Origin of the sequence: Pseudomonas sp. NPDC090201 (genome assembly GCF_044746825.1) — a bacterium.
Classification (GTDB): domain Bacteria; phylum Pseudomonadota; class Gammaproteobacteria; order Pseudomonadales; family Pseudomonadaceae; genus Aquipseudomonas; species Aquipseudomonas putida_AD.
In genome coordinates this window covers 57221-112649 of record NZ_JBIVCX010000002.1, presented here as the reverse complement: position 1 = coordinate 112649, position 55429 = coordinate 57221, and the positions used below count along the sequence as shown (strand labels likewise).

Genomic DNA, 55429 nt, shown 5'->3' with positions numbered 1-55429 from the left:
GGCGGCGCGCTGGGCAATCTGTACGACCGCATTGCAATCGGTCACGTCATCGATTTCGTATTGGTGCACTGGGATAACCGCTGGTACTTCCCGGCCTTCAACTTTGCCGACAGTGCCATCACTGTAGGCGCGATCATGCTTGCCCTGGACATGTTCAAGAGCAAGAAAACCGGAGAACCCGTTCATGACTGAACACGCTATTGAAGAAGTCCGCATCGGTCAGAACACGGAAGTTACCCTGCACTTCGCTTTGCATCTGGAAAACGGCGACACTGTAGACAGCACCTTCGACAAGGCCCCGGCCACGTTCAAGGTGGGTGACGGTAGCCTGTTGCCGGGCTTCGAAGCCCTGCTGTTCGGCTTCAAGGCCGGCGACAAGCGCACCCTGCAGGTCCCGCCAGAGAACGCTTTTGGCCAGCCCAACCCGCAGAACGTGCAGATCATGCCGCGTTCGCAGTTCCAGAACATGGAACTGGCCGAAGGCCTGCTGGTGATCTTCAACGATGCGGCCAATACCGAGCTGCCGGGCGTGGTGAAGGCGTTTGACGACGATCAGGTGACCGTCGACTTCAACCATCCGCTGTCGGGCAAGACGTTGACCTTCGAAGTGGAAATCTTCGAGGTGAAGGCTCTCTGAGCGATCAGGTAGTCTGTGGCCCCGACATGGCTCGGGGCCTTTTCGTTTTTATGTTTCATTGCGCGTAGACACGAGGCACATCATGCATATCAAACTCGCCAACCCACGTGGCTTCTGCGCCGGGGTGGACCGTGCGATCGAAATCGTCAATCGCGCGCTGGAAGTGTTTGGCCCGCCGATCTACGTGCGCCATGAAGTGGTTCATAACAAATTCGTCGTCGAAGACCTGCGCAGCCGTGGCGCGATCTTCGTCGAAGAGCTCGACCAGGTGCCGGACGACGTCATCGTCATTTTCAGCGCCCACGGAGTGTCCCAGGCCGTGCGCAGCGAAGCGGCAGGCCGTGGCCTGAAAGTCTTCGACGCCACTTGCCCACTGGTCACCAAGGTTCACATCGAGGTTGCCCGTTACAGCCGCGATGGTCGCGAATGCATCCTGATCGGCCATGAAGGCCACCCGGAAGTCGAAGGCACCATGGGCCAGTACGACGCCAGCAATGGCGGCGCGATCTATCTGGTCGAGGATGAAGAAGACGTTGCCAACCTCAAGGTGCAAAACCCCGAGAAGCTCGCCTTCGTGACCCAGACCACGCTGTCCATGGACGACACCAGCCGCGTGATCGACGCCCTGCGTTCTCGTTTCCCGGCCATCGGCGGGCCGCGCAAGGACGACATCTGCTACGCCACGCAAAACCGTCAGGATGCCGTGAAACAGCTGGCTGACGAGTGCGACGTGGTGCTGGTGGTCGGCAGCCCCAACAGCTCCAACTCCAACCGCCTGCGCGAGCTGGCCGAGCGCATGGCGACCCCGGCCTACCTGATCGATGGCGCCGAAGACATGCAACGCAGCTGGTTCGACGGCGTCGAGCGGATCGGCATCACCGCAGGGGCTTCCGCACCTGAGGTGCTGGTGCGCGGCGTGATTCAGCAACTGCAAGCTTGGGGTGCCACGGGCGCTGACGAGCTGGCAGGGCGCGAAGAGAACATCACCTTCTCGATGCCCAAGGAACTGCGCGTCAAGCAGGTCCAGTAAGCGCAGCGCCAGCGGGCTCAGGTGCAGGGCTCGCTGCTGAAGCCCTCGTCGCGCAGGATGATCCGGCCGGTCACGGCGATCACCACCTGATAATGGCTGGCGGGCGAATCATCGCGACACACCGCCAGCGTGCCGTTGGCACTTTCCAGCGGCCTTCCGGCGCGGTCGAAACCGACCCGCTCGGCCACCTTGCTGTTGCCTATCACCTTCACGTTCCGGTGGCCGCTGAACTCGGCCAGCAGGTACTCGGCATCGCCCGGCAGTTGCTGGCGTCGGCTGTCTACGAACACGCTCCAGCCCTTGCTCCAGTTGCCGTCGTTTGCCTGCACCACCACCGGCTGATTGCGCAGGATGGCCTCGGCGCGGGCCATGCGCAGGCTGCTGGTGAGTTGCTGTGCGGTGTCCTGGCGTCGCTGTGAATCGATGAATGCCCCAAGGCTCGGCGCGGCCAGGGCGGCCACTATGCCGAGCAGCGCAAGCCCGGCCAGCAACTCCAGCAGCGTCAGTCCGTCTTGCCTCATGTTTCAGCCCTCCCTTGCCTCAGCGCGCCCTAGAAGACTCCTGTTGCGAGGGATAGACAATCTCCGGATTGTCAGCCGGTGTGTCCGCAAGCTGCGGTTACACACCTGTCGGGCAGGACGTCGCGGATCGGCTTCAATGGTCACTGCACAGGGACTTGCGGAGGTGAGCGATGGGGGCAGGAGCAGGGCAGGCGGGGGCAACCCTGATCGAAGTGATGGTCGCATTGCTGGTGCTCGGTGTCGGCATTCTGGGCGTGGCTTTGTTGCAGCTCAATGCGCTGAAACACTCCGACAGCGCGATGCGCAGCACCCAGGTGAGCTTCGTTGCCCAGGACTTGCTGGAACGGGTTCGCGCCAACCCCGACGGCCATTACGCGCTGGCATCCCTCAGCCAGGCGCCGTCTGCCGCCAGCTTTGAAAGTCCACGAGACCAGGACCTGTTCGACTTCGCCGATCAGTTGCGGCGCATGGCCGGCAGTGACGTTCAGGCATCCATCGCCGTGGCCGGCAGCCAGGTTACGGTCACCGTGGACTGGAACGACTCAAGGGCCCAGGGCTCCGAGGGTTATACCCGCACATTGTCCCTGAGCAGCCTGATCAAACCGCTGTGGGGTGCCCAGCCTTGAAGCGCGCAACCCGCGGCTTCGGCTTGGTCGAAATCATGCTGGCGCTGTTGCTGGGGCTGGTGATTTCGCTGGCCCTGGCGCAGATCTTCATCACCTCCCGTAGTACCTTCCTGAGCCAGGCGGCGTCGGCCAGCCTGCAGGAGGACGCCCGGTTCGTGCTGGCCAAGATGATTCAGGAGGTGCGTCTGGCCGGTGCGTTCGGTTGCCTGGCCAGTGTGCGGGACGAGAGCACTGGCGCAGCGTTCTCGGCGGCCTTTCGTTCACCGGTTCAGTGGGATGCACCCCAAAGCGCGTTGACGCTCAACACCACTGCACCCGCCGACAGCGGTTCGTGGCACAACTGGGAAATCCACACCGATTGCACGTCCACGGCCATTGCCTGGACCCGAGGGCGAGCGCCGAAACCTGCCGAAGGCGAGCACGTGCTGGCGATTCATCAACAGGTCTACCGACTCAATCAAGGCGCCGGCGAGCTGACCCTCAACGGCCAGCCGCTGATCAGCAACGTGGGTGCGTTCGAGGTGCTGTTCGGTGTCGCCAGCGCCGCCGACGCACCGGGCATTGCCCGCTACACCGCGCAACCCGACCCCGGGTTGATTCGCAGCGTGCGCCTGGCATTGACGCTGCTCGACCCCGCTGACCGCACCCGGGAGCAGACCTTCAGCGTCGTCGCCGCCATTCGTAACCGTACCGGTTGAGGAGAGCGCAGATGAATGCTGAACGAGGCGCGGTGCTGATCGCCGCCCTGGCATTTCTGGTGCTGGCGACTGTGCTTGCCACCTCATCGATGCAAAACGCCACCCTGCAGGAGAAGGTGGCGGGCAGCCTGCAACGACGCAACTTGGCGTTGCAGACGGCCGAGACGGTTTTGAGAACCGGTGAAGCGCAGGTGGCTGCCCCCGGCTTTCTCCTGCCCGAGTGCTCCGGCCCGGCCACCTGCATGCCACCACCGGAGGCCTTGACGCTGTCGGGCGCTGGCAGCGGCGGAGGCTCAGGTGTGAACTGGCTGGCGGGCGCGGGTGGGGTCTACGGCATCCAGCACCTCGGGCAAACCGAAGATCCGGCCCATGGCAACGGGCCTGCCTCGCTGTACCGGATCACGGCGGTGGTGATACAGGGCAGCTCGCGGACGGTGCTTGAGAGCATCCACACCGCCGAGCGGCGGATCATGTGGCGACAACGGCAATGAGGAGGCAGGGAGATGGCAGCCAGCAACAGGGGATTCTCGATGATCGAACTGCTGGTCGCCGTGGCGATCGTCGCGATTCTCGCCGGCGTCGCCTACCCGGCGTACACCGAGTATTCGAAGAAAGCCCGCCGCTCGGAAATCGCGGCGCTTCTGGTTGAAGAGGCACAAAGGCTGGAGCGTTTTTATTCACGCGCCGCCCGGTACTCAGATGTCATCGGGCCGCCCGCGCACAGGCATGAGGTCACGGCTGGCAACGGCTTCTACGCCATCGAGGCCGAGCGCTCCGAAGATAGATTCGTGCTGGTGGCGACGCCGACAGCCAGCGCGCTCATGGCAGGGGACCGCTGCGGCGCGTTCGTGCTGGAGAACACTGGCAAGCGCGACAACCTTGGGATGTCGGGTGATGCCAGTGTCCAGCAGTGTTGGGGGCGGTGAGGGGATTATTTGAAGCAGTCGGTGCCTGCGGTCGAGGTTTTGTTGCCCGCCTGATCGATTGTCAGGGTTCCACATGAATCATTAGCTTGAGAGCCCTGGGGGACGACCTTAAAGCTGTAGGTGGTGGCCGTGGTGCTCACAACCGACAGTTTGTATTTGCCAGTGGTCGAGCTTGTGTCTGTAACGTCGCTCGCCTTGATGTCGGCTTTACCGGTCGCGAGTTTCGTCGCGTTGATATCAGCATCAGTGACTAACCCCATTGACGCAGGGGTTGCCCCAACATAGGTGTTGTTCTGGGCGTAAAAACGCTCAGCCCGCGCCGCGGCATCGCTCAACTGAGCAAGACCTTCAGACCGATAGCCCCGCTGTACGTATTTGGTGTAGGACGGATAAGCCACGGCCGCAAGAATCGCGACAATCGCGACGGTGATCATCAGCTCGATGAGGGTGAAGCCGCGCTGTGGGTTAGGTCGGAAGATCATAGCTGTCGTTCTCAAGGTGATGGAATCACGCGCCAGGTCTGGCGGCCGTTATATTTGAGCCCTGTGTACACGCCCGTGCCGCTGCCGGGAAGCCCCGCCCCGTCACTGTTGTACATCGTAAGCAGCCCGTTGGGGTTGTTAGTCCCTCCAAGCGTGAAGCCACCGGCTGTGGAGTCGAACCCGCTGATCACGGCGCCACCGATGGTGTCGTCTCTGGTGATCAGACCGTCGCGTGTGAAATCGAAAATCGAAAAGGTGGTGGCTCCCCCTGTATTCGGGTCCAGCCCCAGTCGTTTGCCCTGGATTCCCGCCTCGCAGACATCGGCGATTGGCGTTCGTGTAGCCACCACCAGAACACCGCCGGAGATGGTCAGCAGGTCAACCATCCGCTCGCCTACTGCAGATACAGTCGTGATGTTGTTTACCGTGGTACTGGTTTGCAAGTCCAGGTACCAGCCGTACTTCGTCGTCCAGTCAACACCGTTCTGGGTGACTGTCCTCAAGCCTGTGTAGCCCCCGATGCTTCCCGCTGCCGAGGACACTGTCTGGCTTTGCAGGTTGCTACGCGCGATCGATGCCAGCGTGTTCGAAGCAGCAGGGTTGGTGGTCGATTCGGCGTTGGTCTGTTTGTCCCAGATGCCGTAGAGGCTTTGAACATCCTTTGAGGTCTTGTCAGCCGAGGTGAAATAGCGGCCTGTCCCGAAGATCACCAGAGCGCCTGTGCCGCTAGGATGTGGATAGATCGCCGGTGGGGTGGTAATCGACTGCGGGGCGGCGCCTGTTATCGGCGAGGAGGCGGTGAACAGCGGCTTGTTGCCGAACGACACCTTGTAGTTGGCGGCGGTTGCTGTGTCCGTCAGCGTGGAGCCGACCAGATCGAAACGCCACAGGTTGCCCAATAGGTCACCCGCGTAAACGTAGTCGGCGATACCGTCTGAGTTGACGTCGAGGATAACTGGCGTTGAAAGGCCATTCTCCACTTTGGGGTTGCTGTCCGGCACGGCCATCTTCTTGATCACTGCACCGTTGGCGACATTGAGCACGAACAGGCTGGCATTACCGCTGTTGCCGTTGTAACCGCTGCCAAAGATCACGCCCCACTCGCCCGAATGCAGCTTGGAGATATAGGGGGTGGAGAAGGTCGAGCCTAGGTCGACGTCGTTCTGAGAGGTGAATTCCCAGAGCAGTTTGATGTTGCCGGGGTCGGTGATATCGAGAGCGAAGATTTCTCGCCCACCTGCGCCCAGGCTTCCCACCAGCACGGTGTGCCATGCCCCGCCGAAATACGCATCTTTGACCACCGACGAACCATCGACAAAGAAGCGATGCAGCGAGGAGTCGCTGTTGTAGTTCTGGTTGCTCAGCGCCCCCAGGTTGGCGACAACGGCAGAAGGAATGAAGGCGAACGTCTCGACCCCGGTATTGGCATTGAACGCGTGGAACATGCCGTCGTTGGCACCGACGTAGACCTGAGGCGTTCGCGCGCTGATGGAGGCCTGGAACTTGGCGTAATCCCCAGGCGAGCCGTCCAGCGAGTCGGCCACAGAGGCGATATAGGTGGCTTTTTGCACCACTACGGGTTGTGAGTCGACGATATCGCCCAGTATTGATGTCGGCGAACGTCTGCGGAACGTGGTCCCTTCCAGCGTACGTACGCCCCTGATGAACGAAACCTGATCGGAGGTCAGCACACCGTTGGGGAAGGCCGAGGAGTATTGCCAGCGTACGCCTGCGAAGATACGCCCCGCCAGATTGGTGTAGGTGAAATCCTGCAGGCCGTTACCTGCCGAGTTGGCGATTTGTATGTTGCGATTGGCAGGTGCAGGGACTTGGGACCCTGCAGTCCAGTTCACAGCCGAGGTGCTTGTGCCCCCCGTGTAGTCATAGGTGGCGGTAGTCTTTGTCAGATCGCCGCTCCAGAGAGTGACGCTGAAACTGTTGGTGTAGGTGGATGTCGAGGTCGAAGACGACTGCGGCGGCGGTGAAACAGCGGGCGGCGAAACCGACGTGTTCTTCTGCACGATCTGGCTGAAGGCCTCCTGAAGCTGTTGTTTGAGTGTCGAGGCGCTGCTCACCAGAAAGTAGTTGTCGGGCGTGCCGGAAACGTTCGAATCCCACTGCCCTGCCACCGGCACGCTGCTCGTGGTGTTGTCCTTGGTGCCGAAGCCGCCCCACTTGGCCGCATACCACAAGGGGTCTTGCAGGTTGGTGACCGAGCGGGCAGACGAAGGGGTGAACACCCGCGAGTGGCTGTCACTGCCGTTAACCACCGCACTGCCGGAGCGGCGGCCGGGCAGAAGATCTGCTGTGCCCGTGCATTGGTTGGATGGCACGCACGCACCGGGCAGTTTGGTGCCGGGGGTGTCGAGTTCGTAGTGGCTGTTGCCATTGCCGCCGCCGGTCACTTCCAGATAGATACCGTCGTTGGTGGTGCCCGAAATCGTATAGCCCATGTGGGATTCGGCGCCGGACACCGAGTACACGGTCTGCGTAGTAACGTTCAGGGTGCTGGCGGCAGTGACCGACACGGTGTAGAGAACAATGGCGTCCATGTCGTAGTCGCAGCCTTGGCCGCAGTCATCGAATACAACCCGGAAAATCGCTTGGGGTCGTCCACCATTGACCGTCGTGTCGGCTGGCTGGCCGGGCATGTTGTATAGCGAATCAATGTAGAAGCCTGTGATCTGCTCGGTGACGCCACTGGTGACCTTGCCGAATGGCAGCAGCGTGATTGTGCCTCCGCCGACGGGCATCTGGATGCGAGGCAAGGTAGAGGACAAGGCAATGGAGAACGTCTGGACTTTCTGGCCGCCCAACGTGGTGATCGGGTTGGTGTTGGCGTAATAGGCGACTGCCCCGGCGTTAAAGGTTCCTTGCTTGGTAGGCTCCTCCGGCAGGCCGCGGATGTTGCCAAGGCTTGAGGCAGCTTTGGCAGTCGGCGCGGTGTCGCTCAGGCTTATGGTCTGACCGATGTTGATGTTCCTGCTGCCTGAGCCTACGTCAGCGTTCCAGATCGCCTGCCCCTGGGTTTGGGCGTTGAAACCGGTCAAAGCCGTGGTGGCGCTTGGTGCGTTGCTGGTTGTGAACGCACTGCCTGGCAGGTCCGAGTCGTAGGTCGGGTTGACATCACTGAACAGCGTCTCGAAGGGCTTGGAGCAGCTCGGAAACGTCGGCGGGTTGGCATCCGGGTTGGGGGTGCTCGAATAGGGGTTGGTCCAAGTTGTCAGGCCGCTCAGGCCCAACGCGGTGTCTCCCGCGCCCGACAGAAAGCCGCTGGTCGGGGTAGTGGCGCCGCTGAAGTAGCGCATGGTTTCGAACATCATCTCTGCGAGGGGGTTACCCCAGTCCTGGCAGGTGCCGTTGGTAGTCGTGTTGCCGGTGCTGCTGCACCCGCTGGACCTGATTCGCAGGCCGTCCAGGGTGCCGATGATGCCGCTTTTGACGTAAACGCCCAGCGTGTTCTTGGTCCCGAAAATCCCCGTCGAGGTCTCGATTTCATTGGCAAAACTGCTGATCGCCTTGCGGATTGCACCGCCCTGAATGTTGTTCTGATAGGTGCCGGTCATCAGGCCGAAGTACATCTGATTGCCTTCGCCATAATCGTGAAGGATGCCGGTAGGTTTGTATTTTCCGTTGGGGTAAAGGCGGCAGTTGCTCTCCAGAAAGCCAGTTTTGCAGACCTCCACCCGGACTTGATAGTCGTTCGGGCCTACGACGACGTCCTGGAAGCTGGTGTTGGTGGCCACCGATCCACCTTGCGTCACTTCGCGAGACACCCAGCCGAATATGCGGATGTTGGAGGCATTGGGCAGCACCCGCAGCAGCGGAGCAGACGACTGTGTATTGTTCGCAAATAATGCGTAGTTACTGCCCGTAGGGTTGGCGAACGGGGTGTAGTCGGACAAGTTGTAGCCATCGACTGTCGGGCTGCGGTACTCCTTGCCCCAGGTGTGAGCGTCGGTCGGAATGTACGCGCGCTCTAGGATGGTCTGGGTGGTGGTGTCGGTGCTGCGATATCCACCGTACAGCACCTTGCGCAAAGCGTCGGCGCGAGAGGTCGTCAGGTAGTTGAGGTAATCACCGCTCCAACTGCCCGGGCATTTCTTCAGGTTGGCGGCCGTGGTCGTCGAGGAGGGCGTGAAGTAGCCACTGCTGTAGCTGTAGCACGTCAACGAATCGAAATAGCCCAGATAGTCGATCGAGGGCTTGTAGCGAATGTCGATCGAGCCATCACCGTCCAGATCAGACGCGTCGTTGTAAGCAGGGAAAAACAGCTTGTGGTCACGGCCCACCACCAACATGTTCAGCGGAGGAACCGAGTCGTTGACGAACAGCGGTGCCTGCGCCGGCACCTGACTCACCGCACCGTGCGCCGACGATATCGACAGAGCCAGAGCGGCACCGACCGCACTCAGCAAGCGAAGGGGGCTGATGGTTGGAAGGGCACTCAGGTAACGGCTGATTTTCATGGGTTGTAGTACCGGGCAATGACGGTTCGCAATGTCACGCGAGGGGTCGTGGTGTCGCTGGTGCATAGCACCGTTGATGCACAGGCGTTGACTTCGTAATAGTGGAACCCGCATCCCCTGGCGCCGCAGTCGCCTTGGCTGTAACCCACGAGATTGCCCAGGTCCACGACATACCACTGCACTTTCACGTCGTAGTTATTCGCCACGGTGGTGACATTGTTTCCGTCGGCGGTCGTGAAGCGAGTTGGTGTGTCCTTCGAGGCCGGTACGGCCAGATCCGCGAGGCTCCAGCGCAGACAAAACGTGCTGTTGCAGACACTGCTTGCCGAGGGAGGTGCGACCGAGCTGATGCTGCTCTCACCGATGCGTAGCGCACCCTCGGCAGCATTGAACAATGTCTTCTGCATTTTCAGGTTGCCAGTGATGCGCGATTCGAGCGAGACGCCGCGCATGCTGGACAATGCCAGAAGCGTGATGACCAGCAGCATCATGATCGCTACCAGTAGTGTCGCCCCGGTCTGGTGGCGCCCTGAAACGCCGATACGGCCCGATGTCATCGACCTCATTGCATCTGGTTCCTGATCATCGTGGTGCCCTGGACCAATTGATAGATCTGGTTGCTGTCCACCAGACTGTCGCCGAATCGCGTGTTCCACTCATTCAACGCGGCCGATGTCGTGGCATCGTCGCGTACGGAGGCAGTGCCCTGGCTCTGCATGAGCACGGTATATCGCACCGCCCCCACGGTGTCTGTGGGGGTGGCGCTGAATGTCGAGACCGCCTTCAAGTCGCCCGGCCCTGAACCGTACTCGAAGCGCAGCCCCGCCACGCCAGTCACCAAGGGCTGCTTGGCGACCGTACCCGAAGTGCAGACGATGGATTTACTCGCGGCGTCGTATTCTATTTTCTCGATGACGATCGGGTTGATCTGCTTGCTATAGGGCGCAGTGATCGTGTCCTGATTGGCGCTCGACAGTGCAGCGCCCTGGCAGTTGACGTCGTTTTTGTTCGCCGCCTGGTAGCGCACGCACAGGGCTGTGGGCGATACGGCGATCACCGAGGTGTCCTCCGCAAACGAGCATCCCAGCCCTGCACCGCTGGGGAACGATTTGGCCGGATTGCTGCGGTAGCCTGCCTTGGAAAGCTCCTGACTCAATAAGGTCATGGCGAACCGTCCGTTCTCCTGATTGCCCACCTGGCCCTGCTGGAACAGGTAGCTTTTCTGGTTGTTGATGAAGATCTGCGTCACCCCAAGGATGAGGAACAGGCCAATGAGCATGGCGACCATCAGCTCGATGAGCGACAGCCCCGCCTGCGTGTTGCGTTGGGGGAACGAGAGTGATGGCGGCTTCATCGCAGGCGTGTCCTGATGCGATAGGTGCAGGTGTTACCGACAAGGTTGGCGTCCAGACATTCAGCGGACGATTTCACAGTCCAGCCCACCTGAATCTCGACTTCGCTGTTGGTCGTATTGCCCGTGCCACAGGCATTCTGGGAGTCGCCGGGCACCAGGCTTCGACAGATATAGAACGAGTTGCTCAACACCGCGGCGGTGACGCCAGGCAGGGCGCGGCTTGCCTGCGCTGCCCAGCAGGCGATCTGGGCGGAGAGGTCGGTCGGTGTGGGATTGCAGCTGCCGGGAGGTGTCGGAAAACTCGACTGCGGCGGCTTGATGCAGTTATTGGCCGTCGTACAGGTGCCGGCGGTGCGGATGATATCCACCAGATCGTCCACCAGCATGATCGCGGTGTTGCGCTGCACGGAATCCTGAGTGTACGGAATGGCCTTGCTTTGCAGCGCCACCATGCCCAGTACGCCGACGGCAATGATGATCAGGCTGACCAGTACTTCGATCATGCTGAAGCCTGCGCTGTGATTTCGGGACGTTACATTCATCAGCATCCACTCGGTTTGGTGGACGTCGGCGCGGTGACCCGGCCACTGGTCAGAAGCGTGACATATTGCGAGGAAATGGCGGTATCGGTTGGATAGAGGATTTGAAAGCAGCCGCTGACCGAAGCAGTGCCGGTCGATGTGAAATTAACGCTGTTCACATTGGCATTGATGGACACGCCAGACTGCAGGCCGTTACTACCCACCTGTCTGAGTGTGGTACCACCGGTGGACACCACGAAGTTGGTCGTCCCTGCGGCTGCGGAAACGTTCACCGTCGTACCGCGCGTCACCGCCTCGCCCCGTGCGTATTGCAACAGGTCGTAAAATTCATCGGCAGCCGCACGCACGTTCATGCGGTGCAACATCGACGAGAAGTTCGGCATGGCGAAGGCCGCAAAGATGCCCACGATCACCACGACCACGATCAGCTCGATCAGGGTAAACCCGCCGCTATTGCCCCCGGAAGGACCTTGCCAGCTGCGACGCGAATGCAGGCGCGTAAGACCAGAGCTGAAACCCATCAAGGAAATTCCATTTTTCGTTTGAAATATGGTGATACTACTCAGGTTGAAAGTCGCTATGTAGTGGATGTCCGGGACTATTCGCCGGATCAGCGGCATGGTACTGATTTTTGACGGTAATGGAGTCGGTTTGTCCGCAGGAAGTCGGGCAGTGGCCGGCGATTGTTTCCTCTTGATGATCGGGTTCTGCATGTCCAGGCAACACGTGGTAATCGTCGGTGGTGGCGTCATCGGTCTGCTGACGGCCTTCAATCTCGCGGCAAAGGTTCAGAGCGTTGTGTTGCTCGACCGTTCCGGTGTCGGTCAGGAGTCTTCCTGGGCGGGCGGCGGTATCGTTTCACCGCTTTATCCCTGGCGCTACAGCCCGGCGGTCACGGCGCTGGCGCATTGGTCCCAGGATTTCTATCCGCAGTTGGGCGAGCGGCTACTCGATGCAACGGGGATCGATCCGGAAGTCCACCGTACCGGTTTGTACTGGCTGGATCTGGACGACGAACAGCAGGCGCTGGAATGGGCTGCACGGGTCGGGCGGCCGCTGGCCTCTGTGGATATCTCGGCGGTCTATGACGCAGTGCCTGTGATGGGCGGCGGTTTTACCCGGGCGATTCACATGGCCGACATCGCCAACGTGCGCAACCCGCGACTGGTCAAATCCCTGAAGGCGGCACTGCTGGCGCTGCCTAACGTGACCATTCACGAGCAGTGCGAAGTCAGTGATTTCGTGCGCGATGGCGACAGGATCATCGGCGTAAGCACACCGCAAGGCGACATCCTGGGTGACAGCGTAGTGCTGGCTGCCGGTGCCTGGAGCGGTGATCTGCTCGCCAGGCTTGGGCTGCAATTGCCGGTTGAGCCGGTCAAGGGCCAGATGATTCTGTACAAATGCGCATCCGACTTTCTCCCCAGCATGATCCTCGCCAAGGGCCGCTACGCGATTCCTCGCCGTGACGGCCACATTCTGATCGGCAGCACGCTGGAGCACGAAGGCTACGACAAGACCCCCACCGATGTGGCGCTGCAAAGCCTGAAAGCGTCGGCAGTGGAGCTGATCCCGGCCCTGGCCGATGCCGAGGTGGTCGGGCACTGGGCAGGGCTGCGCCCGGGGTCCCCGAATGGCATTCCGTTCATCGGCCCGGTGCCGGGGCATGACGGGCTGTGGCTCAACTGCGGGCATTTCCGCAACGGCCTGGTGTTGGCGCCGGCGTCGTGCCAGTTGCTGACGGATTTGCTGGTGGGCGATGTGCCGATCATCGATCCGGCGCCGTATGCGCCAGCGCTCGCAGCCCTTGGCCAACAAACGGTCGAGACCCCGTAGCAGTCCGGCTTGCCGGCGTCAGCGATCTTGAGAACGCCCCCGCCGGCAAGCCGTGCTGCTACGGTTGTGAGTGCGCCATTGATCCCGTAGCAGCCGGGCTTGCCCGCGGGGGCGATTTCAAGGGCGCCGACGCCGGCAAGCCGGACTGCTACGGGAAACTACTCCAACCCCAACTTCTTCAACCGATAGCGCATCGACCTGAACGTCAGGCTCAACCGTTGCGCGGCTGCCGTGCGGTTCCAGCGGGTCTCTTCGAGGGCCTGGAGGATCAGCTTGCGCTCGATGCTCTCCAGGTAATCTTCCAGGTTGTCGATGTCAGCCAGGCTCGGGCCGTCCTGTTCGTTGACCGTGACCGGTTCTGCCAGGCGCAGGTCGTCGGCGTTGATCTGGTCGTTTTCGCACAGGGTGTAGGCCCGTTCGAGCATGTTCTCCAGTTCGCGAACGTTGCCGGGAAAGCGGTAGCCCTTGAGCGCCGTCAGTGCCGGCGAGGCAAGGCGGGCAGGGGGCTGGGCGGCGCTTTCGGCCAGGCGGCGCAGGACATTGTTGGCGATTTCCTCGATGTCTTCGCGGCGTTCGCGCAGCGGCGGCACGCGCAGTTCGATGACGTTGAGGCGGTAATACAGATCCTGCCGGAAGCGCTGGGCCGCGACTTCGACGCTCAGGTCCTTGTGGGTGGCGCACAACACGCGCACATCGACCACTTGCTCCTGCTGCCCGCCCACCGCGCGGATGGATTTCTCCTGGATGGCGCGCAGCAGTTTCACCTGCATCGCCAGCGGCAGGTCGGCCACTTCATCGAGAAACAACGTACCGCCGTTGGCCGCCTGGAACAGCCCCGGCTTGTCTTCGTGGGCCCCGGTGAAGCTGCCTTTGCGATGGCCGAAGAATTCGCTTTCCATCAGTTCCGTAGGAATCGCGCCGCAGTTGACCGGCACGAATGGCTTGTCGATCCGCGGGCCTTGTTCGTGGATCAGCCTGGCGACCAACTCCTTGCCGCTGCCCGATTCGCCGCTGATGTAGATCGGCGCCTGGCTGCGCGCCAGCTTGCCGATCTGCTTGCGCAAGGCCTGCATGGGCGGTGAGTTGCCGAGCAGGCGGTTGTCGATGCTGTTTTCGTTGGACGGCGCCATGTGCAGGCGCAGCGCGCTGCCGACAAGCTCGCGCAGGCGACCCAGGTCCACGGGCTTGGTGAGGAAGTCGAAGGCACCGGCTTTCAGGGCATGGATCGCTGTGTCGAGGCTGCCGTGCGCGGTGATCATCGCCACAGGCACCTGGGTGTGGCGCTTCTGGATGTGCTGCACCAGTTCCAGACCGTTGCCGTCTGGCAGGCGCATGTCGGTCAGGCACAGGTCGAAGGGTTCGCGGGCGAGCCAGTCTTGAGCTTCCTTGACGTTGCGCGCACTGCGAGTGTCCAGTTTCATCCGCCCCAGAGTGATCTCCAGTAATTCGCGAATGTCCGGCTCATCGTCGACGATCAGGATCTTTTGCCGTTGGCTCATCTTCAACTCAATTTGAACGGATGGGCGAAGGTGATCCGCATACAGCTTCCGCCACCTTCCCGTGGTGTGTAGTCCAGGTTCGCCTGATTGCTTTCGCACAGTTCCCGCGAAAGATACAGGCCCAGGCCGGTCCCTTTGCTTTCAGTGGTGAAAAATGGCTCGAAGAGCTTGCTCAGGTGCTCTCTGGCGACACCGGGACCATTATCCAGCACCTCAAGGCTTGGCAGCTCGCTGTGGGGTGCGTGAAACAGTCGCAGCCAGACTTGAGCGCGTGCATGCATCTGACCACTGTAGCGCAAGCCGTTCTGGGTCAGGTTAGTCACGACTTGCACAAGCTGCTCGGCATCCATGCGGGTGGTGAGGGCGCCGGGGCCGATTTCCAGATGCACTGCCTGGTCTTCGGGCAGTCGGGAACGCAAGTCGCTGACGAATCCTTCGAGCCACTGCCTGAGGTCAAGCAAGTGCGGTTCGGTCTGACGTCGGCGGGACAGCTGCAAGACGTTCTCGATCACCAGATTCATCCGTCGCGATTGATCTTGAATGATTTCACTCAGACGCCGGTCGGGACCGGTCAGTTCCTCGGATTCATGGAGCAGCTGGGCCGCGTGGCTGATGGCGCCCAGCGGGTTGCGGATCTCGTGGGCGATGCCGGCGGTCAGCCTGCCCAGGGCCGCGAGCTTGAGTTGCTGGGCCTGCTGGGAGATTTTTGACAGGTCATCAATGAAGATCAGGGTGTGGCGCTGGCTGTCACGGTTCAAGGCAATGAAGCCGGGGCGCAACACGGGGCCGATGGCCGAAGTGGTAATGCTTCGCGGCGCCATGGACGGGTTGATCTGCCATTGCCGCAGACGCTCGACCAACTGCGGAGAGTAGGGGTCGATGATTTCGCCAAGCAGATGCTCGTGGCCCAGTAGCGCCAAAGCGCTGTGGTTGGCCAGCAGCACCTTGCGCTCGGCGTCGAGTACCAGAATGCCGGTGCGCATGCGCTGCAGGATCAGCGCGTTGAGTTCTTCGAGGTTGTCGACGTCGGCCGCGCGCCGTTCGGCGATGTCTTCGCTGGCCTGCAGCCGGCGCGCCAGGGCCTGCACCAGCAGGGCGGCGGCGAAGCACAGGGCGCCAAGGGACCCGGCCTGGACGAAATGATTGGCCGCTGCAGGCTTGTTGTAGCTGATGAAAAACGTCAGGTAGATGATGCCGATGGCTGAAATCGCGGCGATCAGCAGTCCGGTGCGTTTGCGCAGCAGCACGTTGCTGATCGCCACCGAGGCCACGATCAGGTTGCCCAGGCCGCTGGGTGCGCCGCCTCCGGCATAGAACAGGGCGCACAGCATGCAGGCGTCGGCCAGCGCCAAAGTGAACAGGTGGCCCTGGCGCGTCGGCCGTTCGAGCAGTACGACCACCAGAATGTTGAACACCAGATAGAGCCAGCAGCCGGTGCGAAACAGTTCGATATCGGCCATTTGCAGCAGTTCGGCATCCAGGCTGCTGGAAATCAGCAGCACCAGCAGAATGCCGATGCTCAGGCGGTAGAGGTGGTAGAGCCGCAGGATACGCTGGGCCTGCGCAGTGACCAGCGACAGGGTTTCAGCGGTCACGTGCTGCCGGGCCCTGTAGCCGGTGGGCTTCGGTGCAGTACCACTGTTCGTTCTGGCTCAGGGCGCGGTCACGGGGCAGGTGCACGCCGCATTGGGCGCAGCGCACCATGGGCGCGGCATCGATGGGCGGCGCGGCAGGCCGTGGTCGGGGCGCAGGGCGTTTGGTCACGCGTTTGAAGAACCAGATCGCCAACCAGATCAGGGCGACCCACATAATCAAGCGAATCATGTCTACCAGCTTATTGAGTGAGGATGCCGCAGTTTAGCCAAGGCACTGGCGGGCGCACAGTCGTCTACGGCGCCTTGGCGTGTCAGAAACGAAAAAGAGGTCCCGTAGGACCTCTTTCTCAGTAACTCAGGGGCTGCGACTGGATCAGTCGAACAGGCCGAAGGTCATGTAGCTGAAGATCGAGCGGCTTTTCGGGGTGCCGTCCGCGTCGTCGTTCTTCGGCTCTTCCGTCTGGTTTTCAGGCAGCAGGTCGGCCGGGATGGCGTCCTTGGCGTCCTGGTACTGCTTGATCACGTCCTGGTTGGCGCGGGTTTCTCCCGGCGGCAGCGGCGGACGGCTCTCGATCAGGCCCAGGGTGGCCTTGGACAGCCACGAACGGTTGTCAGGATCCGGGGTACGGGCTTCGAACTTGCCATCGGCCAGTTGCGGGTGATCCGGGTAGTTGGCTTTCAGGACTTGCAGGCTGGTGTCGGCCAGGTCGTCCAGGTGCAGACGCTGATAGCCTTCGACCATGACCGCCAGGCCGTCGCCGACCGATGGGGTTTCCTGGAAGTTTTCCACCACGTAGCGGCCACGGTTCACGGCGGCGACATAGGCCTGACGGGTCAGGTAGTAGTCGGCCACGTGGATTTCATAGGCCGCCAGCAGGTTACGCAGGTAGATCATGCGTTGCTTGGCGTCCGGCGCGTAGCGGCTGTTCGGATAGCGGCTGGTCAGCTGTGCGAACTCGTTGTACGAGTCACGGGCGGCGCCCGGGTCACGCTTGGTCTGGTCCAGCGGCAGGAAGCGCGCAATGATGCCCACGTCCTGGTCGAACGAGGTCAGGCCCTTGAGGTAGTAGGCGTAGTCGACGTTCGGGTGCTGGGGGTGCAGACGGATGAAACGCTCGGCTGCGGATTTCGCGGCCTCAGGCTCACCGTTCTTGTAGTTGGCGTAGATCAGCTCCAGCTGCGCCTGGTCGGCGTAGCGACCGAACGGGTAGCGCGATTCCAGCGCCTTGAGTTTTTCGCTCGCGCTGTTGTAGCTGTTGTTGTCCAGGTCGGCCTGCGCCTGCTGGTACAGCTCGACTTCACTGAGGTTTTCGTCGATGACTTCTTTCTTCGAAGAACAGGCAGCGGTAAGTCCGAGGATGGCTATCAGCAGCAGGTGTTTCACTTGCATGGCGGCTTGCGTCCCTATAACGGCCTGCTGTCTTGCGCAGGACCGTCCTGTTATGATGGGCGCCCCGTGGAACCCCCGGGACAAAAGACGCCGTATTTAACCACAAGCGCACAGCCGAAACCAAAGGCCAGTGCCACCTCCTAGTTTGAGCATGTCTGAGATCATTGAACTTCGCGCAGAGGTGCCGTCCGAATTGGGCGGTCAACGCCTCGACCAGGTCGCCGCCCAACTCTTCGCCGAGCACTCGCGCTCGCGCCTTTCCGCCTGGATCAAAGACGGCCGCCTGACCGTGGACGGAGGCGTTCTGCGCCCGCGTGACATCGTTCATGGCGGTGCCGTTCTGCTTCTGCAGGCCGAGCAGGAGGCTCAGGGAGAGTGGGTGGCGCAGGACATCGAACTGGATATCGTCTATGAAGACGACCAGATTCTGGTGATCAACAAACCGGCCGGGCTGGTCGTGCATCCGGCGGCAGGCCACGCTGATGGCACCCTGCTCAACGCCTTGCTGCACCACGTGCCGGACATCATCAACGTCCCGCGTGCCGGCATCGTGCACCGTCTGGACAAGGACACCACCGGCCTTATGGTGGTGGCCAAGACCATTCAGGCGCAGACCCAACTGGTCACCCAGTTGCAGGCGCGCAGCGTCAGCCGGATCTACGAGTGCATCGTGATCGGCGTGGTGACCGCCGGCGGCAAGATCAACGCGCCGATCGGGCGTCACGGCCAGCAGCGCCAGCGCATGGCGGTGATGGAAGGCGGCAAGCCAGCCGTCAGCCACTATCGCGTGCTGGAGCGTTTCCGCTCCCACACCCATGTGCGGGTCAAGCTGGAAACCGGCCGTACCCACCAGATTCGCGTACACATGGCGCACATCAATTTCCCGCTGGTGGGCGATCCGGCCTACGGCGGTCGCTTCCGCATTCCGCCTGCGGCCAGCGTGACGATGGTCGAATCCTTGAAGAACTTCCCGCGCCAGGCGCTGCACGCGCGCTTCCTGGAGCTGGATCATCCGACGACCGGTCAACGGATGAGCTGGGAGTCGCCGCTGCCGGATGATTTCGTCTGGCTGCTGTCGCTGCTCAAGCAGGATCGCGAGGCGTTCATCGGATGAATGACTTCGTGACGCAATGGCTGACTCCCGACTGGCCTGCGCCGGTCGGCATCAAGGCGTGCGTCACGACGCGAGCGGGCGGCGTCAGCGTCGCGCCGTTCGACAGCTTCAACCTGGGCGATCACGTCGATGACGATCCAGCCGCGGTTGCCCACAACCGTTCGCTGCTGACCTCCCGACTGAACGTACAGCCCGCCTGGCTGAAACAGGTACACGGCATCGATGTGGTCCAGGCCACGCCGGGCGAGGTGATGCAGGCCGACGCCAGCTGGAGCCAGACCCCGGGCGTTGCCTGCACCATCATGACGGCCGATTGCCTGCCTGCGCTGTTCTGCAATCGCCAGGGCACCCAGGTTGCGGCGGCCCACGCCGGGTGGCGGGGGCTGGCGGCGGGTGTGCTGGAGGCGACGGTGGACAGCTTTGCTGATGCTCCCTCGGACATTCTGGTCTGGCTCGGCCCGTCCATCGGTCCGCAGGCTTTTGAAGTCGGCCCGGAAGTGCGCGATGCCTTCATGGCCACCCATCCTGAAACGGCAGAGGCCTTTGTGCCGAGCGTCAATGCCGGCAAGTTCATGGCCGATATCTACCAACTGGCGCGTTTGCGCCTGGCAGCCCACGGCGTCACGGCGGTGTACGGCGGCGGATGGTCGACCTACAACGACGAGCGTTTCTTCTCTTATCGCCGCGGCGCACGCACCGGGCGCTTTGCTTCGCTGGTGTGGATCGAGCGGTAGCCCTACGCCTGATATGACTCTGTAGGAGCGCGCTTGCCCGCGACTGCGGTGGATCAGCTCGCACGGATGTCTCTGACACACCGCAGTCGCGGGCAAGCGCGCTCCTACAATTCGTCCTCAGACTTCCGGCAACAAGCTAAATTGATCTATGTCAAGCACTCACCGCTTGAATCCTGTGCAATCGGCCACATCTAAGGGCTATCTGGCAGGTTTTCTTTATTAAGGTGTGTTCATTGCTCCGGCCTGCCCATTAGGAAGGTGACCAATGCGTATTGACCGTTTAACCAGCAAATTACAGCTCGCTTTATCTGATTCCCAATCCCTGGCGGTGGGCATGGACCATCCCGCCATCGAGCCTGCGCACCTGATGCAGGCGCTGCTCGAACAGCAGGGTGGTTCGATCAAACCCCTGCTGCTGCAAGTCGGCTTCGACATCAACAGCCTGCGCAAGGCGTTGAGCAAGGAGCTGGACCAACTGCCGAAAATTCAAAACCCTACCGGCGACGTCAACATGTCGCAGGATCTGGCGCGCCTGCTCAACCAGGCCGACCGCCTGGCCCAGCAGAAGGGCGACCAGTTCATCTCCAGCGAGCTGGTGTTGCTCGCCGCCATGGACGAGAACAGCAAGCTGGGCAAGCTGCTGCTCGGCCAGGGCGTGAGCAAGAAGGCGCTGGAAAACGCCATCAGCAACCTTCGCGGCGGCGATGCGGTCAACGACCCGAACGCCGAAGAGTCACGCCAGGCGCTGGACAAATACACCGTCGACCTGACCAAACGGGCCGAGGACGGCAAGCTCGACCCGGTGATCGGCCGTGACGACGAGATTCGCCGCACCATCCAGGTGTTGCAGCGTCGGACCAAGAACAACCCGGTACTGATCGGTGAGCCTGGGGTGGGTAAGACCGCCATTGCCGAGGGTCTCGCTCAGCGCATCATCAATGGCGAAGTGCCTGACGGCCTGCGCGGCAAGCGTCTGCTGTCCCTGGACATGGGCGCGCTGATCGCCGGTGCCAAGTTCCGCGGTGAGTTCGAAGAGCGCCTGAAGGCCGTGCTCAACGAGCTGTCCAAGCAGGAAGGCCAGATCATCCTGTTCATCGACGAGCTGCACACCATGGTCGGCGCGGGCAAGGCCGAGGGTTCGATGGACGCCGGCAACATGCTCAAGCCAGCGCTGGCCCGTGGCGAGCTGCATTGCGTGGGCGCCACGACCCTCAACGAGTACCGCCAATATATAGAGAAGGATGCGGCTCTGGAGCGGCGCTTCCAGAAAGTGCTGGTGGACGAGCCGAGCGAAGAGGACACCATCGCGATCCTGCGTGGCCTTAAAGAACGCTACGAGGTTCACCACAAGGTGGCGATCACCGACGGCGCGATCATCGCGGCGGCCAAGCTCAGCCATCGCTACATCACTGACCGGCAACTGCCGGACAAGGCCATCGACCTGATCGACGAAGCCGCCAGCCGCATTCGCATGGAGATCGACTCCAAGCCCGAAGTGCTGGACCGCCTCGAACGCCGTCTGATTCAGCTCAAGGTCGAATCCCAGGCGCTGAAGAAGGAAGACGACGAGCCCGCGATCAAGCGCCTCGAAAAACTCCAGGAAGAAATCATCCGTCTGGAGCGTGAGTACGCCGATCTGGAAGAGATCTGGACTTCGGAAAAAGCCGAGGTCACAGGTTCTGCGCAGATTCAGCAGAAGATTGAACAGTCCCGTCAGGAGCTGGAAGCGGCGCGCCGCCGTGGCGACCTCAATCGCATGGCCGAGCTGCAATACGGGGTGATTCCGGATCTGGAGCGCAGCCTGCAGATGGTCGACCAGCACGGCAAGCCTGAGAACCAGTTGCTGCGCAGCAAGGTGACCGAGGAAGAAATCGCCGAGGTGGTTTCCAAGTGGACCGGCATTCCTGTGTCGAAGATGCTCGAGGGCGAGCGCGACAAGCTGCTGAAGATGGAAAGCCTGCTGCATGAGCGGGTGATCGGGCAGAACGAGGCCGTGGTGGCGGTTTCCAACGCGGTGCGTCGTTCCCGTGCCGGGTTGTCCGACCCGAATCGCCCCAGCGGCTCGTTCATGTTCCTGGGCCCGACCGGCGTGGGCAAGACCGAGCTTTGCAAGGCGCTGGCGGAGTTCCTGTTCGACACCGAGGAAGCGATGGTGCGCATCGACATGTCCGAGTTCATGGAGAAGCATTCCGTGGCACGGCTGATCGGTGCGCCACCGGGCTACGTCGGCTATGAAGAGGGCGGCTACCTGACCGAGGCGGTGCGTCGCAAGCCGTATTCGGTAATCCTGCTGGACGAGGTCGAGAAGGCCCATCCGGACGTCTTCAACATTCTGTTGCAGGTGCTTGAAGATGGTCGTCTGACCGACAGCCACGGCCGCACTGTCGATTTCCGCAACACGGTGATCGTCATGACCTCCAACCTGGGCTCTGCACGCATCCAGGAGCTGGTGGGTGATCGCGAGGCGCAGCGTGCTGCGGTGATGGACGCCCTGACGACGCATTTCCGTCCGGAGTTCATCAACCGGGTCGACGAAGTGGTGATCTTCGAGCCGCTGGGTCATGACCAGATCGCGGGTATTACCGAGATCCAGCTGGGCCGTTTGCGTCAGCGCCTGGCTGAGCGTGACCTGAGCCTTGAGCTGGCGCCTGAGGCGCTGGAGAAACTGATCGCGGTGGGTTACGACCCGGTGTATGGCGCACGGCCACTCAAGCGTGCGATCCAGCGCTGGATCGAAAACCCGCTGGCGCAGTTGATCCTGTCGGGCAGCTTCATGCCAGGCACCAGCATCAAGGGCACGGTAGTGGACGACGAGATCGCGTTCGTCTGATTGGCTTCTATATAGAAAGACGAGGGCGCTCCTGATGGGCGCCCTTTTTATTGCCCGTAGCAGCACGGCTTGCCGGCGGGAGCGGTGTGTCAGTGAAGGATGGATTGGCTGACACACCGTCCCCGCCGGCAAGCCGTGCTGCTACGGACAAGATTTGCGCTTGTCTCGGACCTGTTTTTTGCGGCCAGGAGGCCTTCTCGAAAAAAAGTTGCAAATCATTGGATTAAAAGCAATTTAGAGGGTTGACACCTGTTTCTGGGAATGTAGAATAGCGCGCCTCAGAGACGTGAACGCAGCGATGCAGACAAGTCGAAGAGGCTGAAAATGCAGTAGATTCAGGGCAGTAGGTGCGGGATTCGTTTCGCAAAGAAGTACTGAATTTGTTGTATCGAAGCGCGTCAAACGCTGCATCTGAAATTGAATAGTTCCGTGATAGCTCAGTCGGTAGAGCAAATGACTGTTAATCATTGGGTCCCAGGTTCGAGTCCTGGTCACGGAGCCAATTTCCAGAAGTAGTACCGTCGGGGTATAGCGCAGTCCGGTAGCGCGCCTGCTTTGGGAGCAGGATGTCAGGAGTTCGAATCCCCTTACCCCGACCATTTTTTGGGTCGTTAGCTCAGTTGGTAGAGCAGTTGGCTTTTAACCAATTGGTCGTAGGTTCGAATCCTACACGACCCACCATTTTTGGCCTGGCTTCATCGGGTTGAATCTTAGGGAGTGACGTCAGTTGCGTCACCCGCTTGAAATACGCCCCAAGGGGCGTATTTTTGTAACACCGGGGTATAGCGCAGTCCGGTAGCGCGCCTGCTTTGGGAGCAGGATGTCAGGAGTTCGAATCCCCTTACCCCGACCATTTTCGCCCAGGCTGTATCCGGGTAGAAAACAAGGTCACAGCGCCACTCGCGCTGAGCCAACAAAAAAGGCGTCCTTCGGGGCGCCTTTTTTCGTTTCCGGCTTTTCAATCCCCGCACCCGTTAGCCTTTGCGCCGTTGATGGCGGCACTGCCTGGCATTCTGCTGCTTTTCGCTATATGAAAATATATACAGCGCTAGGTATCATGGGCAGCCATTCGACGGCTTCGCCTGCTTGCGAGGCGTCTATCACGCAGAAAACCTCATCAATGAGACACCACCATGAGGCACAGCAGAAACATCCGCAGCTATCCCTACACCGCCTGGGTGTTGACCCGCAGCTTCGTCGTGCTTGAAGTCGAATTGGTCGGCCCTACGGCGGACGGCCAGAACGACCGCTCCATCAAGGGCAAATGGTACGCACCAGACAGCCTGTTTGATTCCCACGAGGCTGCGGTGGAGGCAGGGCGCTCGCGCATCGAGCAGGCACGCGCGGAAATCGCCAGGAAGTCCGCAGTGCTGGAAGAGAAGAGCGCGTTGCTCGACCGATTGTCAGGGCGGTGAGCGCAGGGTTTCTGCGCTCACCTGGTCAATCTGCCGTTTATTGCGCCTTGGGGGCGTCGCCCCAGTAGGCTTCGATCTGGTTCTTCAGATCAGCTGGGATAGGTGCGAAGTCCAGCGCCCGTGCGTGATCCTGACCGCTTTCCAAAGTCCAGCGGAAAAAGTCCTGCACGGTTTTCTGACGATCGGCATTCTTGGGCTGCTTGTACATCACGATGAACGTCGCGGCGGTGATGGGGTAGGCGTTGTCGCCCGGCGCGTTGAGCATCGACAGGTCGAAATCCTTGGCGCTTTTCCAGTCGGCCGTGGCGGCAGCGGCCTGGAAGCTTTCAGTGCTCGGTGCAACGAAGTGCCCGGCGGCGTTCTGCAACAGGCCGAAGTTCAGGCCCTGCTGTTTGATGTAGGCGTATTCGACGTAGCCAATGGAGTTCGGCATCTTCTTCACGTAGGACGCCACGCCCTCACTGCCTTTGCTGCCGATGCCCACCGGCCACTTCACCGAAGTGCCCGAGCCCACCTTGCTCTTCCAGTCGTTGCTGACCTTGGACAGGTAGCTCGCCCAGTTGAACGTGGTGCCCGAATCATCCGAGCGGTACACGACGTTGATCTTGTCGGCAGGCAGCTTCATCTCCGGGTTCAGCGCCGCCAGGGCAGGGTCGTTCCACTGGGTGATCTTGCCCAGGTAGATATCGGCCAGCACCGGGCCGCTGAACTTGAGGCTGCCGGGTTTGATCGATGCCACGTTGATCACCGGCACCACGCCGCCAATCACCGACGGGAATTGTTGCAGGCCCAGCGTCTGCAGATCGGCCGAGCGCAGTGGCATGTCGGTGGCGCCGAAGTCCACTGCGCCTTCCTTGATCTGAGCCACGCCAGCGCCTGAACCGATGCTCTGATAGTTCACTTTGACGCCGGTCTTCTGGTCGTAGTCAGTGGCCCACTTGTAGAGCACCGGATAGATGAAGGTGGAGCCCGCGCCGGTCACTTCCTGTGCCGCGCTGGCGCCGTTCATCAGAGAGAGGTTCAGTGCAATGCCAAGGCCGGTAGCCAGCATCAAGCGGGAGCGTTGAAACATGAATGTATTCCTGTGATCGAACGATTCGGGTGTGATGTCTCAATGGGATCACAGTAAACAGAACGTTTTTATGACAGGAAGTAACCGGGTGCACCCTTCGGGGCGCGGGCCTCTGATCCGTGCGCATTGCCGGCACCCGGTATAGACTCCAGTCAGTCTTTTCAGGACCGGCCCATCGATATATGAAAGCGCCCACTCCTCCATACGAAACAGAGCGCCTCGAAGCGCTTCGCAATCTTGAAATCCTCGACACGCCAGCGGAGGCCTCGCTGGACCGCATCACCCGCCTGGTCGCCCGTGTGCTCGACGTGCCCATTGCCCTGGTTTCGCTGGTGGATGAAGACCGCCAGTGGTTCAAATCCCGCGAAGGGCTGGAGGCCAGCGAGACGCCTCGGGAAATGGCCTTCTGCGCCCACGCCATCCTGCAAACCTCCCCGTTGGTGATACCGGACGCCGCCGAAGACGACCGTTTTCGCGATAACCAACTGGTGACCGGCGCGCCGCACATCCGCTTCTACGCCGGCGTGCCGATCCGCACCAGCAAGGGCTTTGCCGTAGGCACCCTGTGCGCCATCGACGAGCGGCCCCGGCAACTGACCCAGGAAGAAATCGACACCCTGCGTGACCTGGCCGACATCGTCAGCCGCGAGGTGCAACTGCGGGAAAACCTGATGCTGGCGCGCAGGCAGCGCAACCGGTCCGAGGCGCTGTTCCGCGCCAGTGAGGCCGGCTATCGCTCGATGTTCGAACTGGCGTCGGTGGGCATCGCCCTGGTCGCGCCCGATGGTGGCTGGATCAACGTCAACCGCGCGCTGTGCGAGATCATCGGCTACAGCGCAGCCGAGCTTGAACTGCTGACCTTTCAGGACATCACCCACCCCGATGACCTGAACACCGACATGGAGCATCTGCAGCAGTTGATCGACAGCAAGATCGATCACTACCAGATGGAAAAGCGCTACCTGCGCAAGGACGGCAATTCGGTGTGGGTCAACCTGAGCGTGACCAAGAAGCTGTCAGGCGAAGGGGATCTGGAATACTTCATCTCCATCATCCAGAACATTCAGGCGCGCAAGGAGCTTGAGCAGGAAGCCCGGCATGATGCGCTCACCGGGCTGTACAACCGCCGTGCGCTGGAGGCGCTGCTGCCGATCGCCCAGGCCCGTGCCGACCGTTCGATGCTGCAAATGGCGCTGATGTTCATCGATCTGGATGGTTTCAAAGGGATCAACGACACCTACGGCCACGATGCGGGGGATGACTTGCTGCGCACCATCGCCGTGCGCCTGCAAAGCTGCGTGCGACGGACCGACAGCCTGGTGCGTCTGGCGGGAGACGAGTTCATCGTGATTCTCGAAGGGATCGTGCCGGGTGCGGATGAAGCGCGGGAAGTCGCGAAGAAATTGCTGGCGGCCATTGGCGAGCCGATCATCATCAAGGGCGACGTGATCCGCAGCAATGCCAGCGTGGGGTTTGCTATGTACGAGCCCGGCTCCGGCAAGGAGCAGGACGAACTGATGCGCGAGGCCGACCGGTGGATGTACAAGGCCAAGCATCTGGGCAAAGGGCGGGTAATGCCGTAGGGGAGCCCCGTAGGAGCGCGCTTGCCCGCGACAGCGTTGGATCAGCCACCAGCCATGCAGGCTGTGCCGACGCCGTCGCGGGCAAGCGCGCTCCTACGGAACCTTTTGCGCCGGCCCCGTAGCAGCACGGCTTGCCGGCGGGGGCGTCTTTGAAATCGCTCCCGCCGGCAAGCCGTGCTGCTACGCAAGCCTCGATATCAGTGCAGCTTCATCCGCGGCTCGGTGCCGCGTCCGATCCGGCTGCCGAGCATCAGCATCAAGGTGCGGAACGTGCCGTACAGCGCCATCTGGTGCATGCGGTACAGCGAGACGTAGAACATCCGCGCCAGCCAGCCCTCAAGCATGACGCTGCCGGTCAGGTTGCCCATCAGGTTACCCACCGCCGAGAACTTCGACAGCGAAATCAGCGAGCCGTAGTCCTTGTAGCTGTACTCCGGCAACTCGCCGCCCTCGATCCGCAGCTTCAGCGATTTCACCAGCAGGGACGCCTGTTGGTGCGCGGCCTGGGCCCGTGGCGGCACGTTGCGGTCGGTGCCCTTTTGCGGGCAGGCGGCGCAATCGCCGAAGGCGAAGATGTTGTCGTCGCGGGTGGTTTGCAGCGTCGGGCGCACCTGCAACTGATTGATGCGGTTGGTCTCAAGCCCGGCGATGCCTTCCAGGAACGCCGGAGCACGGATGCCCGCCGCCCAGACCTTCAGCGTCGCCGGAATCAACTGGCCGGTGTTGGTGACCAGGCCTTCAGCCGTCACTTCGCTGACCGCCGAGTTGGTCAGCACCGTGACCCCCAGCTTTTCCAGGGTCTTGTGCACCGGGCCGCCAATCCGCTCAGGCAGTGCTGGCAACACGCGGGGGCCCGCTTCGATCACAGTGATGCGCAGGTTCTCGGGCTTGATCTGGCCCAGCCCGTAGGCGGCCAGCTCGTGGGCGGCGTTGTGCAGCTCAGCGGCGAGCTCGACCCCGGTCGCTCCGGCGCCGACGATGGCCACGTTGATTTCTTCAGTGGCCGCCAGCTCGCTTGCGTGGGCGCGCAGGTAGCGATTGAGCAGTTGTTGATGGAAGCGCTCGGCCTGCTTGCGCGTGTCCAGGAACAGGCAGTGCTCGGCCGCACCCTTGGTGCCGAAATCGTTGGTGGTGCTGCCGACCGAAATCACCAGCGAGTCGTAATCCAGGCTGCGCGCCGGAACCAGTTCGTCGCCGTTTTCATCCAGTGTGGCCGCCAGGTGAATCTGCTTGTGCTCGCGATCCAGGCCCGTCATGCGGCCCAACTGGAACTGGAAATGGTTCCACTTGGCCTGCGCCACGTAGTTCAGCTCGTCCTCGTAGGAGTTGAGCGAACCTGCGGCCACTTCGTGCAGCAGCGGTTTCCAGATGTGCGTCAGATTGGCGTCCACCAGCGTGACGCTGGCCGTGCCTTTCTTGCCCAGGGTTTTACCCAGGCGGGTAGCCAGCTCCAGACCACCAGCGCCTCCGCCGACGATCACGATACGATGAGTCATGGGGATATCTCATAAGGCTTAAGGAATTCTCTTTGGGCGCAATCTGCGCGAGCGCAAGGCAGCTCATAGCGTCAGATAGCTCAACAGGCGGCTCAACAAGCCCAGCCCGATCACCACCGCAAGCACAATCACAAGGAGCAGCCAGGGCCGAAAAGGCCGGCGCTCGACTTGGTGCTGGGGCGCGCGAAGGTACTCTTCGACACGCTTTTGGTCTTCGGGGTTCAGGCGGCTTGTCATATGAGCCTCGTCATGAACAATTGATCGACGTCAAACGCTGGCGTCGTGCAAAGCATTACATTCGTTGACGCCCTGCTGCGGCTTTTCGATACAGCAGATTTCGCGTCGGATTCCGCTTTGTAACATTCGCACGGGAAATCCGCCATCACAGGCTGATGCCCACATCGAATACCACGCTGCGCCCCAGGTTGGTCCGCAGAAAATCCGGTGCATCGGGGTGGGCGAACAGCACGCGGGCGAAGGTCGGCCCCACCAGCGACAGCGAACGCCAGCCCTGGCGCAGGTACTCGGTGGGCGGGGGGAAATGGCTGTTCAGGTCCAGCACTTCGCGCTTGAGGCTGGCGAAGGCGATGATGTCCAGCTCGCTCAGGTCCAGGCCGCGTTCCTTGTAGTTGTGGGCTTTCTTGCGCAGGGTCGGGCCCAGGCGCCGCAACAGGTCCGAGGCCGGAATGCGCTTGGGCTTGGCCTCGCGACGTACCAGTTGGCTCAGGGAAAAGGCGCTGCGCCGACGCTGCAGCTCTTCGCGCCATTCGTCGTTGAGCCTGCGACCCTCATCGAGCACGAAGAACACCTCGAAACAGGCATCGCGAAACAACACATCCGGTGGTTCCTGGCCGGCTGGCAGGAAGTCTTCGTTGCGGTGAGGGATGTTCAGGCCCTGCAGCAAACGCTGGCACACCCAGCGCTCGCGCTCCCATTTACGCGCGTTGGACAGGAAGGTGTTGGCCTGCTCGGCCTGGATCGTCAACAGACGCAGGTAATCGGAGTCATCCATGAGGAAGAGCTTAGCGCTCTGGCGTGAAGATGGAACCTAAATTCAATACCGACCTGTAGGAGCGCGCTTGCCCGCGACGGCGGTGGATCAGCCACCACCGACGTTTCAGACATACCGCCATCGCGGGCAAGCGCGCTCCTACAAATCTCTCTGCTTGCGGAATTGCCCAGGTGGCATCCCGTGGGCGTGGCGAAAGCGCCTGGAGAAGTAGGCCTCATCGGCAAATCCGCACAACCTTGCGACCTCTCCCACAGGCTTGCTGCCATTGAGCAGCAGCGTGCGCGCCAGGTGCATGCGCCGTTCCAGCACCAGCTCGCTGAAGGTCTTGCCCACTTCCTTGCGCAGCCAGTGGGTGAGGTAATTGGGGGAGAGAAACGCCGCAGAAGCAGCTTTCTTCAAGCTCAAATCCGGGTCGCTGAGGTTCTTGCGCACGTACTCGGACATCCGCGCCAGGGCGTCACGCCGGCTGCGCTCGGCGGCATTGTCGTCGGCCATGAGTTTGATCGGCTCGGCATAGAGTTCGCAGACCGTGCCGATCAGCTGCAACAGGCAACCCTTGAGGATTTCCCGAGTGCCGAACTGGCGGTTCTGATCGAGTCTGCGCATGCGGTCGAGCAAGCGCTCGATTTCGGCGAATTGCTCGGCGTCCAGGGTGAAGTCCAGATGCTCCTGAAAGCGAAACGGCGACAGCTCCGGCGCCAGCGCGATGGCGACGTCTTCCAGATCCAGCGGGTCGCACTGCAACTGCGGCAGCAGGAAAGTCTGGGCAAAGTTGATGAGCAGGAAGTTGCCTTCCGGCGGATGAGGGATCAGGTGCAGTTTGTGCGGCAGGATGAACGCCAGCGTATTGCGCGGAAAGGGCCGAACCACGCCGCCGATGTGCTGCACCGTATCGCCGCCCAGGTTGATCTGGATCTGAAAATACTCATGGCGGTGGGGCGCGGTTTCCGGCTTGCCTTCGGTCTTGCCACGGATATAGAAGTCCGGGCGCTCGCTGCGTTGCTGCATGCCATAGGTGGGCGCGCGGGTCGCTGAATCCATCATGCGGTTCCTCGTTGTTCTGGATGCATTGTCGGTTGTCCTATGACTTCCTTCAAACCTTTCTTCTGACACCGTCAGGATTTTCTGTCCAAAAAATCCACTTTCACCTAAGCCACTAAAAACGGCTCTAGCACGGTGTTTGCGAGCGAAATTTCAAGCTTTCAGCCGCGCTTTGTCCTTCAGGAATTTCTTGGACAAACAATAAGACGCCATCTCTGAAATTTAAAAACGTTCTAAGCGGCGTCTTGTTTAAAACCAGTCATACGATAAGTTAAAGGGGCGCTTCATCACTCGATTCCAATAAAAACAACGAGGAATTCTCATGTCGAGCAACCCTGACATTCAGGCGATGGATGCGGTCGTGGCCGCTCCAAAAGCCGCCGCTCCCGCCCGCCCTACCACCCACCGGCGCTGGTTCATGCTCTCGCTGCTGCTGATCGCGACGATCATCAACTACGTGGACCGGGTCAACATCTCAATCGCCGCGCCGTTCATGGCCAAGGATCTGGGACTGGACAAAGTCCAGATGGGCCTGATCTTCTCCGCATTCGCCTGGACCTACGCCTTCGCCCTCGTGCCCGCAGGATTTATCGCTGACCGCTTTGGATCGCGCCTGACCTATGGTGTCTCGCTGATTTCCTGGTCGGCGGTCACCGTGTGCCAGGGGCTGGCGGGCGGCTTTGCCTCGCTGTTTGGTCTTCGTCTGGCCGTTGGCGCGATGGAAGCGCCTGCATTTCCGGCCAACAGCCGCGCGGTGACGGTCTGGTTTCCGGCCCGTGAGCGGGGCATGGCCAGCAGTATCTACGTCTGCGGCCAGTACCTGGGCACGGCGTTGTTTACCGGCCTGCTGCTGTGGCTGGCGACGACCTACGACTGGCGCCACGTGTTCTATAGCACCGGTATCGTCGGCATCCTGTTTGGTATCGCCTGGCTTTACCTGTACCGCGATCCGCTGAACTGCAAGAAGGCCAGCAAAGAGGAACTTGAATACATCGAGTCGGGCGGCGGCCTGGTCAAAAACAGTCAGGACAAGAACAAATTCAAATGGTCGCAGATCGCCGAGCTTTTGAAGTATCGCCAAGTCTGGGCTATCTGCATCGGCAAGTTCGCCAGCACCTCGGCCCTGTACTTCTTCCTGACCTGGTTCCCGACCTACCTCATCGAAGAGCGTCATCTGACCATGGTCAAGGTCGGCATCTTCGCGGTATTGCCGTTCATTGGCGCCACTGTCGGCATCTTGCTGGCCGGGGTGATTTCCGACTGGATGATTCGTCGCGGCGTGTCGCTGTCCTTCGCCCGCAAATTGCCGTTGGTGGTGGGCTCGGCGCTGGGCATGTCGATCATGCTGGTCAACTTCACTGACTCCAACGAACTGTGCATTGCGCTGCTGACCATCGCGTTCTTCGCCCAGGGCATCGCGTCTTCTTCGTGGGCGGCGGTGTCGGAAATTGCCCCGAAAGAATTGATCGGCCTGACCGGTGGCATCACGAGCCTGGCGGCGAACATCGGCGGCATCGTGACGCCCATCGTCATCGGCCAGATCCTGCACATGACCGGCAACTTCGCCTGGGCCTTCTGGTTTATCGGTGGCGTGGCCTGCATCGGCACGCTGTCGTATTCCCTGTTGCTGGGCCGCATTTATCGCATCGAATTGAAGGCTCGCTGAGCCTTGAGAATGTGTGTGTGACTTTCTGCCGAATTGGGCAAAGGCGTACGTGAGTGCGCCTTTTTTCTGCCCTCGACATTGAGTTTTTTAGTCCAGCGCGAACACTGTTTTGTCCAACTTTCACCCGTTTGCATCCCGTAGTCTCTGGATGAAACGGGCCCCCCAAGGAACACCCATGAACCACTTCGTATTCGAACCCCTGCGCACTTGCAGCCTGCCGGTTGCCGACAGCGACGCGCGCTTTCCCGTTGCCCGGGTGTTTTGCCTGGGGCGCAACTATCACTGGGGCGATTCGCCCAATGGCGCCCGTGAAGTGCCGGCGTTTTTCATGAAGCCCGCCACCTCGGTCATCGATGCCACCGGCGAGCTGGGGTTTCCCTCCCAGACCGACCAGTTCTGCCATGAAATCGAACTGGTGGTGGCCATCGGCAAAGACGGCTTTCAGATCAGTGAAGCCCAGGCACTCGAACACGTCTGGGGCTATGCCGCAGGCCTGGACCTGACCCGCCGTGATTTGCAGATGGCGGCCAAGGCGGTGGGCAATCCGTGGGAGCCGGCCAAGGCGTTCGACGGCTCCGCGCCGATCACCCCAATCCGCTCGGTGCAAGTCCATGGCCATCCGCGGCAAGGCGCGATCTGGCTCAGCGTCAACGGCGTCGAGCGCCAGCGTTCGGACCTTGAAAGCCAGATCTGGTCGGTGGCGGAGATCGTCAGCCAACTCTCTCATTCGGTCGGCCTGCGCGCGGGCGACCTGGTCATGACCGGCACGCCGCCTGGCGTTGCATCGCTGCAAGAGGGCGACGTCATCCAGGGCGGTATCGACGGTATTGGCACATTCGAAGTTCGGGTCGGCAGCCGTCGCGCTGCCTGACCCATTCCCACAGGCAAAAGGAGAACAACAATGACAGAACAATCTCTCTCGAAAATCGCCCTGGTCACCGGCGCAGGCAGCGGTATCGGTCGTGCCGTGGCGTTGGGCCTCCTGGAAGACGGCTACAAGGTGGTGGTGACCGGGCGTCGCATCGAGCCGCTGGAAGAACTGGTCGCACTGGCCCGCGAGCAGGGCGGCGAGGCGCTGGCGGTGTCCACCGATGTTCGCGATCCGGCCAGTGTCGACCGCCTGTTCGCGACCATCGAGGAGGTCTACGGCCGGCTCGATGTGGTGTTCAACAACGCAGGCGTCAATGCCCCTGCGGTGCCGATGGACGAGCTGCCGGTGGAAAAGTGGCTGAGCGTGATCGACACCAACGTCACCGGGGTTTTCCTGTGCAGCCGTGGCGCCTTCGGCCTGATGCGCAAGCAGTCGCCTCAGGGTGGCCGGATCATCAACAACGGTTCGATTTCGGCCCACGTGCCTCGTCCGTTCACCGCGCCTTATACCGCCAGCAAACACGCCGTGCTGGGCCTGACCAAAAGCCTGGCGCTGGATGGCCGCGAGTTCAATATCGCCTGCAGCCAGATCGACATCGGCAACGCGCTCACCGAGCTGTCGGTGCGCATGACCAAAGGCGTGCGCCAGGCCAACGGCACGACCGCGGTCGAGCCGATGATCGACGTCAAGCACATCGCCGATGCCGTGCGTTACATCTCGGCGCTGCCGCTGTCGGCCAACGTCCTGAACATGACCGTGATGGCCACCAACATGCCTTTCGTGGGCCGTGGCTGAACCTGTCTGAACCGAGATGAGCGAGGCATCGATGAAACCAGAAATCCTGCAACTGAGCCCCATTCTGATCCCGGAAGTCAACGCGCGCCTGAACGAGCTGTACACCGTGCGCCCGTACTTCCAGCAGACCGACAAAGCTGCCTACCTGCGTGAGCATGGCGCCAACATTCGTGGTGTGGTCACTGGCGGACACACTGGCATCACTCGTGCTGTCATGGAGCAACTGCCCAAGGTGGAAGTGATCGCGGTCAACGGCGTTGGCACTGATGCGGTCGATCTGGCCTATGCCCGGGACCGTGGCATCCGCGTGACTGCCACCATCGGCGCGCTCACCGAAGACGTCGCCGACCTTGCCATCGGCTTGCTGATCTCGGCCTGCCGCGGCCTGGGCACGGGCGACCGTTATGTGCGTTCAGGGGAGTGGGCCAGAACTTCGACGCCGCTGGTGCCGCTGCCACTGGCAAGGCAGTTCAGCGGCATGCGCGTGGGCATCGTCGGGCTGGGCCGGGTAGGGCGCGCAGTCGCCACTCGCGCCGCGGCGTTCGGCTGCCCGATCAGCTACACCGATCTCAACGAAATGAGCGACGTACCCTACACCTTCGTCAGCGATCTGGTGGAACTGGCTCGTCAAAGCGACGCGCTGATCGTCGCGGCGGCGGCTGACAAGGCCAAGGGCATCATCAACGCCAATGTGCTCGCGGCGTTGGGGACTGAGGGTTACCTGATCAACGTGGCCCGTGGCAGCCTGGTCAACGAGCCCGCGCTGATCGCAGCTCTTGAGTCCGGGTCGATTGCCGGTGCGGGACTGGACGTATTCGTCGACGAGCCCCACGTGCCAGAGGCATTGTTCGGGCTGGAAACGGTCATCCTGCAACCCCACCGCGCCAGCGCAACCGTGCAGACGCGCACGCGTATGGGCCACATGGTGCTCGCCAGCCTGGCAGCGGTATTGAACGGCCAGGAGCCCGTGGGCGCCGTCGCGTGAAACACCGACCCGTAGCAGTCCGGCCTGCCGGCGTCGGCGCCCTCAAGATCGCTATCGCCGGCAAGCCATGCTGCTACGGGATTTGTGGGGTACTGGATAGGGTCAGAACCCCGCCGACCCCAACGCCAATTCCTCGACCAGAAAATCAATGAACGCGCGGGTTTTCATCGGCACACGGCGTGCCGACGGATATACCGCATTCACCGAAATCGCCGGCGCCTGCCATTCGCACAACACCGGCTTGAGCCGGCCATCGGCCACAGCCCTTTCGACGATGAAGTTGGGCAGCAGCGCGATGCCCATCCCCGACACCGCTGCTTGCGCGAGGATATCCCCGTTGTTGGCGTGAAGCGGGCCGCTGACCGTCACGCGCTGGGTTTCCTTGCCGTTGCACAGTTGCAGGCTGATGCCGCTTTGCAGGTAGCCGTAGCTGAGGAACTGATGGCTGGCCAGGTCCTTGGGCGACTGCGGCGTGCCGTGCCTGGCCAGATACTCCGGCGAGGCAACCATCACCCGTGGCGCCGGTGCCAGGGAGCGGGCCACCATGGAAGAGTCGGGCAGGCTGGCAATCCGGATGGTGACATCAAACCCGCCTTTCACCGGATCGACCTGCTGGTCACTGAGCACAATCTGCAGCTCGACATTGGGATGCAATTCGTTGAAGCGCGGCAGCAACGGCCCCAGCCGGCTCAGGCCAAACGACATCGGCGCGTTGACGCGCAGCACGCCGCGGATCTCGCCCATTCCGGTGCGGGCGCGCTGTTCGGCTTCGTCCAGCGAGGCGATGACATCACGACAGGCGTCGTAGTACTCGGCGCCGGCTTCGGTGAGATGCAGACTGCGTGTAGTACGTTGCAACAATTGCACGCCGATGGCTTCTTCCAGCGCCTGGATCTGTTTGCTGACTTTCGAGCGGGGCACGTCCAGTGCGCGGGCGGCTGCGGCGAAACCGTTGGCGCCCACCGTGGCGACGAACGCGCGCATGCATTCGATGCGATCCATAGATGTCTCTTGGCTGGAAACAATGAGCGCCAAGTCTATGGATTCACACCCAGAAATGAAACTGGCCAAGGTAAGGCTTTGGGCCACTACACACATCTGCTTACAGCTGCGAGGGTGAATAAACCGAGGTTTTGCGGTGTTATCGGGTTTGACACGCAGGCTTTTTCAAAAGGTGTAGGCTGCCCTTAATCCGAACCCATAAAAAGAAGTCGTCGCCATGATCGGAGCACAAGTTCTCACCCCCGAAACCATGATCCTGGGCTGGATGCTCTACCTTCCCCTCATTGCATGGGCGCTGTGGCGTTGTCCGTGGATCGAACTGATCACCGACACCCGTCGCCAGCACGTGTTCTTCGGCACGGTGTTCGCCCTGTTTCTGCTCTGGTTGCTGCGCCGCGACTTCGACACCGGCGTGTCCTATCACTTCATCGGCATGACAGCCGTGACCCTGTTGCTGAACTGGCCGCTGGCGATTGTCGGTGGGTTGATGGCCCAGTTGGGCATGCTGTCGATGGGGCATCAGGACATGGCGTCGATGGGCGTCAACGGCCTGTTGCTGGTGGGCATTCCGGTCATGGTGACCGAAGCCTGCTGCCTGTTGGTCGAGCGCGCACAGCCCAAGAGTCCATTTACCTACATCTTCTGTTCCGGATTCTTCGCCGCAGCGCTGACCGCGCTGCTCTGTCTGCTGCTAGCGATGGGTTTACTATGGGTGGGTGGATTGTTCGCCATGCCGGAATGGCTGGGCGACTTCATCGGCTACCTGTGGCTGATCATCTTCCCCGAGGCGTTCATCAACGGCGTGATCGTGACTGCGTTGGTGGTGTTCTGCCCCGAGTGGCTGGAAACCTTCAACCGCTCGCGGTATCTGTCCGAACCCTGGGTCGATGACGGTGACACCTGACGGCAACGCATCAGGTGTCACGCCCGGTCAATGCTGACGCGGGTCCAGTTCACCCGAAAACAGCTCGTCCTCGGCATCCGGCGCGACCGGAATCGCGTGCTCTTCCGCAGCCCAGGCGCCCAGGTCGATCAGCTTGCAACGGTCGGAACAGAACGGCCGGAACTTGCTCGCTGGCGTCCATTCCACAGGCGCTCCGCAGGTTGGGCAATTGACGGTCATTGGTTGGCTCATCATTGGCCTCCACGCAAAGTTAGATAAAAGTGATGCAGGCGCTCGACCTCGCTTTTCAGCCACGCAGGGTCACGGTCATTGACGATGACATCGTCAGCCTGACTCAAGCGATGCTCGCGGGTAGTCTGGGCCTTGAGAATCGCCCGGACCTGTTCCTCGTTGGTCTTGTCGCGCAGCACCGTACGCTCGATTTGCAGCGCCTCTGGCACATCGATCACCAGCACCCGCTGAACCATCTGGTGCTGAGTGGTTTCCAGCAACAGCGGCGAAACCAGAACCGCGTAGGGTGATTCTGCGCGGGCCAGGTAGTCACGAATCTCTTCGCGGATCAACGGATGCAGCAAGCCCTCGAGCCAGGCCCGCTGCTGCGGATCCTTGAAAATCAGCTCGCGCAACGCCGCCCGGTTCAGCGTGCCATCGGCCTGCAGTACTCCCGCGCCGAAATGCTCGGCGATCTGCGCCAGGGCAGGGCGTCCGGGCTCGACCACCCAACGCGCGGCATTGTCGGCATCGACCAGATGTACGCCCAACTCGACGAAGCACTGCGCAGCGGCGCTTTTGCCACTGCCAATGCCGCCCGTCAGGCCCAGGATCCAGGGAGTTGTTGCGTGAGAGGTCATCTGAAACCGGCGATCTGCAAATACGAAGTGGTTATTTGAGCACCCCAGAGCAATGCGATCCAGCCCGCAATGGCCAGATAAGGCCCGAAGGGGATCGGCGTGCTGGTCTGGACATTGCGAACGCGCAGCAGAATCAGCCCCAGCACTGCCCCGACAATCGACGACAACATGATCGTCAGCGGCAGGATCTGCCAGCCACCCCAGGCGCCCAGCATGGCCAGCAGCTTGAAGTCGCCGTAACCCATGCCGTCCTTGCCGGTGAGCAGCTTGAACACCCAGAACACCGCCCACAGCACCAGATAACCCGCCACCGCGCCCCACAGCGCGTCAGTCAGGGTCGCAAACAGCCCGAACCCATTGACGATCAGCCCCAGCCACAGCAGTGGCAGTACGATGGCATCGGGCAACAGCTGATGATCGGCGTCGATCAGGCTCATCGACAGCAGCCCCCAACTCAACACCAGCGCCGCACCCGCCTGCCAGCCAAAGCCAAAATGCCACGCCACGAAGGCCGACATCAGCCCGCACGCCAGCTCTACCAGCGGGTAGCGCTTGCTGATGGGCGCCTTGCAGCTCGAGCACTTGCCGCCCAGGAACAGATAGCTCACCACCGGCAGGTTTTCCCATGCGCGGATCCTGTGCGAACAGTGCGGGCAGCGGGAGTGGGGCAGGATCAGGTTGAAGGTTTCTGCCTGCGGTTCTGGCGGCAGCTCCAGCACTTCACGCGCCTGGATCTTCCAGTCGCGCAGCATCATCGTCGGCAGACGGTAAACCACCACGTTGAGAAAACTGCCCACGAGCAGGCCCAAAATCAGGGTGCATAAAACAAAGGCCAGCGGGGAGCTGGCCAGGAGTTCGGGGAGGGACATGGCTAGACGACGTTTCCGAGCTGGAAGATGGGGAGGTACATGGCGATAACGAGGCCGCCGACGATAACGCCCAGAACGGCCATGATCATCGGTTCCATCAGGCTGGTGAGACTGTCGACCATATTGTCGACCTCATCTTCGTAGTAAGTCGCAACTTTATCCAGCATGGAGTCGAGCGCACCAGACTCCTCGCCGATGGCAGTCATTTGCACCGCCAGCATTGGAAATACACCGGTACTTCGCATCGAGAAATTGAGCTGCATGCCTGTTGAAACGTCTTGCTTCACTTTCTGTACGGCATTTCGAAAGACAACGTTGCCGGTGGCTCCAGCGACCGAGTCCAAGGCTTCAACCAGCGGGACACCAGCGGCGAAGGTCGTTGATAGGGTACGGGCGTACCGTGCAACCGATGACTTGAAAATCAACGGCCCGATAACGGGCAATTTCAAAAGCATTCGATCAACGTTGTCCCGGAATTTTTCAGAGGTGTTGTGGGTCCTTCTGAACGCTGCGATTGCAATCACCAGACCTATCAGTACGAAGTACCAATAGTTCTGGAGCAATTCAGAAAGGCCGATCACCATCAATGTGAAGGCTGGAAGCTTTGCCCCAAAGCTTGAGAAAACTGCCTGGAATTGAGGCACTACTTTGATCAGCAGAATGCCGGTCACGATGAAGGCCACGATAATGACAGCTATCGGGTAGGTCATGGCCTTTTTGATTTTCGCTTTAAGGCGTTCGGTCTTTTCTTTGTAAGTGGCAACCCGATCCAGCAACGACTCCAGCGCACCTGCCTGTTCTCCGGCATCAACGAGGTTGCAGAACAGGTCGTCAAAATACTGCGGCTTTTGGCGCAGTGACGCCGCCAGGCTATGTCCCGAAGCAACATGCTGCTTGATGTCGTCCACAAGCTTGCGCATGTTCGGGTTGTCAGACCCTTCGATGATGATGTCAAACGATTGCAGCAACGGAACGCCCGCTTTCATCATCGTGGCCATCTGGCGGCTGAAGAAAGCGATGTCCAGCGGTTTGATCTTTTTGCCCGCACCAAATATCGAGACCGCTTTCTTGCGGACTTTAGTCGGGTTGATCCCTTGTTTACGCAGTTGCGCTTTTACCAGTGCCGGATTATGACCGTTTATCTCGCCCGTCTGTTTGGCGCCTTTTCGGTCTATACCTTCCCAGGTATAAATGCTGACCTTTACTGCTTTAGTCGCCATGGTTAATCCTTGGTCACCCGATTGATTTCCTCGAGGCTTGTGAGGCCATGCATGGCCTTCAGCAGACCAGACGTGCGCAAGTCGTTGAATCCATCCTTGCGCATTTGTTCTGAAATTTCGATGGAGTTGCCTTCCTCCATGATGATGCGCTCCAGTGCCGGAGTGCTTTTGACCACTTCGTAAATCCCCACGCGACCTTTATAGCCCGCATTGCACTGTTCGCAACCTACTGGGGAGTAGAGCTTGAAAGAGCCGATCTTCTCTTCCGGAAAGCCTTCGGCAATGAGTGTCTCGCGTGGGATATCGACCTCTTTCTTGCAGTGCGGACATAGTTTGCGCGCCAGCCTTTGGGCAATGATCAAGTTGATGGCGGTGGCAATGTTGAACGCCGCAACACCCATATGGTGCAGGCGCGTCAGGGTTTCCGCCGCACTGTTGGTGTGCAGGGTGGACAGTACCATGTGCCCGGTTTGCGAGGCCTTGATCGCAATTTCGGCTGTTTCAAGGTCTCGAATCTCACCGACCATGATGACGTCAGGGTCCTGACGCAGAAATGCCCGCAGTGCCTGGGAGAAATCCATGCCCTGACGCGGGTTGACGTTGACCTGGTTGATGCCTTCCAGATTGATCTCCACCGGATCTTCGGCAGTGGAAATGTTGATGTCAGGGGTGTTCAGGATATTCAGGCCAGTGTACAGGGAAACCGTTTTACCCGAGCCCGTCGGGCCGGTGACCAGAATCATTCCCTGTGGCTTGCTCAAGGCGTCAAGGTACAAAGCTTTTTGATCCGGCTCGTAACCGAGTGCGTCAATACCCATCTGGGCGCTTGTCGGGTCAAGGATCCGCATTACGATTTTTTCGCCCCAGAGGGTTGGCAGCGTGTTAACGCGGAAATCGATTGCGCGGCTTTTTGAAATGCGGAGTTTGATCCGACCGTCCTGGGGTTTGCGGCGTTCTGAGATATCGAGGCCAGCCATGACTTTGAGTCGGGCTGCGATACGGCCAGCCAGTTGAGTCGGTGGTTTAGCCACTTCATGCAGGATGCCGTCGGTACGTAGTCGGACGCGGAATATTTTCTCGTAAGGTTCAAAGTGTAGGTCCGACGAGCCAAGTCGAATGGCGTCCATCAGCATCTTGTTAACGAAACGCACAACAGGGGCATCATCTGCATCCTGCACGGCAATGCTGCTTTCGTTGCTGTCGTCAACCGCTTCAATTTCCAGGCCCAAGTCGACGTCAGAAATATCATTTAACCCGGAGTGGCTGTCGAAGAACTTCTCGATGGCCGCAGTCAGTTTGTCGTCTTCGACCAATATCGCTTCAGTGTTGAGGCCGGTGCTGAACTGGATATCAGTGATCGCCTGATGGTTAGTCGGATCGGATACGCCGACAAACAACTTGTTGCCGCGCCGCCACAACGGCAGCGCCGAGTGCTGGCGCACCAGCTTCTCGCTGACAAGACCCTTGGGTTGGCTTTCCTTGTCTAGGGTGCTCAGGTCGAGAAACGGCAGGCCAAACTGTTCCGACGCAAGTTCGGCCAGTGTCAGGCTCTTGACCAGCTTGTTCTGGACCAGGTAGTTGACCAGCGAAACCTTGTCGCGGCGTGCCTGCTGGTAGGCCTGTTGAGCAGATTTTTCATTGAGGAGTTCGGCTACGACGAGTTGCTTCGCCAAACCAGTGAGGACGACATCAGTCATTACAGCCACCAGACACAGACATTAGACCGTTTATAGCGTAGTCAGGCGTAGCTGCCAAATAGACGTGCATAAGGTGACAAAAATTGTCAGTTAGTGCTGGAGGTGAGGACGGCTAACACCTTGGAGCCTGGATTGTGCCTCAGTAAGAAATACGCTCCCGCTTTGGCACGACGAATGCTTTACCACCGTGGGAGCACCACCTAATTTGACGCTTGGAGTAGTAGCGATGAATGCACAAAAAGGTTTTACGTTGATCGAACTGATGATCGTGGTTGCGATTATCGGTATTTTGGCTGCTGTTGCGATTCCTCAATACAGCGATTACACGTCCCGGGCTAAAGCCGCAGCGACTGTCTCAGACCTGTCGACTTATAAGACTGCAGTTGGCATGTGCAGCCAGGAAACTGGTTCCCTGACCGCTTGCGCAGCCGGCAGTAGCGGTGTTCCTGCTGCTGTTGATACCCTTAACGTGACAACCTTAAAGATCAGCAACGCTGGTGTGATGACTGGTAACAGCGCTGCTACAGACACTTCAGGCAAGGCCCTCGCGTTTACTCTCACCCCAACCTATGCGGCCGGTGATGCGAACATGACTTGGACCATGACTGGCACCATTTGCGATGACAAGCGCGGCCTGAAAAAAGGCCAAGGCGACTGCAAATAAGTAGCTGACAGCGTGTAAAAGTTCTGCCAGTTGAGTTAATTAGAACTGGCTAGAGCTGCCGAAATAGCTCAGTCGGTAGAGCAGCGCACTCGTAACGCGAAGGTCGCAGGTTCGATTCCTGTTTTCGGCACCAGTTCAGGTTCCAGCGAAGGCTACCAAAATCTCTGGAACCCCCGTAAAACCCGCCTTCTGGTGGGTTTTTTCATTATGGCGTTTCATCGGATTCCGACAGCTGCCAGCCGATTTAGGGGTAACGTTTGGGATAAAGTCGATTCGATAACGGGGTTTACCCTTATGGCTCGTACTACTGCTCCCTGACCGACACCGCATGCCGTTCGGCCAAGCCTACTGAACGCCCCTACAAGCTTTTCGACGGTGACGGTCTTTACCTGTGATGTTGTCGCTTCATGTGTTTGTCCGCTCCAGCGAATTGCGCTTCGCACGTTGGAGCGAGTTCGAGCTGAAGCGCGGCGTACGGGAGATACCTGACACGCGGCCCGCGTTGGACGGCGTTCCGTATTCGACCAGAGGGACGAAGATGGCGGGTGACATCCACCTGGTCCCGCTTTCACCGCAAGCGGTAGCGTTGCTCGAACAGATTCATGCGATCCCATCTCATCTTTCGCCACTCCCCCGGCCGTTGCGGCTGTCTCGCTCGTCAAAGGAATTGAAGCGCAAGGCTATGGATATCATCGGTGCTCTTGTTGAAGTAGCCAAGGTGTTGAGCCTGGTCAATATGGAGGCCGGCACGTACGGACCGCCGACCTGGCCGAGGCGGCACAAGACCTTTCTTCGGGTCGTGTCATTGCTCATTGCGGTCCCGCTCCTGCTGCTCATGCTCCCGTTTTCGGGAATCCTGATCGCGGGCGGGATCTATCTGTTTTGTGTGCTGATCGTTCTGCTGCTCAAAGGCGAAAGCAAGCCTTCACCCGGCATGCGCTTCTGTGGTTTTTGCAGCGGCGAGACGGCGCTGGACACCGCCCGATGCGCGCATTGTTTCAGCTACGAAGCGGTGGGTAATCCTGCGGCTGGCGCGGCTGCGCGTGTCGAGTGCTGGGGTGTGGATGTGTTTTGCAAGGCGCAGACACGTGGCAACGTGGTGGGCAAGATCAAAGCCATGGGCCTTTCGGTGATGGAGGAGGGGCTGGTCAAGGTCACGGTCGGACCCTTCAACTCCCAGTGGGAGGCCAGCAAGGCGGTGAAGGCGTTGCGTCGTGCTCACGGTATGGAAGGGTATGTCATCTGGACGACCGTGCCTGAGTAAATGACAACCCCGGCAGGGCGTGGGCCGCTCTGCAATAAGCCTATGCGCTGCTGTTTCATTGCCGCTGCGCCCGCAGCGCGGGTACACTCGGCGCCCTCATTCACCGCGACCCGCTTGGCAGTCTGCCTTGCCGTCCTCATCTGCAAGACAAGCGATGCTTACCAATCAGAAATACCGGGCCGACATTGACGGCTTGCGGGCAATTGCCGTTCTTTCCGTTGTCATCTATCACGCGTTTCCCGCATTGCTGCCCGGCGGCTTCATAGGCGTTGACGTTTTCTTCGTGATTTCGGGTTACTTGATTACCGGCATCTTGCTCAAGGAACTCGAGTCCGGGACTTTCAGCATCTTCAAGTTCTACCTGCGAAGGATCCGGCGGATCTTCCCGGCGCTGTTGCTGGTGCTGGCGGCCTGTCTGATCGTTGGCTGGTATGTGTTGTTCGACGATGAGTTGAAGGCGCTCGGCAAGCATGTGTTTGCCGGGGCCGGTTTCATTTCCAACATTGCCCTTTGGCGCGAAGTTGGATATTTCGATGCCGCCGCTGAAACCAAACCGTTGCTTCACTTGTGGAGCCTGGGGATCGAAGAGCAGTTCTACCTGTTCTGGCCGGTCGCCCTGTGGGTGGGCTTTCGGTGCAGGAAAGTGGCGGTCTGGGGTTTCGCGCTCCTGATTGCGTTGTCGCTTTATGCGAGTGCCGTGAAGGTCAGCACCGATCCGACGGCCGCGTTCTATTCACCGCTCACCAGGTTCTGGGAGCTTGCGCTGGGCGGAGCCCTTGCCTATCTGCATGCAGGCAAGGCGATGAGTGCTCATCGTCTGCGCTGGACCCAGGAGGTCAGCGCTGTCGGCGGGATGCTGTTGCTGGCTGCGGGGCTGGTGCTGATCGACAAGACCCGATCCTTCCCGGGCCTGTGGGCGCTGTTGCCCGTGGGTGCGTCGCTGCTGTTGATCGGGCCTGGCCGGAACTCCTGGATCAACCGGCAAATCCTGTCGAACAGGCTGGCGGTGTGGGTCGGTTTGATCAGCTTTCCGCTGTACCTGTGGCATTGGCCGATCATGTCGTTCTCGACCATCGTCTCCAGCCAGTTCGCCGAGCCTTGGTATCGCGCAGGCGCGGTGGCGCTGTCGGTGTTGCTGGCGTGGATCACCTACAAGGTCGTGGAAACCCCGGTGCGCAAGTCCCGGACCAACACCAACGCCGCAGTGCTGGGGGTCATGATGGTGATGGTGGCAGCGCTGGGGATTTCGGTCTTCAGGGGTACGCTGTTCGATCTGCGGCAAGTGAGCCCGATGGCCCAGGACATGGGGCATGCCAGGTTCTTCGATTACATGAAGGCCAACTTCTACCCCTGTGCGGATGAAGGCGTGAGGGCGCAATCGGAGACTTATGAAATCTACACCCGATGCATGCAGTCCAGGGCAGACAAGGACGTTGATGTCGCGATCATTGGCGACAGTCATGGGGAACATCTGTTTGTCGGTCTGGCAAAAGCCATGGACCAGCACACGGTCGCTTACTACATCCAGTCGAGTCCGCCTTATCTGAGCAATCCGCGATTCAAATACATCTTTGATTTCGTGAAAGATCACCCCTCGATCAAGAAAGTCCTGATCACCATGCACTGGATTCAGCGGATCGATGAGATACCCGCAGGATCGACTCTCGAAGCCGAAGTGTATTCAACGGTGGAATATCTGGAGTCGTTGGGCAAAGAGGTTTACCTGGTCGATGACGTCCCTCGATTCCCTTTCGGCCCTCAAGACTGCGTGAGCCGGGTGGGTACCACTACCCGTCATTGCTCGATTCCGTTCGCGCAGGCCAGCAAGGAACTCGATGCCTATAAAGCCCAACTGGTCGATGTGGCCAAGCGGGATGTGCGCGTGAAATACATTCCGGTGAGCCAGTACCTGTGCAATGCCGATGACTGCACGATGGTCAAGGATGCGCAGTTGCTCTACCGGGACAATAACCATCTGAACGTGCACGGCTCGTCCATGGTTGGCAAGTTGATCGTGCGCGACAACCCCGAGTTGTTGTCCGGGTTTGGCGGAAGTTGATTGCGCATTCCCATTGAAGAAAAACCCGCTACGGCGGGTTTTTCGTTTTCAGGCTCAACCCGTGCCGGTCAGATGCTCAACCGCATCGACAGGTCCACCGCCTTCACATCCTTGGTCAGCGTTCCGATCGAGATGTAGTCCACGCCCGTTTCGGCAATGGTGCGCAACGTCGCATCGGTGACGCCGCCGCTGGCTTCGAGTTTGGCGCGGCCAGCGGTGAGGCACACGGCTTCGCGCATGTCGTCCAGGGACAGCTCGTCGAGCATGATGATGTCGGCGCCGCCGTCCAGGGCCTGTTTCAGTTCGTCCAGGCTTTCGACTTCCACTTCCACCGGTTTGCCGGGGGCGATCTTGTGGGCTGCGGTAATGGCTTGGGCGATGCCGCCGCAGGCTGCGATGTGGTTTTCCTTGATCAGGAAGGCGTCGAACAGGCCGATGCGGTGGTTGTGGCAGCCGCCGCAGGTGACGGCATATTTCTGCGCTAGGCGAAGGCCAGGAAGGGTCTTGCGGGTATCCAGGAGCTTGACCTGGGTGTCGGCGACCATGTCAGCATAATGCTGCGAGCGAGTGGCGACGCCCGAGAGCAACTGCAGGAAGTTCAGCGCGCTGCGCTCGCCGGTGAGCAGGGAGCGTGCAGGGCCTTCAAGATGGAACAGAGGCTGGTTGGGCTGGACACGGTCACCGTCGGCGACTTGCCAATGCACGGCCACGCGCTGATCGAGCTGGCGGAACACACTGTCGACCCAGGCGGTGCCGGCGATCACGGCGGCGTCGCGGGAGATCACGGTGGCCTTGGCCAAGCGCTCGGCGGGGATCAGTTGCGCGGTGATGTCACCACTGCCGATGTCTTCTAGCAACGCACGGCGTACGTTGGCTTCGATTTCTGCGGTCAGTGCGGCAAGACGAAGATTCGGCATATCGGACTCCACTTACTAAGTCGCCGGAGTATAAGACAGTCGTCTGTACCAACCCACCCACGCTGGAACATCCATTTGAGGGGATGTGCTGCATTTTGTCGGTTTTTTCCCGTTTCATGCGACAGAACGCGATTTCCGCGGTCTATCCCTGCACGTGCCGCTCCGTCTGGGCCTACGCTTGTAGCAGCGATGCATTTTTGGGACCCGGACCACGAGACCGCTGGCGAGCGGAAGGCATTTCAAAGATAATTCGCCCCGCAGTTGATGTCATAGCCTTGACGTCATAGTTTTGACGTATGCCGTAATATCCCAGGGACTACACACTCGCGATCCGTCCAGATGGAGCCTGCCTCCAACTGGTCTCAGGTTGTGGCGCAAGCAGTGGCTGTTGTAAGTGATGGTTGATGAATGGAGTCCTTGATGCAGAACGACAGTAAAGTGGTGCCGTTGAGCAAGACGAGCTCCGATCATTCGGGTGCCTCGCCTGTCGCTCGGCTGCCCGTCGTTTTGCTGCAGGTGCGCGACAAGGCCGCCCAGCAGCTCAAGGAAAGCCTTCAGACCCTATTCGACAACGCCGATGACACCCTCTTCGAGATGGCGGACCGGGCGCGCAACAACGCCGAGCAGAGCATCTTCTTCGAAGCCATGCGCGACTTGCGCCTGAAGCGAAAGAGTATCGAGCGCAATTTCCTCGACAAATTCTTTGAATCCTTCCTGCGCCTCGGCCAGTACGAAATCGCCGAGCCGATCCTCAGCGACCCCGTTTCCTTCGACAAGCTGGCGCTGGTTCACAATGATGACCTGGAACGCACGGTTGCCGTGGACAGCATGGTCACCAAGGTCATGAACCGTGACGGTGTCGCGCTGGGCCAGTTGACCACGCGCCTGAACGAGTTGATTCCCCAGAGCCTGACCGACGAAACCAACCCCCTGGGGCCGACCCTGCTGTGTGATTTCTTCTTGCAGGCCGGGCGCAATCTGGGCGTCGAGATCAAGGTCAAGCTGATCATTCTCAAGCTCTTCGAAAAGTACGCGCTGAGCAATGCCGATCAGCTTTACGAAGAAGCCAATTACCTTTTGATTTCCGCCGGTGTGTTGCCGGATCTGAAAGTGTTGCCGTCGCGCCGCTCTACCGACCGTTCGGCAGACGCAGCGCCCGCAACCGAAGCCCAGCGCGCCGACAGCGCTGCGCTGGTGCAGGCCGCCGAGAAGCTCGACAAGAGCGTGCAGGAAGTCTTCGGCGCTTTGCAGGAGCTGCTGGTGCATGTGCGCGGCAACCTCACGCCGCGCCCGGACAGCGTCACTGAAGCACGGCCGATTTCCAGTCAGGACCTGCTGCGCCTGCTGTCCCATCTGCAGCAATACGTGCCTCGCGCCGAAACCCCGGATGACTTCGACCTGCGTGCGCAGCTCGAGCAACTCATCGGTCGCGTGAGCGCGCGCAGCGGCAAGTTCCGCACCGTCGGTGCAACGGATGAAGACGTCATCAACCTCATCTCGATGCTGTTCGAGTTCATCCTCGACGACCGTAACCTGCCATCTTCCCTGCGCGCGCTGATTGGCCGGTTGCAGATTCCGATGCTCAAGGTCGCGGTGATCGACAAGAGTTTCTTCAGCCGTGGCAGCCACCCTGCGCGGCGCCTGCTCAACGAGATCGCTTCGGCAGCGCTCGGTTGGGGAGGACGCGACGACAGCCAGCGCGATTCGCTGTACTCGCGCATCGATCAGATCGTCCAGCGGTTGCTGCATGATTTCGTCGACGATCCGGCGATCTTCACCGAATTGCTGGTGGATTTCCTGGCGTTCACCAGCGATGAGCGTCGTCGCAGTGAGCTGCTGGAGCAACGCACCCGCGATGCCGAAGAGGGCCGTGCCCTGGCCGAGCTTGCGCGTCAGCAGGTGCAACAGGCGCTCAATGATCGCCTGCTGGGCCGCACGCTGCCTGAAGTGGTGGTGCGCCTGCTGCAGGAGGCCTGGAGCAAGGTGCTGCTGCTGACCTGCCTCAAGCATGGCGAGCAGTCGGCCGAGTGGAAGTCGGGGCTGCAGGCCATGGATGATCTGATCTGGAGCGTCGAGCCCCACGAGGAGCCCGAGGCCCGTCAGCGCTTGCTGGAACTGGTGCCGGGCCTGCTCAAGTCGCTGCGCGATGGTCTGAGCAGCGCGGCGTTCGATCCGTTTGCCACCAGCGAGTTTTTCAGCCAGCTCGAAGCGCTGCATGTGCAGGCGTTCAACAACGTTGCGCGAGCTCCACAGGCCGAGACGGCGCAGGAGCCCGCTGACGGGCCGTCGATGATGGCGGTGGTGGAAGAAATCGTGCTGGTTGCGCCAGGTGAGCAGGTGATGCGCGAGCCTTCACTGAACTTGCCCGACGACGATGCCGGGCTGCAACAGGTCGATACCTTGCGCCTGGGCAGTTGGGTCGAGATCCAGGAAGACGAAGACCACAAGCTGCGCTGCAAGCTGGCGGCGATTGTCGAGCCGAGCGGGCGCTACGTGTTCGTCAACCGCACGGGCATGAAAGTCCTGGAAAAAACCCGCATGGGCCTGGCCGTCGAATTCCGTCGCGGCACCATCCGCGTGCTGGACGATTCGCTGCTGTTCGACCGCGCCCTTGAATCGGTGCTGGGCAACCTGCGCAAGCTCAAAGGCTAAAACCCCTGTAGCAGCAGGGCTTGCCCGCGGGGCGATCTCAAGTACGCCCCCGCCGGCAAGCCGTGCTGCTACGGGTTGTTTACTTGTTCTTGGATCGCATGAACACCTCAATCCCCTGTAGGAGCGCGCTTGCCCGCGACGGCGGTCTTACCGGCGCCCCCGCCGGCAAGCCGGACTGCTACGGCGGCGGTGTTCGAATATCCGACGTGCAGGGTGTTTGCAACATCGGATCACCATTGCCCGCCACATCTCGTTCCATCGCGGGCATACTGGTCGCTGTCGATTCACGCTTTAAGGACCCTCCATGCGATTGGACCCTGCCACGGGCTGGTGTCACGGCGCGCATCCGTGCCCTTCGCCCAATTTCAATGACCGCCCCGAGGCGGAAATCTCGCTGCTGGTGATCCACAACATCAGCCTGCCGCCCGCGCAATTCAAGACGGGCAAGGTGCAGGAGTTCTTCCAGAACCGCCTGGACGTCACCGAACACCCCTACTTTGAAGGCATCGCCGAACTACGGGTTTCCGCACATTTTCTGATCGAACGTGATGGCGAGCTGACCCAGTTCGTCTCCTGTCTGGACCGTGCCTGGCATGCCGGGATCTCGGTGTTCGAGGGGCGCGAGACGTGCAACGATTTCTCCATCGGCATCGAGCTGGAAGGCACCGATGACCAGCCGTTCACCGACGCGCAATACGATGCGCTGATCGCCCTGACCCGACAGTTGCAGGCCGCCTGGCCCGCGATCACCACCCAGCGCATCTGCGGGCACAGCGACATCGCCCCGGGACGCAAGACCGATCCGGGTCCATGCTTTGACTGGGCACGGTTTCGTTCGGCTTTACAGGATTGAATCAAGGAGCAGGTGATGAGTTTTCTGGTGTTGCTGTTGGCAGTGTGGATCGAGAAGTTTTCCGCCCTGCGCCAGCGTGTTCAGCGTGACGCTCCGTGGCTGTACCAACTGAGCCGGCTGGAGTCGAACCCCAGTACGGCAAAGCGGCCGTGGTGGATACTGTCCCTGATCGTGCTGCTGCCGTTGCTGGTGCTGGCCCTGGTGCTGTGGATCGTCGGCTCCGTGGCCTATGGCTGGCTGGCGCTGCCGATTCACCTGCTGGTGCTGATCTACAGCCTGGGACGCGGGGACATCAAGGCCAATCTGGGATCATTCCGCGATGCCTGCCGGCGTGGTGATCAGGAAGCGGCCGTGCTGGTCGCCGAGCGCGACCTGGGCGTGCAGGCCGAGAACGAAGAGCAACTGCTCGGCGGTGCGCAAACCTACCTGCTGTGGCAGGTGTATCAGGGCTTCTTTGCCGTGATTTTCTGGTATTTCCTCCTGGGGCCGGTCGCGGCCTTGGCCTATCGCCTGCTGGCCCTGGCCGCTGAACATGGCAGGACTGCGCCGCTGGTGGAGCGCGCCACGCAACTGCGCCATGCATTCGATTGGGTGCCGGTGCGCCTGCTCGCCGCAAGCTTTGCCCTGGTGGGCAATTTCGTCGCGGTCAGCCGGGTGATGCTCGGTGAGTTGCTCAACTGGAACATCAGCGCCTCGCAGCTGATTACCAAGGTGGGCTGCGTGGCCGGCGAGGTTCCGGCGCCGGTTGTCGGCGTCGAAGGTGTGAACAGTCTGGATGTCTTGTGGGAATTGCTGATTCGCGCGGCCATCGTCTGGTACGCCGGTTTTGCGTTGTGTACCTTGTTTGCCTGATTGCCAGCCGAGGAGATGTGCATGCCCCCGAAGATCGAGCGAATCCTGATCACCAACGACGACGGCATCGACGCCCCGGGCCTTGAGGTACTGGAAGCCGTGGCCCGTGAGCTGGCCGATGAAGTGTGGGTAGTGGCACCGGATCAGGATCAGAGCGGCATTTCCCACGCCCTGAGCCTGCACCATCCGCTACGGGTGAAGGCCCGTGGCGAGCGGCGCTTTTCGGTGTCCGGCACGCCAGCCGACTGCGTGGCCATCGGTGTGCGCGAGCTGATGAAGCAGCCGCCGCAACTGCTGCTGTCGGGCATCAACAAGGGGGCGAACCTGGGCGTCGAAACCATGTTTTCCGGCACCGTCGGTGCGGCCATGGCCGGCTTGCTGATGGGCATTCCCTCGATTGCCCTCAGCCAGTTCTTCAGCCGCCGCGATGCGGTGAAGTGGGGCACGGCCCGTGCGCTGGCGCCCGATGTGATTCGCAAGGTCCTTGGGATGCAGTGGGGAGGGGACGTGTGCCTGAACATCAACTTTCCGGATGTCGAACCCGAGCAGGCCGGACCGCTGCAGATCACCCGGCAGGGCATCGGCCGCATGGACGGCCTGAACATCACCCAGCGCACCGACATGCGCGAGCAGGGTTATTACTGGCTGAATATCGACCGCCACGACCGCCCGGATTTCGATGACAGCGAAACTTGGGTCGTGACCCATGGCGGGGTGTCTGTGACGCCATTGCGCTTCGAGCGCACCGATATGAGTGTATTCGAACGGATGAAAAACAATCTGACCGAATGACCCGTTAATATCCGGCTAGTGTCTCTGCAAGTTGATTAAGTGGCGCTTTGACAGTATTCAGCGCGCCACTCATTTCTTGATTAGTGAGAAACATTTGCTATAGCTAAAAGCCTCTCACTTCATCCAGCAGAGGCAACGGAATGTCAGTCGCAAAAAAAATGAGCGTGGGACAACTGACGATGTTGACGGCCGTCAACATGTTGGGTTCCGGCATTGTGTTGTTGCCAACCAAACTCGCCGAAGTCGGCGGTATCTCGATCCTCTCCTGGCTGATAACCGCCACCGGCTCGCTGGCGCTGGCCTACGCCTTTGCCCGCTGCGGCATGCTCAGCCGCAAGACAGGCGGCATGGGCGGCTATGCCGAATACACCTTTGGCAAGTCCGGGAACTACATCACCAACTACACCTATGGCCTGTCGTTATTGATTGCCAACGTGGCGATCAGTATTACGGCGGTGGGTTATATCCAGACGCTATTTGGCCTCAAGCTTGATTCGTTGCAAGTAGGCCTGGCCACTATCGCCCTGTTGTGGATTACCACATTCGCCAACTTCGGCGGTGCCAGTATTACCGGCCGGATCGGCTCAGTCACCGTATGGGGCGTCATTGCACCGGTGGTTCTGGTGTCCACCATCGGCTGGTTCTGGTTCGACAGCAGCGTGTACGCCGCTGGCTGGAACCCCCACGACAAAAGCTGGTTCGAAGCGGCCGGGGCCTCGGTGGCGATCACCCTGTGGGCATTTCTGGGGCTGGAGTCGGCGTGCGCCAACGGCGATGCGGTTGAAAATCCCGAGAAGAACGTGCCCATTGCGGTACTGGGCGGCACCCTGGGCGCGGCGGTGATCTACATCGTGTCCACCAACGTGATCGCCGGCATCGTCGACAACGCCGAACTGGTGTCCTCCACCGCACCCTTCGGCCTGGTGTTCGCCAAGATGTTCACGCCCATGGTCGGCAACATCGTCATGGGGCTGATGGTGCTGGCATGCATAGGCTCGCTGCTTGGCTGGCAATTCACCGTGGCGCAGGTGTTCAAGAGTTCGGCGGACACCGGCTACTTCCTGCCGATCTTCGCCAAGGCCAACAAGCATGGCGTGCCGATCATCAGCATGCTGATCCTGCTGGCGATGCAGACGGCCATGGCCTTGCTGACCATCAGCCCCGACCTTGCCAAACAGTTCGACACCCTGGTCAACCTCGCGGTGGTGACCAACCTGGTGCCGTACATCCTGTCCATGGCGACTCTGATGACCCTGCAGAAGGTGTCCAACGTTCCGCCTGACAAGGCACTCATCACCAACATCGTGGCCTACATCGCGGCGGCTTACAGCTATCTGGCGCTCTACAGTTCGGGCGAGCAGGCGCTGATGCTCGGCGGCGTGGCGACCATCGTCGGCTACACGCTGTTCGGCTTCGTCAACACTCGCCTGATCAAACTGGAGGCACTCAACAACAGCGTTCCGACCCAGACCGTCGCGGCGCAGCACCTCACTGCGGACCCCATCCCCGTGAATAACCTGCCTCTCAACAGCGTGAATCAGGCCACCTTGGAGACCCACCCATGACGGAATACAGACACCTGCTCGGCATGCTGGCGCTGCTGGTCTGCAACCAGCCGGACAAACGCAGCGTCTTTGGCCGGGCGCTGATCCAGCTCATCAGTGACGTCGAAGAACGCTCCATCAGCGTGTTGACCTCGGAAAGCCTGAGCGACGCCAAGTCGATCCTGAGCACTGACCCGGCCGTCCAGTGCGTGCTGCTGAGCTGGGAGATGGACACCAGCGAAGACCACCAGGAATGCATCGACCTGCTCACCGCGCTGCGCGAACGCAATACCCGCGTCCCGGTGTTCCTCATCAGCGACCGCAGCACCGCCTCGAGCGTGCCGCTGATCGTCATGCAGCACGCCGATGACTTCATCTGGCTGCCCGAAGACACCAGCCGCTTCCTGAGCGGGCGGATCATGGCCGCCATCGAGCGTTATCGTCAGGCGGTGTTGCCGCCGATGTTCGGCGCGCTGCTCAAGTTTGCCCGCAGTTACGAATATTCCTGGCACACGCCGGGGCACGCCGGTGGTACGGCGTTTCTGAAGAGCACGGCGGGGCGCGCCTTCTACGAATTCTTCGGGGAAAACCTGCTGCGCTCGGACCTGTCGATTTCCGTCGGCGAACTGGGCTCGCTGCTCGACCACAGCGGCCCCATCGGCCAGGGCGAGCGCTACGCGGCCAAGGTGTTTGGCGCCCATCGCACCTACTACGTGACCAACGGCTCGTCGATGTCCAACCGGGTGATCCTGATGGCCAGCGTCACGCGGGACCAGATCGCCCTGTGCGACCGCAACTGCCACAAGTCCGCCGAGCATGCGATGACCCTCTCGGGGGCGATTCCGACCTACCTCGTGCCCACGCGCAACCGTTTCGGCATCATCGGCCCGATCCTGCCGCAGACCTTGAGCGCCGAGGGCGTGAAGGCGGCCATCGCCAACAACCCGCTGGTCAAGAGCCACATCGACCCGACACCGGTGCACGCCATCGTCACCAACTCCACCTACGACGGCCTGACCTACAACGTCACCCGCGTCGAGCAGTTGCTGGGGCAGAGCGTCGACCGCCTGCATTTCGACGAGGCCTGGTACGGCTACGCGCGCTTCAACCCGTTGTACAAGGATCGCTTCGCGATGCATGGCAGCCCGGACGATCACGATGCGTCCAAGCCCACGGTGTTCGCCACCCAGTCCACCCACAAGCTGCTGGCGGCGTTATCCCAGGCTTCGATGATTCACGTGCGCAACGGGCGCAACCCGATCCCTCATGGTCGCTTCAACGAGTCGTTCATGATGCACGCCTCGACATCGCCCAACTACGCGATCATGGCCTCATGCGATGTGAGTTCGGCGATGATGGAATCGCCCAGCGGGCAGATTCTGACCAATGAGTCCATCGAAGAAGCGATTGCCTTTCGCCAGGTCATCTCGCGCATGCAGAGCGAAATGCTCAGCAATGACGACTGGTTCTTCTCCTGCTGGCAGCCGCCGAGCGTGCAGGTGGGCGCGACCTCGCTGCCGTTCCATGAGGTCGATCCGGCCAGGCTCAAGAGCGATCCCAATTGCTGGGTGCTGCACCCGAATGAAATCTGGCACGGCTTCGGCGACATCGAAGACGGCTACTGCATGCTCGACCCGATCAAGGTGTCGATCCTCAGTCCCGGCATGGGCGACGACGGCAACCTGCTCGACTTCGGCATCCCGGCCTGCGTGCTCAGCGCCTACCTGGGGCGCCAGGGCATCGTCGTGGAGAAAACCACGGACTTCACCATCCTGTTCCTGTTCTCCATCGGCATCACCAAGGGCAAATGGGGCACGCTGGTCAACGCCCTGCTGGACTTCAAGCGCGACTATGACCTGAACCTCGAACTGGAGCTGTGCCTGCCCGACCTGCTGACCGCCAACCAGGTGCGCTATGCGGGGATGGGCTTGAAGGATTTGTCCCAGGACATCTTCGCCGCCATGAAGAAAACCCGGACCACCGCAGCCATGGCCCAGGCGTTTGGCACTCTGCCCAAGGCCGAATTCAGCCCGGTGGAGGCGTACGAAAAACTGGTCAAGAACGAGGTCGAGCAGGTCACGTTGGAAGAGGCTGCCGGACGCATCGCGGCCACTGGCATCGTGCCGTATCCGCCAGGCATTCCGCTATTGATGCCGGGTGAAAACGCAGGGCCTGCGGATGGGCCGTTGTTGGCGTATCTGAGGGCGCTTGAGAGCTTCGACCGGTCATTCCCGGGGTTCACCCATGACACCCACGGGATCGAGAACGAGGCGGGGGTTTATCGGTTGCTGGTCTTGAAGTGATTCAACCCTAGGAGCACGGCTTGCCGGCGGGGGCGATCTTGCGGACGCCCCCGCCGGCAAGCCGTGCTGCTACGGGGGCCTGGGTTGTAATTGACTCGCGTCAATTACCCTGAATCTTCTGCAACGCCTGCTGCGTCAATGCCACGCACTCCCTGGCACCATCGTCATTGTGCCGGGCATAAGCCGATTCTGCGCGGTGGACGGTGGTGTCGACGTCGCTCTTCACGGCATCGCTCAAATTGGGCCGGGCGACTTTTGCATCTCGGACTTTGCTCAGGTTCATCTGGCATTGGTTGCTGTCGTCATTGGCAGACGCCGCGAAGGGCAGGGCGAAAGCGGTCAGGAGCAGGCCGGTGAGCAGGGCGTGTTTCATAGGATTTTCCGCAGAAAGTAGGTAAGTGGCTCGCTATCTGTACGAACCTGCTGCATCAGACAGCGGATTTCGCATTTCTGCAAACCCCCGGCGATGAAAGTCCTGCCTGCTTTTCCATCGGCCTACGGTGCTGCTGCGCTACCATGGCGCGGCACACGACGCCAGACACCGAGCCGTATCGATGGACATTGACCTCGCCCGTACCTTTCTCGAAATCGTCCGCCTGGGCAGCCTCATGGCGGCCGCCGAACAGCTGCACGTTACCCAGACTGCCATCACAGCCAGGGTGCAGAAGCTGGAAAGTCATCTGAACTGCAAGCTGTTCGTGCGCAACCGGACCGGCGCCCGGCTGACCCCGGACGGCGAGGCGTTCATCCTGTTCGCCAACCAGTTG

At 60.7% G+C, this 55429-nt stretch carries 51 protein-coding genes, 5 tRNA genes and 3 pseudogenes (2 of these 59 cut by a window edge); 34 read left to right on the top strand and 25 right to left on the bottom strand.

What is annotated here, in order from left to right; all coding sequences use genetic code 11:
- From lspA to ispH, 3 genes are all read left to right on the top strand, one after another.
- Window positions 1–192: the 3' end of a signal peptidase II gene (lspA, locus tag ACIPOO_RS06825; protein WP_274133664.1), read on the top strand. The gene continues 324 nt to the left of window position 1, outside the view; only the last 192 of its 516 coding nucleotides appear in the window; its start codon lies off the left edge, out of view; it ends in the stop codon at window positions 190–192.
- Window positions 185–637: an FKBP-type peptidyl-prolyl cis-trans isomerase gene (gene fkpB / locus ACIPOO_RS06820; RefSeq protein ID WP_400605359.1), complete on the top strand. Its 453-nt coding sequence runs from the start codon at window positions 185–187 to the stop codon at window positions 635–637. The genes lspA and fkpB overlap by 8 nt, the downstream gene beginning before the upstream one ends.
- Window positions 638–719: 82 nt before the next feature.
- Complete coding sequence (ispH, locus tag ACIPOO_RS06815; protein WP_400605357.1) at window positions 720–1667, top strand: 4-hydroxy-3-methylbut-2-enyl diphosphate reductase; 948 nt, start codon at window positions 720–722, stop codon at window positions 1665–1667.
- A gap of 17 nt (window positions 1668–1684) precedes the next feature.
- Here the strand turns inward: ispH and ACIPOO_RS06810 are convergent, their stop codons facing one another.
- The gene (locus ACIPOO_RS06810) at window positions 1685–2188 is read right to left on the bottom strand and encodes a GspH/FimT family protein (protein ID WP_400605355.1); all 504 of its coding nucleotides are present in this window, start codon (window positions 2186–2188) and stop codon (window positions 1685–1687) included.
- Window positions 2189–2358: 170 nt separating this feature from the next.
- Here ACIPOO_RS06810 and pilV (ACIPOO_RS06805) point away from each other — a divergent pair, with 170 nt between their 5' ends.
- Genes pilV (ACIPOO_RS06805) through ACIPOO_RS06790 form a run of 4 tightly spaced genes read left to right on the top strand, consistent with a single transcriptional unit; the run spans window position 2359 to window position 4438 of the window.
- Window positions 2359–2814 carry a type IV pilus modification protein PilV gene (gene pilV / locus ACIPOO_RS06805; protein WP_400605353.1) on the top strand — a complete coding sequence of 152 codons (456 nt, stop codon included), beginning with the start codon at window positions 2359–2361 and terminating at the stop codon, window positions 2812–2814.
- Window positions 2811–3512 carry a PilW family protein gene (locus tag ACIPOO_RS06800; RefSeq protein ID WP_400605351.1) on the top strand — a complete coding sequence of 234 codons (702 nt, stop codon included), beginning with the start codon at window positions 2811–2813 and terminating at the stop codon, window positions 3510–3512. Before pilV (ACIPOO_RS06805) ends, ACIPOO_RS06800 begins: the two co-directional genes overlap by 4 nt.
- An 11-nt stretch (window positions 3513–3523) precedes the next feature.
- Window positions 3524–4003 carry a PilX N-terminal domain-containing pilus assembly protein gene (locus ACIPOO_RS06795; RefSeq protein ID WP_400605349.1) on the top strand — a complete coding sequence of 160 codons (480 nt, stop codon included), beginning with the start codon at window positions 3524–3526 and terminating at the stop codon, window positions 4001–4003.
- Between the two features lie 12 nt (window positions 4004–4015).
- Window positions 4016–4438 carry a type IV pilin protein gene (locus ACIPOO_RS06790; RefSeq protein WP_400605347.1) on the top strand — a complete coding sequence of 141 codons (423 nt, stop codon included), beginning with the start codon at window positions 4016–4018 and terminating at the stop codon, window positions 4436–4438.
- Between the two features lie 5 nt (window positions 4439–4443).
- Here the strand turns inward: ACIPOO_RS06790 and ACIPOO_RS06785 are convergent, their stop codons facing one another.
- Genes ACIPOO_RS06785 through ACIPOO_RS06760 form a run of 6 tightly spaced genes read right to left on the bottom strand, consistent with a single transcriptional unit; the run spans window position 4444 to window position 11998 of the window.
- Window positions 4444–4920 (bottom strand): type IV pilin protein, encoded by a 477-nt coding sequence (locus ACIPOO_RS06785; protein ID WP_400605345.1) that lies wholly within the window; start codon window positions 4918–4920, stop codon window positions 4444–4446.
- Window positions 4921–4931: 11 nt separating this feature from the next.
- Window positions 4932–9389 (bottom strand): pilus assembly protein, encoded by a 4458-nt coding sequence (locus ACIPOO_RS06780; protein WP_400605343.1) that lies wholly within the window; start codon window positions 9387–9389, stop codon window positions 4932–4934.
- A complete protein-coding gene (locus tag ACIPOO_RS06775; protein WP_400606321.1) occupies window positions 9386–9946 on the bottom strand; it encodes a PilX N-terminal domain-containing pilus assembly protein in 561 nt (186 codons plus the stop codon). Before ACIPOO_RS06775 ends, ACIPOO_RS06780 begins: the two co-directional genes overlap by 4 nt.
- Before the next feature lie 5 nt (window positions 9947–9951).
- Complete coding sequence (locus ACIPOO_RS06770) at window positions 9952–10743, bottom strand: PilW family protein (RefSeq protein WP_400605341.1); 792 nt, start codon at window positions 10741–10743, stop codon at window positions 9952–9954.
- Window positions 10740–11285 (bottom strand): type IV pilus modification protein PilV, encoded by a 546-nt coding sequence (pilV, locus tag ACIPOO_RS06765; protein WP_400605339.1) that lies wholly within the window; start codon window positions 11283–11285, stop codon window positions 10740–10742. The genes ACIPOO_RS06770 and pilV (ACIPOO_RS06765) overlap by 4 nt, the downstream gene beginning before the upstream one ends.
- Window positions 11285–11998: a GspH/FimT family pseudopilin gene (locus tag ACIPOO_RS06760; RefSeq protein ID WP_400605337.1), complete on the bottom strand. Its 714-nt coding sequence runs from the start codon at window positions 11996–11998 to the stop codon at window positions 11285–11287. Before ACIPOO_RS06760 ends, pilV (ACIPOO_RS06765) begins: the two co-directional genes overlap by 1 nt.
- On the opposite strand from ACIPOO_RS06760, the gene thiO reads away from it, so the two are divergent.
- A complete protein-coding gene (gene thiO, locus ACIPOO_RS06755; protein WP_400605335.1) occupies window positions 11997–13121 on the top strand; it encodes a glycine oxidase ThiO in 1125 nt (374 codons plus the stop codon). The two genes, ACIPOO_RS06760 and thiO, sit on opposite strands and share 2 nt — an antisense overlap.
- Window positions 13122–13279: 158 nt before the next feature.
- Here the strand turns inward: thiO and ACIPOO_RS06750 are convergent, their stop codons facing one another.
- From ACIPOO_RS06750 to ACIPOO_RS06735, 4 genes are all read right to left on the bottom strand, one after another.
- Complete coding sequence (locus ACIPOO_RS06750) at window positions 13280–14620, bottom strand: sigma-54-dependent transcriptional regulator (protein WP_400605333.1); 1341 nt, start codon at window positions 14618–14620, stop codon at window positions 13280–13282.
- Between the two features lie 2 nt (window positions 14621–14622).
- Complete coding sequence (locus ACIPOO_RS06745; RefSeq protein WP_274133648.1) at window positions 14623–16215, bottom strand: PAS domain-containing sensor histidine kinase; 1593 nt, start codon at window positions 16213–16215, stop codon at window positions 14623–14625.
- Window positions 16205–16444, bottom strand: coding sequence for a PP0621 family protein (locus ACIPOO_RS06740; RefSeq protein WP_274133647.1), 240 nt, complete (start codon window positions 16442–16444; stop codon window positions 16205–16207). The genes ACIPOO_RS06745 and ACIPOO_RS06740 overlap by 11 nt, the downstream gene beginning before the upstream one ends.
- Before the next feature lie 144 nt (window positions 16445–16588).
- Window positions 16589–17605 (bottom strand): outer membrane protein assembly factor BamD, encoded by a 1017-nt coding sequence (locus ACIPOO_RS06735; RefSeq protein ID WP_274133646.1) that lies wholly within the window; start codon window positions 17603–17605, stop codon window positions 16589–16591.
- Window positions 17606–17756: 151 nt separating this feature from the next.
- Here ACIPOO_RS06735 and rluD point away from each other — a divergent pair, with 151 nt between their 5' ends.
- The 8 genes from rluD to ACIPOO_RS06695 all read left to right on the top strand — a co-directional run bounded on the left by rluD (window position 17757) and on the right by ACIPOO_RS06695 (window position 23698).
- On the top strand, window positions 17757–18719 hold the full coding sequence (gene rluD, locus ACIPOO_RS06730; protein WP_274133645.1) for a 23S rRNA pseudouridine(1911/1915/1917) synthase RluD: 963 nt from the start codon (window positions 17757–17759) through the stop codon (window positions 18717–18719).
- An 8-nt stretch (window positions 18720–18727) separates the two neighbouring features.
- Window positions 18728–19453, top strand: coding sequence for a peptidoglycan editing factor PgeF (gene pgeF, locus ACIPOO_RS06725; protein WP_400606319.1), 726 nt, complete (start codon window positions 18728–18730; stop codon window positions 19451–19453).
- A 265-nt stretch (window positions 19454–19718) separates the two neighbouring features.
- On the top strand, window positions 19719–22283 hold the full coding sequence (clpB, locus tag ACIPOO_RS06720) for an ATP-dependent chaperone ClpB (protein ID WP_400605329.1): 2565 nt from the start codon (window positions 19719–19721) through the stop codon (window positions 22281–22283).
- A 426-nt stretch (window positions 22284–22709) separates the two neighbouring features.
- Window positions 22710–22785: transfer RNA gene (locus ACIPOO_RS06715), tRNA-Asn, on the top strand.
- 20 nt (window positions 22786–22805) lie between these two features.
- Window positions 22806–22882, top strand: a tRNA-Pro gene (locus ACIPOO_RS06710).
- Between the two features lie 6 nt (window positions 22883–22888).
- Window positions 22889–22964, top strand: a tRNA-Lys gene (locus ACIPOO_RS06705).
- Between the two features lie 95 nt (window positions 22965–23059).
- Window positions 23060–23136: transfer RNA gene (locus ACIPOO_RS06700), tRNA-Pro, on the top strand.
- Between the two features lie 280 nt (window positions 23137–23416).
- On the top strand, window positions 23417–23698 hold the full coding sequence (locus tag ACIPOO_RS06695; protein ID WP_274133643.1) for a hypothetical protein: 282 nt from the start codon (window positions 23417–23419) through the stop codon (window positions 23696–23698).
- Between the two features lie 37 nt (window positions 23699–23735).
- On the opposite strand, the gene pstS is transcribed toward ACIPOO_RS06695, so the two are convergent.
- Complete coding sequence (gene pstS / locus ACIPOO_RS06690; protein WP_400605327.1) at window positions 23736–24770, bottom strand: phosphate ABC transporter substrate-binding protein PstS; 1035 nt, start codon at window positions 24768–24770, stop codon at window positions 23736–23738.
- Between the two features lie 182 nt (window positions 24771–24952).
- Here pstS and ACIPOO_RS06685 point away from each other — a divergent pair, with 182 nt between their 5' ends.
- Window positions 24953–26353 (top strand): diguanylate cyclase domain-containing protein, encoded by a 1401-nt coding sequence (locus ACIPOO_RS06685; protein ID WP_274133642.1) that lies wholly within the window; start codon window positions 24953–24955, stop codon window positions 26351–26353.
- Between the two features lie 197 nt (window positions 26354–26550).
- On the opposite strand, the gene ACIPOO_RS06680 is transcribed toward ACIPOO_RS06685, so the two are convergent.
- The 4 genes from ACIPOO_RS06680 to ACIPOO_RS06665 form a co-directional block, all read right to left on the bottom strand.
- Complete coding sequence (locus tag ACIPOO_RS06680; RefSeq protein WP_274133641.1) at window positions 26551–27849, bottom strand: NAD(P)/FAD-dependent oxidoreductase; 1299 nt, start codon at window positions 27847–27849, stop codon at window positions 26551–26553.
- Between the two features lie 63 nt (window positions 27850–27912).
- Window positions 27913–28086: a DUF3094 family protein gene (locus ACIPOO_RS06675; protein ID WP_400605324.1), complete on the bottom strand. Its 174-nt coding sequence runs from the start codon at window positions 28084–28086 to the stop codon at window positions 27913–27915.
- A gap of 145 nt (window positions 28087–28231) precedes the next feature.
- A complete protein-coding gene (locus ACIPOO_RS06670; protein ID WP_274133640.1) occupies window positions 28232–28861 on the bottom strand; it encodes a DUF1780 domain-containing protein in 630 nt (209 codons plus the stop codon).
- A 138-nt stretch (window positions 28862–28999) separates the two neighbouring features.
- The gene (locus tag ACIPOO_RS06665; RefSeq protein ID WP_400606317.1) at window positions 29000–29902 is read right to left on the bottom strand and encodes a helix-turn-helix transcriptional regulator; all 903 of its coding nucleotides are present in this window, start codon (window positions 29900–29902) and stop codon (window positions 29000–29002) included.
- Window positions 29903–30224: 322 nt separating this feature from the next.
- On the opposite strand from ACIPOO_RS06665, the gene ACIPOO_RS06660 reads away from it, so the two are divergent.
- From ACIPOO_RS06660 to ACIPOO_RS06645, 4 genes are all read left to right on the top strand, one after another.
- A complete protein-coding gene (locus ACIPOO_RS06660) occupies window positions 30225–31568 on the top strand; it encodes an MFS transporter (RefSeq protein ID WP_400605322.1) in 1344 nt (447 codons plus the stop codon).
- A gap of 175 nt (window positions 31569–31743) precedes the next feature.
- Window positions 31744–32439 carry a fumarylacetoacetate hydrolase family protein gene (locus tag ACIPOO_RS06655; RefSeq protein WP_400605320.1) on the top strand — a complete coding sequence of 232 codons (696 nt, stop codon included), beginning with the start codon at window positions 31744–31746 and terminating at the stop codon, window positions 32437–32439.
- A gap of 30 nt (window positions 32440–32469) precedes the next feature.
- A complete protein-coding gene (locus tag ACIPOO_RS06650; RefSeq protein WP_274133637.1) occupies window positions 32470–33234 on the top strand; it encodes an SDR family oxidoreductase in 765 nt (254 codons plus the stop codon).
- 31 nt (window positions 33235–33265) lie between these two features.
- Window positions 33266–34219, top strand: coding sequence for a 2-hydroxyacid dehydrogenase (locus ACIPOO_RS06645; RefSeq protein ID WP_274133636.1), 954 nt, complete (start codon window positions 33266–33268; stop codon window positions 34217–34219).
- A 102-nt stretch (window positions 34220–34321) separates the two neighbouring features.
- Here ACIPOO_RS06645 and ACIPOO_RS06640 read toward each other — a convergent pair whose 3' ends face one another.
- Window positions 34322–35221, bottom strand: a complete 900-nt coding sequence (locus ACIPOO_RS06640) for a LysR family transcriptional regulator (RefSeq protein ID WP_274133635.1) — start codon at window positions 35219–35221, stop codon at window positions 34322–34324.
- Window positions 35222–35438: 217 nt separating this feature from the next.
- On the opposite strand from ACIPOO_RS06640, the gene ACIPOO_RS06635 reads away from it, so the two are divergent.
- Window positions 35439–36125 (top strand): energy-coupling factor ABC transporter permease, encoded by a 687-nt coding sequence (locus ACIPOO_RS06635; protein WP_400605317.1) that lies wholly within the window; start codon window positions 35439–35441, stop codon window positions 36123–36125.
- A gap of 27 nt (window positions 36126–36152) precedes the next feature.
- Here ACIPOO_RS06635 and yacG read toward each other — a convergent pair whose 3' ends face one another.
- The 6 genes and pseudogenes from yacG to pilB form a co-directional block, all read right to left on the bottom strand.
- Window positions 36153–36356, bottom strand: coding sequence for a DNA gyrase inhibitor YacG (gene yacG, locus ACIPOO_RS06630; RefSeq protein WP_274133633.1), 204 nt, complete (start codon window positions 36354–36356; stop codon window positions 36153–36155).
- Complete coding sequence (gene coaE / locus ACIPOO_RS06625; RefSeq protein ID WP_400605314.1) at window positions 36356–36976, bottom strand: dephospho-CoA kinase; 621 nt, start codon at window positions 36974–36976, stop codon at window positions 36356–36358. Before coaE ends, yacG begins: the two co-directional genes overlap by 1 nt.
- Entirely contained in the window at window positions 36973–37845 is an 873-nt protein-coding gene (locus ACIPOO_RS06620) for a prepilin peptidase (RefSeq protein ID WP_400605312.1), read from the bottom strand. The genes coaE and ACIPOO_RS06620 overlap by 4 nt, the downstream gene beginning before the upstream one ends.
- A gap of 2 nt (window positions 37846–37847) precedes the next feature.
- Window positions 37848–38330 (bottom strand): annotated as a pseudogene (locus ACIPOO_RS06615) (type II secretion system F family protein); the annotation flags it as partial.
- A 68-nt stretch (window positions 38331–38398) separates the two neighbouring features.
- A pseudogene (locus tag ACIPOO_RS06610) lies at window positions 38399–39065 on the bottom strand (type II secretion system F family protein); the annotation flags it as partial.
- A gap of 2 nt (window positions 39066–39067) precedes the next feature.
- Window positions 39068–40762 carry a type IV-A pilus assembly ATPase PilB gene (gene pilB / locus ACIPOO_RS06605; protein WP_400605310.1) on the bottom strand — a complete coding sequence of 565 codons (1695 nt, stop codon included), beginning with the start codon at window positions 40760–40762 and terminating at the stop codon, window positions 39068–39070.
- 226 nt (window positions 40763–40988) lie between these two features.
- On the opposite strand from pilB, the gene ACIPOO_RS06600 reads away from it, so the two are divergent.
- From ACIPOO_RS06600 to ACIPOO_RS06580, 5 genes and pseudogenes are all read left to right on the top strand, one after another.
- Window positions 40989–41426 carry a prepilin-type N-terminal cleavage/methylation domain-containing protein gene (locus tag ACIPOO_RS06600; RefSeq protein ID WP_400605308.1) on the top strand — a complete coding sequence of 146 codons (438 nt, stop codon included), beginning with the start codon at window positions 40989–40991 and terminating at the stop codon, window positions 41424–41426.
- A gap of 57 nt (window positions 41427–41483) precedes the next feature.
- Window positions 41484–41559, top strand: a tRNA-Thr gene (locus ACIPOO_RS06595).
- A gap of 252 nt (window positions 41560–41811) precedes the next feature.
- A pseudogene (locus ACIPOO_RS06590) lies at window positions 41812–42036 on the top strand (integrase); the annotation flags it as partial.
- A gap of 72 nt (window positions 42037–42108) precedes the next feature.
- Complete coding sequence (locus ACIPOO_RS06585; protein WP_400606314.1) at window positions 42109–42690, top strand: SPOR domain-containing protein; 582 nt, start codon at window positions 42109–42111, stop codon at window positions 42688–42690.
- A gap of 154 nt (window positions 42691–42844) precedes the next feature.
- Window positions 42845–44749 (top strand): acyltransferase family protein, encoded by a 1905-nt coding sequence (locus ACIPOO_RS06580; protein ID WP_400605306.1) that lies wholly within the window; start codon window positions 42845–42847, stop codon window positions 44747–44749.
- Window positions 44750–44817: 68 nt separating this feature from the next.
- Here ACIPOO_RS06580 and nadC read toward each other — a convergent pair whose 3' ends face one another.
- Complete coding sequence (gene nadC, locus ACIPOO_RS06575) at window positions 44818–45666, bottom strand: carboxylating nicotinate-nucleotide diphosphorylase (RefSeq protein ID WP_400605304.1); 849 nt, start codon at window positions 45664–45666, stop codon at window positions 44818–44820.
- Between the two features lie 420 nt (window positions 45667–46086).
- On the opposite strand from nadC, the gene ACIPOO_RS06570 reads away from it, so the two are divergent.
- The 6 genes from ACIPOO_RS06570 (at window position 46087) to ACIPOO_RS06545 (ending at window position 54662) form a co-directional block, all read left to right on the top strand.
- The gene (locus ACIPOO_RS06570; RefSeq protein WP_274133623.1) at window positions 46087–48318 is read left to right on the top strand and encodes a DUF1631 domain-containing protein; all 2232 of its coding nucleotides are present in this window, start codon (window positions 46087–46089) and stop codon (window positions 48316–48318) included.
- A gap of 304 nt (window positions 48319–48622) precedes the next feature.
- Window positions 48623–49171 (top strand): 1,6-anhydro-N-acetylmuramyl-L-alanine amidase AmpD, encoded by a 549-nt coding sequence (gene ampD / locus ACIPOO_RS06565; RefSeq protein WP_400605302.1) that lies wholly within the window; start codon window positions 48623–48625, stop codon window positions 49169–49171.
- 15 nt (window positions 49172–49186) lie between these two features.
- Window positions 49187–50023 carry a regulatory signaling modulator protein AmpE gene (gene ampE, locus ACIPOO_RS06560; RefSeq protein ID WP_400605300.1) on the top strand — a complete coding sequence of 279 codons (837 nt, stop codon included), beginning with the start codon at window positions 49187–49189 and terminating at the stop codon, window positions 50021–50023.
- 21 nt (window positions 50024–50044) lie between these two features.
- On the top strand, window positions 50045–50815 hold the full coding sequence (surE, locus tag ACIPOO_RS06555; RefSeq protein ID WP_400605298.1) for a 5'/3'-nucleotidase SurE: 771 nt from the start codon (window positions 50045–50047) through the stop codon (window positions 50813–50815).
- A 140-nt stretch (window positions 50816–50955) separates the two neighbouring features.
- Window positions 50956–52380 carry a putrescine-ornithine antiporter gene (gene potE / locus ACIPOO_RS06550; RefSeq protein WP_274133619.1) on the top strand — a complete coding sequence of 475 codons (1425 nt, stop codon included), beginning with the start codon at window positions 50956–50958 and terminating at the stop codon, window positions 52378–52380.
- Window positions 52377–54662, top strand: a complete 2286-nt coding sequence (locus ACIPOO_RS06545) for an Orn/Lys/Arg decarboxylase N-terminal domain-containing protein (protein WP_400605296.1) — start codon at window positions 52377–52379, stop codon at window positions 54660–54662. Before potE ends, ACIPOO_RS06545 begins: the two co-directional genes overlap by 4 nt.
- A gap of 100 nt (window positions 54663–54762) precedes the next feature.
- On the opposite strand, the gene ACIPOO_RS06540 is transcribed toward ACIPOO_RS06545, so the two are convergent.
- Window positions 54763–55035 carry a hypothetical protein gene (locus ACIPOO_RS06540; protein ID WP_274133617.1) on the bottom strand — a complete coding sequence of 91 codons (273 nt, stop codon included), beginning with the start codon at window positions 55033–55035 and terminating at the stop codon, window positions 54763–54765.
- 181 nt (window positions 55036–55216) lie between these two features.
- Between ACIPOO_RS06540 and ACIPOO_RS06535 the strand changes: the two genes are divergently transcribed.
- On the top strand, window positions 55217–55429 hold the beginning of the coding sequence (locus ACIPOO_RS06535; RefSeq protein ID WP_274133616.1) for a LysR family transcriptional regulator. Its footprint extends 651 nt past the window's final position; the window shows 213 of its 864 coding nt (coding positions 1–213); it begins with the start codon at window positions 55217–55219; its stop codon lies beyond the right edge, outside the window.

Excerpts from the sequence above, each read along its gene's own strand:
- fkpB (WP_400605359.1), top strand. The coding sequence starts at position 185 with ATGACTGAACACGCTATTGAAGAAGTCCGCATCGGTCAGAACACGGAA.
- ispH (WP_400605357.1), top strand. The coding sequence starts at position 720 with ATGCATATCAAACTCGCCAACCCACGTGGCTTCTGCGCCGGGGTGGAC.
- ACIPOO_RS06810 (WP_400605355.1), bottom strand. The coding sequence starts at position 2,188 with ATGAGGCAAGACGGACTGACGCTGCTGGAGTTGCTGGCCGGGCTTGCG.
- pilV (WP_400605353.1), top strand. The coding sequence starts at position 2,359 with ATGGGGGCAGGAGCAGGGCAGGCGGGGGCAACCCTGATCGAAGTGATG.
- ACIPOO_RS06795 (WP_400605349.1), top strand. The coding sequence starts at position 3,524 with ATGAATGCTGAACGAGGCGCGGTGCTGATCGCCGCCCTGGCATTTCTG.
- ACIPOO_RS06790 (WP_400605347.1), top strand. The coding sequence starts at position 4,016 with ATGGCAGCCAGCAACAGGGGATTCTCGATGATCGAACTGCTGGTCGCC.
- ACIPOO_RS06785 (WP_400605345.1), bottom strand. The coding sequence starts at position 4,920 with ATGATCTTCCGACCTAACCCACAGCGCGGCTTCACCCTCATCGAGCTG.
- ACIPOO_RS06780 (WP_400605343.1), bottom strand. The coding sequence starts at position 9,389 with ATGAAAATCAGCCGTTACCTGAGTGCCCTTCCAACCATCAGCCCCCTT.
- ACIPOO_RS06775 (WP_400606321.1), bottom strand. The coding sequence starts at position 9,946 with ATGACATCGGGCCGTATCGGCGTTTCAGGGCGCCACCAGACCGGGGCG.
- ACIPOO_RS06770 (WP_400605341.1), bottom strand. The coding sequence starts at position 10,743 with ATGAAGCCGCCATCACTCTCGTTCCCCCAACGCAACACGCAGGCGGGG.
- pilV (WP_400605339.1), bottom strand. The coding sequence starts at position 11,285 with ATGAATGTAACGTCCCGAAATCACAGCGCAGGCTTCAGCATGATCGAA.
- thiO (WP_400605335.1), top strand. The coding sequence starts at position 11,997 with ATGTCCAGGCAACACGTGGTAATCGTCGGTGGTGGCGTCATCGGTCTG.
- ACIPOO_RS06760 (WP_400605337.1), bottom strand. The coding sequence starts at position 11,998 with ATGCAGAACCCGATCATCAAGAGGAAACAATCGCCGGCCACTGCCCGA.
- ACIPOO_RS06750 (WP_400605333.1), bottom strand. The coding sequence starts at position 14,620 with ATGAGCCAACGGCAAAAGATCCTGATCGTCGACGATGAGCCGGACATT.
- ACIPOO_RS06740 (WP_274133647.1), bottom strand. The coding sequence starts at position 16,444 with ATGATTCGCTTGATTATGTGGGTCGCCCTGATCTGGTTGGCGATCTGG.
- ACIPOO_RS06735 (WP_274133646.1), bottom strand. The coding sequence starts at position 17,605 with ATGCAAGTGAAACACCTGCTGCTGATAGCCATCCTCGGACTTACCGCT.
- rluD (WP_274133645.1), top strand. The coding sequence starts at position 17,757 with ATGTCTGAGATCATTGAACTTCGCGCAGAGGTGCCGTCCGAATTGGGC.
- clpB (WP_400605329.1), top strand. The coding sequence starts at position 19,719 with ATGCGTATTGACCGTTTAACCAGCAAATTACAGCTCGCTTTATCTGAT.
- ACIPOO_RS06695 (WP_274133643.1), top strand. The coding sequence starts at position 23,417 with ATGAGGCACAGCAGAAACATCCGCAGCTATCCCTACACCGCCTGGGTG.
- pstS (WP_400605327.1), bottom strand. The coding sequence starts at position 24,770 with ATGTTTCAACGCTCCCGCTTGATGCTGGCTACCGGCCTTGGCATTGCA.
- ACIPOO_RS06685 (WP_274133642.1), top strand. The coding sequence starts at position 24,953 with ATGAAAGCGCCCACTCCTCCATACGAAACAGAGCGCCTCGAAGCGCTT.
- ACIPOO_RS06680 (WP_274133641.1), bottom strand. The coding sequence starts at position 27,849 with ATGACTCATCGTATCGTGATCGTCGGCGGAGGCGCTGGTGGTCTGGAG.
- ACIPOO_RS06675 (WP_400605324.1), bottom strand. The coding sequence starts at position 28,086 with ATGACAAGCCGCCTGAACCCCGAAGACCAAAAGCGTGTCGAAGAGTAC.
- ACIPOO_RS06670 (WP_274133640.1), bottom strand. The coding sequence starts at position 28,861 with ATGGATGACTCCGATTACCTGCGTCTGTTGACGATCCAGGCCGAGCAG.
- ACIPOO_RS06665 (WP_400606317.1), bottom strand. The coding sequence starts at position 29,902 with ATGGATTCAGCGACCCGCGCGCCCACCTATGGCATGCAGCAACGCAGC.
- ACIPOO_RS06660 (WP_400605322.1), top strand. The coding sequence starts at position 30,225 with ATGTCGAGCAACCCTGACATTCAGGCGATGGATGCGGTCGTGGCCGCT.
- ACIPOO_RS06655 (WP_400605320.1), top strand. The coding sequence starts at position 31,744 with ATGAACCACTTCGTATTCGAACCCCTGCGCACTTGCAGCCTGCCGGTT.
- ACIPOO_RS06650 (WP_274133637.1), top strand. The coding sequence starts at position 32,470 with ATGACAGAACAATCTCTCTCGAAAATCGCCCTGGTCACCGGCGCAGGC.
- ACIPOO_RS06645 (WP_274133636.1), top strand. The coding sequence starts at position 33,266 with ATGAAACCAGAAATCCTGCAACTGAGCCCCATTCTGATCCCGGAAGTC.
- ACIPOO_RS06640 (WP_274133635.1), bottom strand. The coding sequence starts at position 35,221 with ATGGATCGCATCGAATGCATGCGCGCGTTCGTCGCCACGGTGGGCGCC.
- ACIPOO_RS06635 (WP_400605317.1), top strand. The coding sequence starts at position 35,439 with ATGATCGGAGCACAAGTTCTCACCCCCGAAACCATGATCCTGGGCTGG.
- yacG (WP_274133633.1), bottom strand. The coding sequence starts at position 36,356 with ATGAGCCAACCAATGACCGTCAATTGCCCAACCTGCGGAGCGCCTGTG.
- coaE (WP_400605314.1), bottom strand. The coding sequence starts at position 36,976 with ATGACCTCTCACGCAACAACTCCCTGGATCCTGGGCCTGACGGGCGGC.
- ACIPOO_RS06620 (WP_400605312.1), bottom strand. The coding sequence starts at position 37,845 with ATGTCCCTCCCCGAACTCCTGGCCAGCTCCCCGCTGGCCTTTGTTTTA.
- pilB (WP_400605310.1), bottom strand. The coding sequence starts at position 40,762 with ATGACTGATGTCGTCCTCACTGGTTTGGCGAAGCAACTCGTCGTAGCC.
- ACIPOO_RS06600 (WP_400605308.1), top strand. The coding sequence starts at position 40,989 with ATGAATGCACAAAAAGGTTTTACGTTGATCGAACTGATGATCGTGGTT.
- ACIPOO_RS06585 (WP_400606314.1), top strand. The coding sequence starts at position 42,109 with ATGGATATCATCGGTGCTCTTGTTGAAGTAGCCAAGGTGTTGAGCCTG.
- ACIPOO_RS06580 (WP_400605306.1), top strand. The coding sequence starts at position 42,845 with ATGCTTACCAATCAGAAATACCGGGCCGACATTGACGGCTTGCGGGCA.
- nadC (WP_400605304.1), bottom strand. The coding sequence starts at position 45,666 with ATGCCGAATCTTCGTCTTGCCGCACTGACCGCAGAAATCGAAGCCAAC.
- ACIPOO_RS06570 (WP_274133623.1), top strand. The coding sequence starts at position 46,087 with ATGCAGAACGACAGTAAAGTGGTGCCGTTGAGCAAGACGAGCTCCGAT.
- ampD (WP_400605302.1), top strand. The coding sequence starts at position 48,623 with ATGCGATTGGACCCTGCCACGGGCTGGTGTCACGGCGCGCATCCGTGC.
- ampE (WP_400605300.1), top strand. The coding sequence starts at position 49,187 with ATGAGTTTTCTGGTGTTGCTGTTGGCAGTGTGGATCGAGAAGTTTTCC.
- surE (WP_400605298.1), top strand. The coding sequence starts at position 50,045 with ATGCCCCCGAAGATCGAGCGAATCCTGATCACCAACGACGACGGCATC.
- potE (WP_274133619.1), top strand. The coding sequence starts at position 50,956 with ATGTCAGTCGCAAAAAAAATGAGCGTGGGACAACTGACGATGTTGACG.
- ACIPOO_RS06545 (WP_400605296.1), top strand. The coding sequence starts at position 52,377 with ATGACGGAATACAGACACCTGCTCGGCATGCTGGCGCTGCTGGTCTGC.
- ACIPOO_RS06540 (WP_274133617.1), bottom strand. The coding sequence starts at position 55,035 with ATGAAACACGCCCTGCTCACCGGCCTGCTCCTGACCGCTTTCGCCCTG.